At 69.9% G+C, this 57,671-nt stretch carries 40 protein-coding genes (2 of these 40 only partly in view); 20 read left to right on the top strand and 20 right to left on the bottom strand.

Annotated features, from left to right (window positions below):
* On the bottom strand, window positions 1-311 hold the 5' portion of the coding sequence (gene ftsE, locus ACTWQR_RS15160; protein WP_151476621.1) for a cell division ATP-binding protein FtsE. 379 nt of this gene lie to the left of the window's left edge; only the first 311 of its 690 coding nucleotides appear in the window; the start codon lies at window positions 309-311; its stop codon lies beyond the left edge, outside the window.
* Between the two features lie 339 nt (window positions 312-650).
* Between ftsE and ACTWQR_RS15165 the strand changes: the two genes are divergently transcribed.
* Window positions 651-842 (top strand): hypothetical protein, encoded by a 192-nt coding sequence (locus tag ACTWQR_RS15165; RefSeq protein ID WP_443227553.1) that lies wholly within the window; start codon window positions 651-653, stop codon window positions 840-842.
* 122 nt (window positions 843-964) lie between these two features.
* On the opposite strand, the gene ACTWQR_RS15170 is transcribed toward ACTWQR_RS15165, so the two are convergent.
* From ACTWQR_RS15170 to ACTWQR_RS15185, 4 genes are all read right to left on the bottom strand, one after another.
* Complete coding sequence (locus ACTWQR_RS15170; RefSeq protein ID WP_443227554.1) at window positions 965-1,804, bottom strand: hypothetical protein; 840 nt, start codon at window positions 1,802-1,804, stop codon at window positions 965-967.
* 305 nt (window positions 1,805-2,109) lie between these two features.
* Window positions 2,110-3,216, bottom strand: coding sequence for a peptide chain release factor 2 (gene prfB, locus ACTWQR_RS15175; protein ID WP_443227555.1), 1,107 nt, complete (start codon window positions 3,214-3,216; stop codon window positions 2,110-2,112).
* Between the two features lie 521 nt (window positions 3,217-3,737).
* Complete coding sequence (locus ACTWQR_RS15180; RefSeq protein ID WP_443227556.1) at window positions 3,738-5,000, bottom strand: serine/threonine-protein kinase; 1,263 nt, start codon at window positions 4,998-5,000, stop codon at window positions 3,738-3,740.
* Window positions 5,001-5,260: 260 nt separating this feature from the next.
* Window positions 5,261-7,012 carry a serine/threonine-protein kinase gene (locus tag ACTWQR_RS15185; protein WP_443227557.1) on the bottom strand — a complete coding sequence of 584 codons (1,752 nt, stop codon included), beginning with the start codon at window positions 7,010-7,012 and terminating at the stop codon, window positions 5,261-5,263.
* Between the two features lie 421 nt (window positions 7,013-7,433).
* Between ACTWQR_RS15185 and ACTWQR_RS15190 the strand changes: the two genes are divergently transcribed.
* From ACTWQR_RS15190 to ACTWQR_RS15225, 8 genes are all read left to right on the top strand, one after another.
* Window positions 7,434-11,930: an FHA domain-containing protein gene (locus tag ACTWQR_RS15190; RefSeq protein WP_443227558.1), complete on the top strand. Its 4,497-nt coding sequence runs from the start codon at window positions 7,434-7,436 to the stop codon at window positions 11,928-11,930.
* 294 nt (window positions 11,931-12,224) lie between these two features.
* The gene (locus tag ACTWQR_RS15195) at window positions 12,225-13,619 is read left to right on the top strand and encodes an ABC transporter substrate-binding protein (RefSeq protein ID WP_443227559.1); all 1,395 of its coding nucleotides are present in this window, start codon (window positions 12,225-12,227) and stop codon (window positions 13,617-13,619) included.
* A gap of 27 nt (window positions 13,620-13,646) precedes the next feature.
* Window positions 13,647-14,981, top strand: coding sequence for a carbohydrate ABC transporter permease (locus ACTWQR_RS15200; protein ID WP_443227560.1), 1,335 nt, complete (start codon window positions 13,647-13,649; stop codon window positions 14,979-14,981).
* Between the two features lie 107 nt (window positions 14,982-15,088).
* The gene (locus tag ACTWQR_RS15205; RefSeq protein WP_443227604.1) at window positions 15,089-15,892 is read left to right on the top strand and encodes a carbohydrate ABC transporter permease; all 804 of its coding nucleotides are present in this window, start codon (window positions 15,089-15,091) and stop codon (window positions 15,890-15,892) included.
* A gap of 149 nt (window positions 15,893-16,041) precedes the next feature.
* The gene (locus ACTWQR_RS15210) at window positions 16,042-18,321 is read left to right on the top strand and encodes a bifunctional glycosyltransferase/CDP-glycerol:glycerophosphate glycerophosphotransferase (RefSeq protein WP_443227561.1); all 2,280 of its coding nucleotides are present in this window, start codon (window positions 16,042-16,044) and stop codon (window positions 18,319-18,321) included.
* Between the two features lie 62 nt (window positions 18,322-18,383).
* Window positions 18,384-19,346, top strand: coding sequence for a class I SAM-dependent methyltransferase (locus ACTWQR_RS15215; RefSeq protein ID WP_443227562.1), 963 nt, complete (start codon window positions 18,384-18,386; stop codon window positions 19,344-19,346).
* Window positions 19,347-19,658: 312 nt separating this feature from the next.
* Window positions 19,659-21,899, top strand: a complete 2,241-nt coding sequence (locus ACTWQR_RS15220; RefSeq protein ID WP_443227563.1) for a bifunctional glycosyltransferase/CDP-glycerol:glycerophosphate glycerophosphotransferase — start codon at window positions 19,659-19,661, stop codon at window positions 21,897-21,899.
* 3 nt (window positions 21,900-21,902) lie between these two features.
* The gene (locus ACTWQR_RS15225) at window positions 21,903-24,152 is read left to right on the top strand and encodes a bifunctional glycosyltransferase/CDP-glycerol:glycerophosphate glycerophosphotransferase (protein ID WP_443227564.1); all 2,250 of its coding nucleotides are present in this window, start codon (window positions 21,903-21,905) and stop codon (window positions 24,150-24,152) included.
* A 23-nt stretch (window positions 24,153-24,175) separates the two neighbouring features.
* Here the strand turns inward: ACTWQR_RS15225 and ACTWQR_RS15230 are convergent, their stop codons facing one another.
* On the bottom strand, window positions 24,176-25,399 hold the full coding sequence (locus ACTWQR_RS15230; protein ID WP_443227565.1) for a hypothetical protein: 1,224 nt from the start codon (window positions 25,397-25,399) through the stop codon (window positions 24,176-24,178).
* Between the two features lie 384 nt (window positions 25,400-25,783).
* Window positions 25,784-26,197: an organic hydroperoxide resistance protein gene (locus tag ACTWQR_RS15235; protein ID WP_443227566.1), complete on the bottom strand. Its 414-nt coding sequence runs from the start codon at window positions 26,195-26,197 to the stop codon at window positions 25,784-25,786.
* Window positions 26,198-26,335: 138 nt separating this feature from the next.
* Between ACTWQR_RS15235 and ACTWQR_RS15240 the strand changes: the two genes are divergently transcribed.
* The 4 genes from ACTWQR_RS15240 to galE all read left to right on the top strand — a co-directional run bounded on the left by ACTWQR_RS15240 (window position 26,336) and on the right by galE (window position 31,171).
* A complete protein-coding gene (locus ACTWQR_RS15240) occupies window positions 26,336-26,842 on the top strand; it encodes a MarR family winged helix-turn-helix transcriptional regulator (RefSeq protein WP_443227567.1) in 507 nt (168 codons plus the stop codon).
* A 262-nt stretch (window positions 26,843-27,104) separates the two neighbouring features.
* Complete coding sequence (locus ACTWQR_RS15245) at window positions 27,105-28,367, top strand: glycosyltransferase 87 family protein (RefSeq protein ID WP_443227605.1); 1,263 nt, start codon at window positions 27,105-27,107, stop codon at window positions 28,365-28,367.
* 61 nt (window positions 28,368-28,428) lie between these two features.
* Window positions 28,429-30,078 (top strand): glycosyltransferase, encoded by a 1,650-nt coding sequence (locus tag ACTWQR_RS15250; RefSeq protein WP_443227606.1) that lies wholly within the window; start codon window positions 28,429-28,431, stop codon window positions 30,076-30,078.
* 106 nt (window positions 30,079-30,184) lie between these two features.
* Window positions 30,185-31,171, top strand: coding sequence for a UDP-glucose 4-epimerase GalE (gene galE / locus ACTWQR_RS15255; RefSeq protein WP_443227568.1), 987 nt, complete (start codon window positions 30,185-30,187; stop codon window positions 31,169-31,171).
* 97 nt (window positions 31,172-31,268) lie between these two features.
* Here the strand turns inward: galE and ACTWQR_RS15260 are convergent, their stop codons facing one another.
* Window positions 31,269-31,901 (bottom strand): thiol:disulfide interchange protein DsbA/DsbL, encoded by a 633-nt coding sequence (locus ACTWQR_RS15260; protein WP_443227569.1) that lies wholly within the window; start codon window positions 31,899-31,901, stop codon window positions 31,269-31,271.
* Window positions 31,902-32,177: 276 nt separating this feature from the next.
* Here ACTWQR_RS15260 and ACTWQR_RS15265 point away from each other — a divergent pair, with 276 nt between their 5' ends.
* Window positions 32,178-32,831, top strand: a complete 654-nt coding sequence (locus ACTWQR_RS15265; RefSeq protein WP_443227570.1) for a class I SAM-dependent methyltransferase — start codon at window positions 32,178-32,180, stop codon at window positions 32,829-32,831.
* Between the two features lie 171 nt (window positions 32,832-33,002).
* Here the strand turns inward: ACTWQR_RS15265 and ACTWQR_RS15270 are convergent, their stop codons facing one another.
* Window positions 33,003-33,224 (bottom strand): hypothetical protein, encoded by a 222-nt coding sequence (locus ACTWQR_RS15270; protein WP_443227571.1) that lies wholly within the window; start codon window positions 33,222-33,224, stop codon window positions 33,003-33,005.
* Window positions 33,225-33,432: 208 nt separating this feature from the next.
* Window positions 33,433-34,086, bottom strand: coding sequence for a TetR/AcrR family transcriptional regulator (locus ACTWQR_RS15275; protein WP_443227572.1), 654 nt, complete (start codon window positions 34,084-34,086; stop codon window positions 33,433-33,435).
* 173 nt (window positions 34,087-34,259) lie between these two features.
* Here ACTWQR_RS15275 and ACTWQR_RS15280 point away from each other — a divergent pair, with 173 nt between their 5' ends.
* Together ACTWQR_RS15280 and ACTWQR_RS15285 are read left to right on the top strand one after the other, a co-directional pair.
* Entirely contained in the window at window positions 34,260-35,228 is a 969-nt protein-coding gene (locus tag ACTWQR_RS15280) for an ABC transporter permease (RefSeq protein WP_443227573.1), read from the top strand.
* Window positions 35,221-36,030 (top strand): ABC transporter ATP-binding protein, encoded by an 810-nt coding sequence (locus ACTWQR_RS15285; protein WP_443227574.1) that lies wholly within the window; start codon window positions 35,221-35,223, stop codon window positions 36,028-36,030. Before ACTWQR_RS15280 ends, ACTWQR_RS15285 begins: the two co-directional genes overlap by 8 nt.
* 123 nt (window positions 36,031-36,153) lie before the next feature.
* Here ACTWQR_RS15285 and ACTWQR_RS15290 read toward each other — a convergent pair whose 3' ends face one another.
* The 4 genes from ACTWQR_RS15290 to ACTWQR_RS15305 form a co-directional block, all read right to left on the bottom strand.
* The gene (locus ACTWQR_RS15290) at window positions 36,154-37,263 is read right to left on the bottom strand and encodes a glycosyltransferase (protein ID WP_443227575.1); all 1,110 of its coding nucleotides are present in this window, start codon (window positions 37,261-37,263) and stop codon (window positions 36,154-36,156) included.
* The gene (locus ACTWQR_RS15295) at window positions 37,260-39,476 is read right to left on the bottom strand and encodes a CDP-glycerol glycerophosphotransferase family protein (RefSeq protein WP_443227607.1); all 2,217 of its coding nucleotides are present in this window, start codon (window positions 39,474-39,476) and stop codon (window positions 37,260-37,262) included. The genes ACTWQR_RS15290 and ACTWQR_RS15295 overlap by 4 nt, the downstream gene beginning before the upstream one ends.
* A 95-nt stretch (window positions 39,477-39,571) precedes the next feature.
* Window positions 39,572-40,204, bottom strand: a complete 633-nt coding sequence (locus tag ACTWQR_RS15300; protein ID WP_443227576.1) for a glycosyltransferase family 2 protein — start codon at window positions 40,202-40,204, stop codon at window positions 39,572-39,574.
* 375 nt (window positions 40,205-40,579) lie between these two features.
* The gene (locus tag ACTWQR_RS15305; RefSeq protein WP_443227577.1) at window positions 40,580-45,523 is read right to left on the bottom strand and encodes an NAD-glutamate dehydrogenase; all 4,944 of its coding nucleotides are present in this window, start codon (window positions 45,521-45,523) and stop codon (window positions 40,580-40,582) included.
* A 1,231-nt stretch (window positions 45,524-46,754) separates the two neighbouring features.
* Between ACTWQR_RS15305 and ACTWQR_RS15310 the strand changes: the two genes are divergently transcribed.
* Window positions 46,755-47,321, top strand: a complete 567-nt coding sequence (locus ACTWQR_RS15310) for a DJ-1/PfpI family protein (RefSeq protein ID WP_443227578.1) — start codon at window positions 46,755-46,757, stop codon at window positions 47,319-47,321.
* 346 nt (window positions 47,322-47,667) lie between these two features.
* On the opposite strand, the gene ACTWQR_RS15315 is transcribed toward ACTWQR_RS15310, so the two are convergent.
* Together ACTWQR_RS15315 and ACTWQR_RS15320 are read right to left on the bottom strand one after the other, a co-directional pair.
* Window positions 47,668-48,333: an HAD family hydrolase gene (locus tag ACTWQR_RS15315; protein WP_443227579.1), complete on the bottom strand. Its 666-nt coding sequence runs from the start codon at window positions 48,331-48,333 to the stop codon at window positions 47,668-47,670.
* 161 nt (window positions 48,334-48,494) lie between these two features.
* Window positions 48,495-49,010, bottom strand: a complete 516-nt coding sequence (locus ACTWQR_RS15320; protein WP_443227580.1) for a DUF6912 family protein — start codon at window positions 49,008-49,010, stop codon at window positions 48,495-48,497.
* Between the two features lie 342 nt (window positions 49,011-49,352).
* Here ACTWQR_RS15320 and ACTWQR_RS15325 point away from each other — a divergent pair, with 342 nt between their 5' ends.
* On the top strand, window positions 49,353-50,255 hold the full coding sequence (locus tag ACTWQR_RS15325; protein ID WP_443227581.1) for an Rv3235 family protein: 903 nt from the start codon (window positions 49,353-49,355) through the stop codon (window positions 50,253-50,255).
* A gap of 188 nt (window positions 50,256-50,443) precedes the next feature.
* Here ACTWQR_RS15325 and secA read toward each other — a convergent pair whose 3' ends face one another.
* Window positions 50,444-53,254: a preprotein translocase subunit SecA gene (gene secA / locus ACTWQR_RS15330; protein ID WP_443227582.1), complete on the bottom strand. Its 2,811-nt coding sequence runs from the start codon at window positions 53,252-53,254 to the stop codon at window positions 50,444-50,446.
* A 233-nt stretch (window positions 53,255-53,487) separates the two neighbouring features.
* Here secA and ACTWQR_RS15335 point away from each other — a divergent pair, with 233 nt between their 5' ends.
* Window positions 53,488-54,063, top strand: a complete 576-nt coding sequence (locus ACTWQR_RS15335; RefSeq protein WP_443227583.1) for a GNAT family N-acetyltransferase — start codon at window positions 53,488-53,490, stop codon at window positions 54,061-54,063.
* Window positions 54,064-54,112: 49 nt separating this feature from the next.
* Entirely contained in the window at window positions 54,113-55,312 is a 1,200-nt protein-coding gene (locus ACTWQR_RS15340) for a winged helix-turn-helix domain-containing protein (protein WP_443227584.1), read from the top strand.
* A gap of 129 nt (window positions 55,313-55,441) precedes the next feature.
* Here the strand turns inward: ACTWQR_RS15340 and ACTWQR_RS15345 are convergent, their stop codons facing one another.
* From ACTWQR_RS15345 to ACTWQR_RS15355, 3 genes are all read right to left on the bottom strand, one after another.
* Window positions 55,442-56,188 carry a response regulator transcription factor gene (locus tag ACTWQR_RS15345; RefSeq protein WP_328495985.1) on the bottom strand — a complete coding sequence of 249 codons (747 nt, stop codon included), beginning with the start codon at window positions 56,186-56,188 and terminating at the stop codon, window positions 55,442-55,444.
* A gap of 206 nt (window positions 56,189-56,394) precedes the next feature.
* Entirely contained in the window at window positions 56,395-57,087 is a 693-nt protein-coding gene (gene hpf / locus ACTWQR_RS15350) for a ribosome hibernation-promoting factor, HPF/YfiA family (RefSeq protein WP_443227585.1), read from the bottom strand.
* Between the two features lie 313 nt (window positions 57,088-57,400).
* Window positions 57,401-57,671 carry the final stretch of a ComF family protein gene (locus tag ACTWQR_RS15355; protein ID WP_443227586.1) on the bottom strand. Its footprint extends 572 nt past the window's final position, so only the last 271 of its 843 coding nucleotides appear in the window; the start codon falls outside the window, past its right edge; the stop codon is at window positions 57,401-57,403.

Consider the following 57,671-nt stretch of genomic DNA (forward strand, 5'->3'; position numbering starts at 1 on the left):
GCGAAGGCGACGTTCTCGGCGACCGTCTTGTTCGGCAGGAGACGGAAGTCCTGGAACACCGTCCCCAGCTGGCGGCGCATCTGCGGCACCTTCCAGTTGGAGAGGCGCGCGAGGTCCTTGCCCAGGACGTGCACCTGACCGTGGCTGGTCCGCTCCTCGCGGAGGATCAGCCGCAGGAAGGTGGACTTTCCGGAGCCGGAGGACCCCACCAGGAACACGAACTCGCCGCGCTCGACCTCCAGGGAGACATCCCTCAGAGCGGGGCGGGTCTGCTTGGGGTAGACCTTGGAGACGTTGTCGAATCGGATCACGGATGCACCACAGGCCGTCGGGGGTAGGTGAGCGTGACCATACGCGAACCGGGTACACGAGCGCAGGCACCGGTCAGGGTTGCGCGGGGCTTGTGCGCTTTTGTGCGGGTCGTTCTTAGGGGCGCGGGGAACTGCGCGAGCAACCACAGCGAACCAGCAGCCGCGAGACGGACTCCAGCGCCCCCTCCCGAAGCGGCATTTTCCGGCCTAACCAGCGGAGCGCCGGGGCAGGATAAGGCGAGCCGCGCCGAAATCCGCGGAACCTGGCACAGTGGAGGGGGAACGTTCGCGTTTCCGCGAGCGTTGTCTACGTGGAACCGGTGCAAGGAGGGCGAGCGCATGACGTACGACCGGTTGGTGTGCGCGAACTGTGCCGCGCCCGTGAGCGAAGGCCGCTGCCCCGTCTGCCGCGCGAACCGCGAGCGGCTGCAGCAGGAGGGCCCCTTCGGTGGGATGAACCCCATGGCGCTGATCGCGCTGCTCGCCGTGCTGATCGCGGCGGTGGCGCTGCTGGCCCACCAGACCGCGTAGACCCCGCGAAGCGCAACGCACCACAGAGGCACCACAGAGGCATACGAGGAGGGCCCGGAGACAAGTCTCCGGGCCCTCCTCGTGTACTCACTCAACTCCGTACGCCTATGACATGCCTTACGTCAGGCAGCGGCGCCGCGGTTGTTGTTCATGAGACGCGGCAGCATCCGGAAGCCGATGCCACCGGCGATCATCGTGCCGGCGCCGATCAACAGGAACGTGACGTTCTCGGCGGCGCCGGTCTCGGCCAGCTCGCCGCCCGTGCCCTGGGCGGAGGTGTCGGAGGCGTCCGAGCCGGTGTCGGTCAGGCTCTCCTTGCCTTCACTCTGCTCAATGGGGGTGTTACCGCCGTCGGGGTCGGCGCCGCCACCCGTGGTACCGCCCGTGGTCCCACCGGTCGTGTCACCACCGGTCGTGCCACCCGTGGTGTCACCACCAGTCGTCCCGCCCGTCGTGTCACCGCCGGTCGTCCCACCGGTCGTGTCACCGCCGGTCGTCCCGCCCGTCGTGTCACCACCAGTCGTGCCACCCGTGGTGTCACCACCAGTCGTCCCACCGGTCGTGTCACCACCAGTCGTCCCACCCGTGGTGTCACCACCAGTCGTCCCACCGGTCGTGTCACCACCAGTGGTACCGCCCGTGGTGGCACCGCCGGTCGTCCCACCGGTCGTGTCACCACCAGTCGTCCCGCCCGTGGTGGCACCACCCGTGGTCCCGCCCGTGGTGTCACCACCGGTCGTGCCACCCGTGGTGCAGATACCGACGGGGCAGTCGTCGTCGGCCGAGACACTGACGTCGGCCGACACTCCGTTCTCGTCGGCGCTGGCGCCGACACTCAGGCCGGCGACGTTGACACCGACATCGAGAGCCGAAGCGGCACCGGCGGCGGTCAGCGAGGCACCGGCGGCGATCACCGCACCGGCAGCTATGCGCGCGACACGGATCCGCGTCTTCTTGGTCATCTGGTTGCTACCCCCAGTAGCTAATCGTCAGTGGAGCAGCGTCCGGGGCCGCGTCGTCGGGGTCAGCTCAGCGAAGCCCCCGGTTTCACATGCGCCCCAGAAATACGCATGCCGCGCGTTAGCCTTCCCACTTTTCAAAGCAACGTCAAGGTCGTTGCGACCGCCATGTCCAGATCAAGCTCATTTGACCGCCAGGATGACATGTGAGTGTGATGTAAAACCCAGACATCGCGTAGTACAAAGGGCAACTACCATCCGCTGGACGGTAGTTGCCCTGTCGACAAAGCGACGCTCAAAAGCGTCGTTTACTTGTCCTGCTGCTTGCGCCAGCGAATTCCAGCCTCGAGGAATCCGTCGATCTCGCCATTGAAAACGGCCTCGGGGTTACCCACCTCGAACTCCGTACGCAGGTCCTTGACCATCTGGTACGGATGCAGGACGTACGAGCGCATCTGGTTGCCCCAGGAGTTGCCACCGTCGCCCTTGAGGGCGTCCATCTTGGCCTGTTCCTCCTGGCGCCGCCGCTCGAGGAGCTTGGCCTGAAGGACATTCATCGCGGACGCCTTGTTCTGGATCTGCGACCGCTCGTTCTGACACGACACGACGATGCCGGTCGGCAGGTGGGTCAGCCGGACCGCGGAGTCGGTCGTGTTGACGCCCTGGCCTCCGGGCCCGGACGAGCGGTACACATCCACCCGCAGCTCGGACTCGTCGATCTCGATGTGATCGGTCTGCTCGACGACGGGCAGGATCTCGACCCCGGCGAAAGAGGTCTGCCTACGTCCCTGGTTGTCGAACGGCGAGATTCGCACCAGTCGGTGCGTGCCCTGCTCCACCGAGAGCGTGCCGTACGCGTACGGGGAGTGGACGGCGAAGGTGGTCGACTTGATGCCGGCCTCTTCCGCGTACGAGGTCTCGTAGATCTCCGTCTTGAACCCGCGCTGCTCGGCCCAGCGCAGATACATGCGCTGAAGCTTCTCGGCGAAGTCGGCGGCGTCGACGCCGCCGGCTTCCGCGCGAATGTTGACGAGCGCCTCCCGGGAGTCGTACTCCCCCGACAGCAGCGTCCTGACTTCCATCTCGTCCAGCGCCTTCTTTACGGCGACGAGCTCGGTCTCCGCCTCGGCGCGGGTGTCCGGGTCGTCTTCCTCCTCGGCCATTTCGAAGAGCACGCTCAGATCGTCGATACGCCCGCGGAGCGCCTCGGTCTTCCGCACCTCCGCCTGGAGGTGGCTCAGCTTGCTGGTGATCTTCTGCGCCACTTCCGGGTCGTCCCACAGGGACGGCGCTGCCGCCTGCTCCTCGAGCACGGCGATGTCTGCCCTCAGCTTGTCGAGGTCCAGGACGGCCTCGATCGACTCCATGGTCGAGGAGAGGGACTTGAGCTCTTCGGATACATCGACGACTGCCACGCCCCCCAGCGTAACGGCTCCGTCCTGCGAAGGGCTCCGACGGTTTGGCCTTGACGATTCCGCGGCTGTTGGGCCGAGGTGCCGGGTTCCTTTTCCCCAACCCCACCCCTTCCCGAAACTGGGGACTCCGCCCCCAGACCCCCGGCCCTTTAGGGGTGGCTCGGGATGGTGTGTTTGCTGCGGGTGGGTGGGGGCTGGTCGCGCAGTTCCCCGCGCCCCTAAAAGACTGGGGGCCTCAGGCCGGTTCTCACACTGCCGGTCCTCGTGGGCTGAGCGCGCAGTTCCCCGCGCCCCTGAAGGGGCCCCAGCCCCCACCCGTCCACAGCCTTCCGTCGGCGCGAGGGGACGCGCCGGGGCGTCCGAGCGCCGCGCTTCCCGGCTAACCCGACTACCTCAGAGTGGCGGTCGGATGCCCCGGCGCGTCTCCGACCCCCCACACACCCCAGGGGCGCGGGGAACTGCGCGACCAGCCCAGAACAACCCGCAGACAAAACAAACAACCCAACCGCCGGAGGCAACCGTCACGGCGACGCAGGCGCCGAGTTCTTCGTGTCCTGGGGAACCGCATCCGCGGGATCATCCGCCGTGGCAAGCCACGCACCAACCCCCACCGCAGCGACAAGCACAGCGGCAGCCGCGCCAAGAGTGATGCGTCGGCGCCGAGCCGACGCACGATGCCGCGCCGACCCCGGCCGAGCCGCACCAGCGGCCCGCGGCGCCCGAGCCGTACCCCGCGCACCCCCCGCCAGCTCGTCCGGCCCAGGCACCCGCATGCTCGTGTGGGTGTCCCGGTTCGAGTCGGGCACAGCCCCAGGCACCAGGGGAACAGCACCCCGCCGCACTCCCAGCCGCTCGCCCTCGCGCCCACCCTCACGCGGAGCCTCCGGCTCCACCGGCGCCTCGTCGTAAGCGCCCTCGCCGCCCTCCCCCTCCGGCTCGTCCACATCCAACGGCGGCATCCCGGCCAGCAGGGGCAACTGCTCCCGCAACCGCCCACCCAGCTCCGACGCCCGCAACCGAGACGCCGGCGCCTTGGCCAGACACTGCACGAGCAACTGCCACAGCTCTTCCGGAATCCCGGGCAGGGGGACGACGGTCTCGGTGACATGGCGACGCAGGACCGCTCCCGGGTGCCCGCCACCAAAGGGTGTGAAGCCCGCCAGGAGCTCGTACAGGACAGTCGCCAGCGCGTAGATGTCGACGGCCGCCCGGGGAGGCAGCCCTTCGATGATCTCCGGTGCCAGATAGTCAGGCGTACCAATGATCTTCGTCGCCCGGGTCCGCCGCGGCGAGTCGATGAGCTTGGCCACACCGAAGTCGGTGAGCAGTGCGGGGTGCGAGCCCCCGGGCCCGAGCGGCCCCTGCATGTCGAGCAGCACGTTCTCCGGCTTCACATCCCGGTGCACCACCCCCGCCGCGTGCGCGGCGGCGAGCCCGTCCGCGACATCGGCCACGATCGCGACGGCCGCCTCGGGCGCGAGCCGCCGCTCCCGGTCGAGCCGGGTCCGCAGATCCGTACCGCGTACGAGATCCATGACCAGCGCGAGATCGTTGCCGTCGACCACGAGGTCCCGCACAGAGACGACGTGCGGGTGGTCGAGGCCGAGCAGAGCCGTCCGCTCCTGCACGAAACGGCCCACGAGCTCCTGGTCGGACGCGAGGTCCTCGCGCAGCAGCTTGATGGCGACGGGACCCTCGGGACCCTCGCCCAGCCACACCGTGCCGGCGCTGCCCCGTCCCAGAATCTGGTTCGCGGTGTACCGGCTGCCGATCTTCCGTACCAAGACTGCTCCTACGGACGCGTGTTGCCGACCCAGCGCATTCCCGGAGACCCCGCTTTCCCGGAGATCCCCTCGGATCCCGGCCGGCAGACCCAGGACCCCGGTCGACAAAACTACGCGCCCACAGCGCCAACCTCCGCTTCGGAGGCAGAAATCACCCCCCAGGTGTCGACAAATCCCCAGAACCGCACTGCGGTCCTGGGGATTTCAAGGGGCAATTACCCAGAAAAACGAGGAAAACGAGGAAGGCTTCCCAAAGAGACTTACTGCCCGGAACCGGAACCGGAACCGGAGCCAGAATCGGAACCGGAGCCAGAACCGGAACCGCCCAGATCCTCGACCCATCCGGACACCGTGCCGAACCAGTCCGACAGCTGCTCCCAGTACCCCTTGCTCGTATCGAGCCAGTCCTGAAGCGGGCTCAGTTCCCAGATCAGCCACCCGGCCACGAACAGGATGACGACCGTGAACAGGCATCCCTTGAGGCATCCGAGCCCGGGGATCTTCATCGGGTTGGCGCTGCGCTGCCGCGGCTCCCGGGGCTCGCGCGGCGGCCGCGGCGCGGGCTGCTGGGGCTGCTGCGGCGCGGGCGCGTACCGCTGCGGCTGAGGCTGCTGAGGCGCGTACTGCTGTGGCTGCTGCCCCTGCTGCGGATAGCCGTATCCCGGCTGGTTCTGGGGCGGCCGCTGCTGGGTACGCCGCTGGGGCCGCTGCTGCGGCTGTGCCTGCGGCGGCTGCTGAGGCTGCTGCTGCGGCCGCGCGACCTGCCGCTGAGGACGCCGCCGCAGCGGATCCTCGTTCGGGTCGAGATACGACTGCACCTGCGTCGGCTCGTTGCGGTCGCGGGCCGCGCGCAGCTGGTTCTGCCAGGGGTGCGGTTCCTCGGGCTGTCCCCCAGGCTGTCCACCTGGCTGGTTCGGCGGCACCGGCGGCATCACCGCGGTCGGGTCGGCCGCGCCGCGGTGGGGCATTACGGAGGTGGGGTCGGCGGCGCCGGTGTGCGGCAGGACGCTGGTCGCGCCGTTCGGGTCGTACGAGCCCGCGCCCTGGGGCAGCACCTGCGTGGGGTCGGCGGCGCCGGGGTCGCCCGGCACGTAGGCGGGCGCCGGGTCCGGGGCGAGCAGCGCGCCAACGCCCTCGGCGGCGGCGATCTGCGCGGAGTTCGCGTGCACGCCGATGCCCTCGGCGACCGCGCGGAGGCCGCGCGCGAGGTTCTCGGCGCTGGGCCGCTCGTCGGGGTTCTTGCGCAGGCAGCGCTCTATGACCGTCCACAACGGGTTGGGGACCGTGGATGGCCGGCGCGGTTCGGCGCTCAGGTGCTGGTGGAGGACCTCCAGGGCCGAACCGCCACCGAACGGCGGACGGCCCGTGACCAGCTCGTACAGCATGATTCCGGCGCCGTAGATGTCGACGGCGGAGGTCTGCGGACGGCCTTCCGCCGACTCGGGCGCGACATACGCGGGCGTGCCCACGAACTCGTGGGTCCGCGTGAGCCCCGGCGAATCGGCGAGCCGGGCGATGCCGAAGTCCGTCAGCATCGGGTGCATCTGGCCGCCGTCCTGCTTGAGCAGGACGTTCGCGGGCTTCAGGTCGCGGTGTACGACGCCGTCGGCGTGGCTGGCGGCGAGCGCGTCGGCGACCTGGGCGGTGAGGAGGGCGGCGGCGACCGGCGAGAACGGGCCGTTCTGACGCAGGTAGTGATGGAGGTCGGGACCCTCGACCAGGTCCATGACCAGGGCGAGGAGATCGCCCTCTACGACGAGGTCCCGTACCCGCACGATGTTCGGGTGGGTCAGCCGGAGCAGCACGGAGCGCTCCCGCAGGAACCGCATCACGATGTCCGCGTCGTTGGCGAGCTCCTCCTTGAGGACCTTGATCGCCACGGTCTCGCCGGGCTGGCCCTGCACGGCCGCCTCGGCGCCCGCTGTCTCCCGCTGGCGAGCGCGCCAGACGGTGCCTGTGGCGCCGCGTCCAAGCGGCTCCTCAAGGAGGTACTTGCTCCCTACCGGCCGCACGTCATGCGCTCCCTGCTGATTGCTTGGCTGGTTCGTCCACCGTGAGGTGGTTCCGACCCACTGTAGTGCCGCCGTACCTGGCACCGGGCCGTCGTCTTCCTGTGGTTTCCGTGGCCCCGCCTGCCTATGCATTACGTGGGGCGTTCCCGTATGTGTTCGATGAAAAGACGCTCGCTTTGGGCCGTTTGGTTGCCGGACCTTGACGTGACTGATCTCAACCGGGCACTGGTCAGGCACTTTTGCGGGCAGAGCCGACCAATCAAGATCACTTGGAGGTGGGAGGCGGGCGTGTTGTCAGTGGCAGGTGCGAGGATGCTTTCAGTACTGGCCGACGTGCCCGTGTGCGGTGGGGGAATCTGCGGTGGGGGACCGCGGCGCAGCCTCGTCGCGGGCCCCGCGACAGAAGGGACCGCTGACGGCGATGCAGATCCGGCTGACCGTCGTAGACCCGCTGGGGACGCCCCCTGAGGGACGCCCCGCGTCCTGCGACGTGCTGGTGACAGCACCCGCCGGGACCGCGCTCGCGGCGGTGGCCTCCGGCCTCGCCTCGGCGGTCGGGGGCGAGGGAGCCGGGGTGTTGTACGCGGGGGCGGAACGGCTCGACGCGCAGCGCTGCACGCTGGGTGAGCCGCCTCTCATAGACGGTGCTGTGCTGTCCCTGGGCTCCCCTGCTGTACCCGGTCCCGAGATCGATCCGGCCGCGGCGCAGCTGCGTGTGGTGGCCGGTCCCGACGCCGGGGGCGTCCATCTGCTGCATGGCGGCCGCATCGACATAGGCCGCTCCGCCGAGGCCGACGTGCCCCTGGACGACCCGGACGTCTCCCGCCTCCACTGCACCGTGACGGTCGCCGAGGACGGCCGGGTCTCCGTCGCGGACCTGGGCTCCACGAACGGCACGACGCTGGACGGCAGGCGCGTCGACGAGCGCCCGGTGCGGTTGGCGCCGGGGGCGCTGCTGCGGGTGGGCGAGTCGGCGCTGCGGCTGGCTCCGGCCGGGGAACCGGCTGTCGTACGGGAGACCGCGCCGGACGGCGAGGGACACGTGCGGGTGGTGACGGTGTCGGAGGGGTCCCTTCGGGATCGGTCGGCGTCGGTTTCCGGCCGTAGTACAGGACAGGAGTCGTCGGCCCCTGGCGGCTCCGGGCGGACGACGCCCCGCGAAGGGGCCGGGCAGCCGGGGGCGGCCCCGGGCAGCACCGGAGCGGCGAGGGTGCCGCACGCGCGCGAGGGGGATGCCGGGGCCGACGAGAGCGCCTCGGACGCGTCCCGTTCCCAGGTCTCGCCGCCCGCCTCCGAGACGCACCACGGTTACGGCACGGCTGGGTGGGGCGCCGCCGAGGGCGGGGCTCACGGGGCCCAGGGGCACGGTTCGGCGGGACAGCAGGTGCCCGGGCAGGGCGGTGCGCCGCGCATCGAGAACACGGGTGCCGGGACGGCGGCCGAGGAGCGCGCGGACGCTTCTGGCTCCGGCGAGGGCAAGCGAAAAGGGACGCCCCTCCGGGGGACGACCGTGCCGCGCGGGGTGCGCAAGCGCGGCGGACTCTCCGCGTGGGCCCGGCGGCTGGCGGGCGGCCGGGGCGACGAGCCGGACACGGATGACGAGGAGTACGGCGAGTACGGGGAGTACGACAAGGACGGGGCGCCGTCCGCCGAGCCTCTCCCCGGAGGCCCGGCCGAGCCGGAGAGGTGGCCCGATCCCGCGGCGCTGCTGCTGACCGCGCTCGGGCCGGGACCGCGGCTGTGGGAGCGCGGGCCGGGGCACCCGGAGACGCTCACCGTGCGGCTCGGTACGGCGGACCGGAGCGCACCCGACGGCTCGGGGCTGCTGCCGGCGGTGCCGGTGACCTCCGGGTTGCGGGAGGTGGGCGCGCTGGGCCTGGCCGGGCCGCGCGGTCGCCTCTCCGGGCTCGCCCGTGCCGTGGTGGCCCAGCTCGCCGCGCTGCACTCGCCGGACGCCCTGGAAATCACCTTGATCAGCACGGACCGCTCACGCTCACTGGAGGAGCGCACGGCCGAGTGGGCCTGGCTCGGCTGGCTCCCCCACCTCCGTCCCACCCACGGCCAGGACTGCCGTCTCCTCCTCGCCTACGACCGCGAGCAGGCCACGGCTCGTACGGAGGAGCTGGTCCGCCGCCTGGAGGACCACTTGGCGGAGACGGGCCGCCTTTCCGGCGCCACGGGTCCCTCCGGGGGCTGGAGCAGGCACGGGGCTCGCCTCGGCGGCGGCTCGACGGACGACAGCGGGGCCTTCTCGGCCCCGGGCCACTCCGCCGACGGCGCCTCGTCGGCCGCGCGCCGAGCGGTCGAGTCCGGCAGCGGGGCCGAGCGTGGACCGGGTGCCGAACGGGGACCCGGTGCCGAGCGCGGCTACGGCGACAGTTCGGGCCGAATTCCCGGGCAGGCCGCCGATGGCAGTCACCCGGGGCACCCGTCGAGCGGGGACAGCCCCGGCGAGGCCCGCCCCGGCAGCGAGCGCGGCCACAGCCTCGGCCCCGGCGCGAGCGACCGCACCGGGCCGTCCGCCGGCGGTTCCCGCCCGGGCAGCCCGTCGAGCGGGCGCACTCGGACCGCGTCCGACTCCGGCACCGGGTGGGGCTACGACGAGGACGCGAGGCGCGACCGCGGACCCACCGTGGGCGGCAGCCACCCGGGACACCCGTCAAGCGGACGCACCCCGGGCACACCCGACCCCCGCACCGAACCCGGCTACGACGAACCCACGAGCCACCACCCCGGCCCGACCGCCGACGGCACCCGCACCGGCCACCCGTCGGGCCGGTCCCGACCCGGCGCCGACCCGAGCGACCGCACCGGGTCGTCGTCCACGGGTACCGCCCGCCCAGGGCACTCGTCGGGTGACGGCACGGCTCTTCGTTCCGGAACGCATGCCGGCGAAGGGGGCGACCCCCGTGATCCCGGCAACCGCGACCACGGCGATTACCGCGGCGCTTCCGACTCGGGCGCACGCACCGGCAAGCCCTCCGGCCCCGACCGCCTGGGCGGAAACCCGGACTCCGGAGCGTACGGCGAGGGAGCCGCGGACCCTGGCGACCACAGCCGGTACCGCTCCGGGACGTATGCGGCCGGGCGTGACAGCGGGGTCACCCACCTGGGGCTTCCCAGCGGCACGCTGGTCGGCGAGGCGGGCGGCCGGGGCAGGGCCCACCGGCCCTCCTGGGCGCGGTCGGAGGAACCGGCGGAGACCGAGTGGACCGGCCCCCACACCGTCGTCGTCGTGGACGGGGACCCGGGGTCCGCCGGCGTACGGGAGGCTGTGTCGCGCCTCGCCGCCGAGGGGCCCCGGGTCGGGATCCACGTCATCTGTCTCGCCGAGACGCCGGCCGCGTCGCCCTCCTCGCCGGTGACGGACACGTACGAGGCGGCCTGCGCGGCCTCGCCCGCGTTCCGGGAGTGCGGAGCCGTCGCGCTGCTCAGCGGTGACGTGGCCACGGCGCTGCGCCTGCTGCGCGTGGCACCGGGCGGACCCGTCACGCGTGCCTCCGCAGGCTCCGCCGCGGCCGGGCAAACCGGCACCACCCAGGGCGGAGCCGACGGCGGCCCCGTAGGCCACGGCACCGTGGCCGCCGTGGACGCCGTGTCCATGGCGTGGGCCGAGCGGTTCGCGCGGGCGCTGGCGCCGTTGCGGGCGGACGGCCTGGCCGGTGAGCGGCACGCGCGCGTGTCCGCGCCGTTGCCCCAAGCGGCGCGGCTGCTCGACGAGTTGGGCCTGGCGAGGGCGACCCCGGCGTCGCTGATGGCGCGCTGGGCGGACGCGGCCGACGACACGGAGGCGCTCGGCGGCCGGGCCACGGCCGTACTCGGGGCCGGGCCGCGAGGGCCCGTCTGCGTGGACCTCTCGGACGAAGGCCCGCATCTGCTGATCGAGGGCCCGCCGGGCAGCGGGCGTACGGAGCTGCTGCGTTCCGCCGCCGCGTCGCTCGCCGCGGCGGAGCGGCCCGACCGGCTCGGCATCGTGCTCGTCGACGGCCGGGACGGCACCGGCACCGGTGGCGCGGCCGCGCGCGGGGACGGGCTCCAGGTCTGCACGGACCTGCCCCACGTCACCACGTATCTGACCGCCAACGATCCCGTACGGATGCGGGAGTTCGCCCAGTCCCTGGCCGCCGAGCTGAAGCGGCGGGCGGAGTTGCTCGGCCGTCTCGACTTCGCCGAGTGGCACGCCCGGCAGACCGGGCAGGAGGTGTCGGGCCGCGTCGTCGCACAGCGCTCGGCAAGCGGCACGGGCGGCATGGGAGGCGTGGGAGGTTCCGCGACCAGGCACTCGGGCGCCGCGTCCGGCGCCGCGTCCAGTTCCACCTCCGGCGCCGCGGACCTCGACGCACCCCCCAGCTCCACCCTGCGGCTGCGCCCCGCCGCAACCAGGCCTCGACCGGAGGCGGGCCCCCCGCTTCCCCGCCTCGTCGTGGTCGTCGACGACCTGGACGCCCTGCTCTCCCCCGCGCTGGGCTCCCCGGGACGCCCGGCCGCGGGCTCGGTCGTACGGGCGCTGGAAGCCGTGGCCCGGGACGGCGAGCGACTCGGGGTGCACCTGGTGGCGGCGACCGGAGGCGGAGCGCGTACGGACGAGACGGAGCTGGCCCGGCGGGCCACGCTGCGGGTCGTCCTGGAAGCGCCCGTGTCCGGCCCGGAGGAGCCCGCGCCCGGACGCGGACGGCTCACCGGCCCCACGGGACGGTCGGTTCCCTTCCAGGGAGGCCGGGTCACGGGCCGCATCCCCCGTACGGCGACGCTGCGCCCCACAGTCGTCCCCCTGGAGTGGGCCCGCATGGGCGACCCGCCCGCACGCAGGCCGGTCCGCGAACTGGGCAACGGGCCGACGGACCTGGCCCTGCTCGCCAGCGCCCTGGAGCGGGCGGCCCGCTCGGTCTCGGCAACGGAGGTGCCCTCACTGCTGTAGCTCAGGCCGCGCTACAGCTCAGGCCTGCCACCGTTCGGTAGCCGGCGGAGATTGAGGACGAGGCCGTTCAGACCGAAGCGGAGTCCGGGGGGCGCAGCCCCCAGGGACGGCACTCCCTACACACGCCCGACACACCCGCGCACTCGCCTGGCCCACTTGTCGGAGACGCACGTCACGACGCGATTACGATCACGCCCTTGACAGCGCAGGCGCTCTTGCCGATGCCAAGCGCACGGGCGTACACCAAGAGCGCACGGACAGCGCTTGGACGTTCGACGAAGAACGGGGCAAGTCATGCGCAGCAGCACTCTTCGCACATGCAGGCCGCACAAGAGGAAGAGGAACAGGACAGCCAAGGCCGCGGCTGCCGTCGTCGCGGGGGCGATGGCGCTCACGCTCACGGCGTGCGGCGGCGACGACAACGGCGACGACGGGGACGAGGGCGGCGCGACCGACAACGCGGCCTCCGTTCAACTCCCCAAGCTCAATGGTCAGAAGTTAGAGGTCGCGGCCGTCTGGACCGGCCCCGAGCAGGACAACTTCACCAAGGTCCTGGACGAGTTCGAGAAGCGGACGGGCGCGGAGGTCAGCTTCGTACCGACCGGCAACAACACCTCCACCTTCCTGGGCACGAAGATCCAGGGCGGCAAGCCGCCGAACGTGGCGTTCCTGCCGCAGGTCGGTGTGTTGCACCAGTTCGCCGAGAAGGGCTGGGTCAAGCCCCTCGGCGCCGAGGCACAGGCGCAGCTCGACAAGAACTTCTCGAAGGGCTGGAAGGACCTGGGGGCGTACGAGGGCAAGCAGTACGGCGTCTACGCCAAGGCCGCCAACAAGTCGCTGGTCTGGTACAACACGGCTGCATACGAGGCGGCGGGCATCACGGAAGAGCCCAAGACCTGGGACGAGTTCGTCCAGACCGCACAGACCCTGTCGGACGCGGGCTCGCCCGCGGTCTCCATCGGCGGGCAGGACGGCTGGACTCTCACCGACTGGTTCGAGAACGTCTATCTCTCGCAGGCGGGCCCGGAGAAGTACGACCAGCTGGCCCAGCACGAGATCAAGTGGACGGACCCCTCCGTGAAGGAGGCTCTGACCACGCTCGCCGAACTGTGGGGCAAGGACGAGCTGATCGCGGGCGGGCGGGCCGGCGCACTGCGCACCGAGTTCCCGAAGTCGGTGACGAACACCTTCTCCGGTGACACGCCGGCCGCGATGGTCTTCGAGGGCGACTTCGTCACGGCGAACATCAACGCGGACACCAAGGCCAAGGTCGGCACGGACGCCAAGGTCTTCCCGTTCCCGGCGGTCGGCGACGAGTCGCCGGTGGTCAGTGGCGGTGACGTGGCCGTGGCCCTGAAGGACGACAAGGCCTCGCAGGCCCTGCTGACCTTCCTCGCGTCGACCGACGCGGCCGAGATCTGGGCGGCGCAGGGCGGCTTCATCTCCCCCAACAAGGAGATGGACCTGAAGACCTACAAGGACGACGTGACCCGGGACATCGCCGAGGCGCTGCTCGCCGCGGGCGACGACTTCCGCTTCGACATGTCCGACCAGGCCCCGGCCGCCTTCGGTGGCACCCAGGGCACGGGCGAGTGGAAGGGGCTGCAGGACTTCCTGAAGAACCCGTCGGACGTGGCGGGCGCGCAGCAGGCGCTCGAGGCCTCCGCCGCCAAGGCCTACGAGGGCTGACGGCAGCCGATGTCGTCCCAGGTGGCGATGGCGGGGGGTCCAGCAGGTCCGGTGCCCCCCGCCGGAAAACGCAAGAGCGTGATGGGTACGCGACCGTGGGTGGCGGGGCTGTTCCTGCTGCCCGCGCTCGTGCTGCTCGGCGCGCTCGTGGTCTACCCGATCGGGTACTCGGTCTGGCGAAGTCTGTACGACGCCGGCGGTTCGTCCTTCGTCGGCCTGGAGAACTACGGCGACATCTTCTCGGACGACGCCACCTTCACCGCGGTGAAGAACACCGCGATCTGGGTGGCGGTCGCTCCCGCACTGGTCACCGGGCTCGGTCTGATCTTCGCCGTGCTGACTGAACGGGTGCGCTGGTCAACGGCGTTCAAGCTCGTCATCTTCATGCCTATGGCGATCTCCATGCTGGCCGCGGGCATCATCTTCCGTCTGGTGTACGAGGCGGACCCGGACCAGGGTGTGGCCAACGCCGTGGTGGTGGGGGTGCACGACACCTTCGCCGAGTCGTCGGTCTTCCCCAAGGCGCGCCCTTCGACGGAGGGTGATCTGAAGGCGTCCGGAGGCGGCGCCTTCACCACCGAGGGCACGGTGAGCGCGGGCTCCCCGGCTCTGCTCCCGCTGGTCGGTATCGCCCCGAACAAGCTGCCCGGCGACCCGGGGGACGCCAAACCCGCCGCAGCCGCGGGCGACGAGGTGACGGGCACGGTATGGCTGGACTTCAAGCTGGGCGGCGGCGGTGAGAAGGGGGCCGTGGACCCGGGTGAGAAGGCCATGGAGGGCATCAAGGTCGAGGCGGTCAAGGACGGCGAGGTGGTGGCCTCCGCGAAGAGCGGCAGCGACGGTGTGTTCACGCTGCCCGCGGAGGCCGACGGTGCCCAACTCCGGCTTCCCGCCTCGAACTTCTCGGCGCCGTACAACGGCGTCGACTGGCTCGGCCCGAGCCTGGTCACACCGGCGGTCATCGGCGCGTACGCCTGGATGTGGGCGGGCTTCGCCATGGTGCTCATCGCGGCGGGTCTCGCCGGGGTGGACCGCAATCTGCTGGAGGCGGCCCGGGTCGACGGGGCCAACGAGTGGCAGGTGTTCCGCAGGATCACGGTTCCGATGCTCGCTCCGGTCCTCATCGTCGTCCTGATCACTCTGATGATCAACGTGATGAAGATCTTCGACCTCATCTTCATCATCGCCCCGCAGCCCACCCAGGACGAGGCCAACGTACTGGCCCTGCAGCTGTACAACGCGTCCTTCGGCGGCGGCGGCGACCTCGGCCTCGGCAGCGCGATCGGCATCGTCCTGCTGCTGCTCGTGCTGCCGGTGATGATCGTCAACATCCGCCGACTGCGAAGGGAGCGTCAACGGTGACCGCACCCTCCGTACCCGTGAAAGAACCCCTGGTGGCCGTGGAGCCGTCAGGGCCGCCCCGGCGCTCGCTGGCCTCCCGGCTGGCGAGCGGCGCGGCAGGCGGCGTGATGAGGTTCTTCCTGATCCTGGTCGCGCTGCTCTGGGTGACGCCGACGGTCGGGCTGCTGGCCTCGTCGTTCCGCGACCCGACCGACATCTCCGCCTCCGGCTGGTGGGACGTCTTCAGCAGGCCGTCCCAGCTCACCACCGAGAGCTACTCGACGCTGCTCGGCAACGAGGACATCACCGACGCCCTGCTCAACACGGTGTGGATCACGGTTCCGGCGACGGCGCTGGTCGTCGTCATCGGTGCCATGGCCGCGTACGCCTTCGCCTGGATGGACTTCAAGGGCCGCGACTGGTGGTTCCTGGTCGTGGTGGCGCTGCTCGTGGTGCCGGTGCAGGTGGCCCTGATCCCGCTGGCCGACCTCTTCGGCGACCTCGGGATCTTCGGCAGCGTCATCGGCGTCGTGCTCTTCCACGTGGGCTTCGGCCTGCCGTTCGCGATCTTCCTCCTGCGGAACTTCTTCGCGGAGATTCCGCGTGAGCTCCTGGAAGCGGCACGGCTCGACGGCGCGGGCGAGACGCGCCTCTTCACCACGGTGATCCTTCCGCTCGGCGCACCCGCGATCGCGTCGCTCGGCATCTTCCAGTTCCTGTGGGTGTGGAACGACATGCTGGTGGCGCTGGTCTTCTCGGACTCCGGCTCACGACCGCTGACCGTCGCGCTGACGGAGCAGACCCGCCAGTTCTCCGGCAACATCGAGACGCTGGCGCCCGGCGCCTTCATCTCGATGGTGATCCCGCTGGCCGTGTTCTTCGCGTTCCAGCGGCAGTTCGTGTCCGGTGTGATGGCGGGCGCGGTGAAGTAGCACCCGGTGTACACGCGTTGAGGGGCGGACCGTCACCGGCCCGCCCCTTCGCGTTCGTCCAGGGTCCCCCACATGCCGCATTCGGCGTAACCCGGTAACCCCTTCGGCCGTTGCCGGGCAAGATGCCCGCGCCGACCCATGGATGTCCCTTGCCCCGGTTCAGTGTCATCGTCCCCGCGTACCAGGTGCAGGCATATCTGCACGAGTGCATGGCTTCCGTACTGGAACAGTCCTTCACCGACCTGGAGTTGATCGCCGTCGACGACTGCTCGCCGGACGCCTGCGGCGCGATCATCGACGAGTTCGCGGCCCGCGACCCACGCGTACGGGCCGTCCACCTGGATGAGAACGTGGGCCCGGGCCGGGCCCGCGACGCCGGTATGGGGTATGCGACCGGTGACTACCTGATCTTCCTCGACGGCGACGACAGCCTCACTCCGGACGCGCTCCAGGCGATCGCCGACCGCGTCAAGGAGACCGACGCCCCGGACGTTCTGGTCTACGACCACGCGCACACGTTCTGGTCGGGCGAGACGGTGCGCAACGTGCGGGCGGGCCAGCTCACCGAGGAGGGCCCGGCGCCGTTCCGGCTCGGCGACCGGCCGGGGCTGCTGAAGGTCCTCTCGGCCGTGTGGAACAAGGCGTACCGCCGGGAGTTCATCGAGCGGGAGGGCTTCGGTTTCCCCTCCGGCCACTACGAGGACATCCCTTGGACGTACCCAGTTCTGATGGCCTCAGAGACCATCGCGACGCTCGACCGCGTCTGTGTCCACTACCGCCAGCGACGTCAGGGGAGCATCCTCGGCACTACCAGCAGCAAGCACTTCGACATCTTCGAGCAGTACGACCGTGTCTTCGCCCATCTCGACGCGCACCCCGAACTGGCCCACTGGCGCCCGGCGCTGTTCCGTCGCATGGTCGACCACCTGTCGGCCGTGTTCCTCAAGCGCGACCGGCTGCCGCGCGACTCCCGCGCCGACTTCCTGCACAAGGCCCGCGCCCACTACCGCCGTTACCGCGTGCGGGGCACCAAGCTCCCGTCGCACAACCTCCTGAGGCACGCCCTCGTACGCCTGGGCAGCCACCGCGCGTACCGGGCGGTGTGGGCGGCGACGCGGGCGAAGAGGCGGGGTACGGGACTCGCCGGAGCACTCCTGCGCACCATCCGTGCCGCGGCACTCCGGCTGCACTACAGGGTCCAGCTCCGGCTTCCCGTACGGGCGGACCGGGCCGTGTTCGCCGGCGACTGGGGACGCGGCTACGGCTGTAACCCGGGGGCGCTGGAGTCCGCGTTCCGGACGTACGCGCCGGACGTGCGCACCGCGTGGATCGCGGACCCGGAGTTCCACCACACGATCCCGACCGCGACCCGCAGACTGCGGCCGGACACCGCCGCGTACTGGACGGCGCTCGCCCGTTCCAAGTACCTCGTCAACAACGTCGGCTTCGACCGGCGACTGGTCAAGCGCCCGGGGCAGATCCTGGTCCAGACGCAGCACGGCACCCCGCTCAAGCACATGGGCCTGGACCTCCAGGACCGCCCGGCGGCGGCACGCGGCACGGACTTCGCCGAGCTGGTGCGCGATGTCGACAAGTGGGACTACTGCCTGTCGGGCAACCGCCATTCCACGCTCGTCTGGGAGCGCGTCTTCCCGTCCGGCTACACGACGCTCGAGTACGGCCAGCCGCGCAACGACGTGTTCCAGCGGGCGACGTCCACGGACGTGACCCGGCTGCGCGAGAGCCTCGGCATCCCCGAGGGCGCGGTCGCCGTCCTGTACGCGCCCACGCACCGGGACTACCGCCGCACCCAGCGGACCTCGCTGGACCTGGAGCGAATTCTGCGCCAACTGGGCCCGCGCTACGTCCTGTTGACCCGCGCGCACCACACGTACAAGGCCCCGCTCGCCCAGAGCGACGGCCGGCTGACCAGTGGCCGGCTGATCGACGTGTCGGACCACCCGTGCGTCGAATCGCTCTGCCTCGCCTCGGACGCGCTGCTCACGGACTACTCCTCACTGATGTTCGACTACGCCAATCTCGACCGGCCGATCGTGATCCACACGGACGACTGGGAGGCGTACGAGGCGGCGCGCGGCACGTACTTCGATCTGCGCGCGTTCCCGCCGGGCGCGGTCGCTCGCAGTGAGGACGAGCTGATCGACATCTTCGCGACCGGCCACTGGCGCGGTTCGCGCTCCGCGCAGCTGAGGGCTGCGTTCCGGGAGCGCTTCTGCCCATACGACGACGGACGGGCCGCGGAGCGCGTCGTACGCCATGTCGTGCTCGGAGAGACGGCCGGGCTGCCGGCGGTGAAGCCGCTCGACGAGCGGCATCCAGTGCCCTCGGCCGCGGACAAATCCGCCGCCGCACCACTCACCACTCTCCCGTCACCCGGTGTTCCCGTTCCCGTCGTTGACAGACCCTGAAGCACTCCGATCCGATCCACAGACGCACAGGAAAGCCATAGACCCCGCCCTCCGGAGTACTCATGAATGGCACCACCGACCTGCCCCGCCCCAAGGCCCTGTCCGAGGTGAAGGGCTGGTTCCGTCCAGTCGACCAGCAGTTGTTCGACTGGTTCCTGTCCACACAGCTCGACCGCAAGCAGCCCGGCGATCTCCTCGAACTGGGCGCCTACATGGGCAAGAGCGCCATCTTCATGGCCCAGTACCTGCGCGAGGAGGACGCCTTCACGGTGTGCGACCTCTTCGACTCGCCGGCGCCGGACGCCGCCAACGACAAGGAGATGAACAAGTCGTACTCGACGCTGACCCGGCAGGCCTTCGAGGCCAACTTCCTTTCCTTCCACGATGACTTGCCCCGGCTCATCCAGGCGCCGACCTCGGTGGTCTCCGACCATGTCGAGGACGTCAGCTGCCGTTTCGCGCACATCGACGCCTCGCATCTGTACGAGCACGTGCACGGGGACATCGTGGCCGTGCGCGACATACTCCTGCCCGAGGGCGTGGTCGTGCTCGACGACTACCGCGCGGAACACTGCCCGGGTGTCGCCTGCGCCACCTGGGGGGCGGTGGCCACCCTCGGGCTGCGCCCCATCTGCGTGACGGGCACCAAGTTCTACGGCACCTGGGGCGACCCGGAGCCTCTCCGCGACGCGCTCCTCGAGTGGCTGGCGGGCCGTGACGACATGTGGCACGAGGTGCAGCAGGTCGCGGACCACGGGGTGATCCGCATCAGCGGCGGCAAGGCGACCGAGCCGAAGCACCCCGTGTCCCGGCACGCGGGCGAAGCCGAGCCGCTCGCAACCGCCGACACACCACCCGTAACCGCGTCCGCCCAGCCCACGGCGCCGTCGCGCCCCACCCCCGCCCGGCCCACACCCTCCGCTCCGGCCCGTGCCCGACGCCGCAGCCGCACCCGCAAGATCGCCAAGGACCTGCTCCCGCCCATCGTCACGCGAGCCCTGGTCCGCCGCAGGCAAACAGGCTGACACCTCTCCCGGCAGAGAGGGCCGGACAGGGCGAAGGCGGGGGCGCGACTGGGCTTGAACGGCCAGCCGCGCCCCCGCCCCGTTAGGGACGCGAGGAACCGCGCGCCCAGCCCAAACCAGCCGACAGCCCACCCACAACCTCACCCCCCAGGGGCGCGGGGAACTGCGCGCCCAGCCCCCACCAACCCGCACAAACCCACCGGCCACTCCCCCTCCCCCAGGGGCGCGGGGAACTGCGCAACCACCTCCACCGACCCGCACACCGCCAAACCCGCGGAGCGCCACGCACCAGCAGAAAGAGCACCGCCCCACATGCCCCGCTTCAGCATCATCGTCCCCGTCCAAGGCGTCGCGGGGCGACTCCCCTCCGCACTCGACTCGGTCCTCGCACAGTCCTTCCCCGACTTCGAGCTGATCCCCGTCTGCGACACTCCGGACTCCCCGGCGGGAGCCGTCGCCGCCGGATACGCCGAGCGGGACACCCGAGTGGCCCCGGCGCACTCGCCGTCCTCCGCCGGTCCGGGCGCGGCGCGCAACACCGGGATGCGGGCCGCGACCGGCGCGTACCTGCTGTTCCTCGACGGCGACGACGTCCTCGTGCCGGGCGCGCTGGCGGCGCTGGACGCCCGGCTGCGGGAGACGGAGAACACCGAGAACACCGAGAACACCGGCGCCCCCGAGAGCATCGACGTTCTCTATTTCGGCCACGAGCGGGCGCATTGGTGGGGCGCCGACACGAGCACGCCCCCGCTCCCCCGGACACCCGCGGGAGCCTTCGCCCCGGGCGAGGCACCGCAGCTCACGGGAGTGACCGTCCCGGCGTGGAGCGCGGCCTACCGCCGGGGGTTCGTCGCCCAGCGTCAACTGGCCTTCCTTCAGAGCCATTTCGCGGATATCGGCTGGGGCGGCCTGGTCACCGTCGAGGCCGACCGCATGGCGGTGCTGCGCGCGGTCTGCGTACGACACCTGGTGCGCAGGCAGGGCAGCCCGCTCAACCTGCCGGGTGAGCACCACCTCGAACTCCTCGACCAAGCCGAACTGGTACTGACGCGGGCCGCCGAACTGGGGCTCCCCCGAGACCGGTCGAGCCCGCTCTTCGAGCAGCTCTTCGCCGCCGTACTGAGAACGGCCGCCCGGCCCGAACGGCTGCCCGCGAACCGCCGCCGCGCCTTCTTCCGCCGGGCGAGCAGGCTCTACCGGCGCCACCGGCCCGCCGGGTTCCGGGCGCCGGGCGGCAGCCTCGGGGTGCAGCACCGGCTGCTGGCCACCGGGTCGTACGTGGCCTTCCGCGCGCTGCGCGGCGCCAACCGTTCCGCGGCAAAGGCCCGCGCGCTCGTCCCCCGGCCCCGGCTCCCGCTCACCCGCGTGCGCTACGCCCTGAACCTGCGCCGCCCCCTGGACGAGAACCTCGCCGTGTACTGCGCGTACTGGGGTCGCGGCTACGCCTGCAGCCCGGCCGCGATCCACGCCAAGACCCGCGAACTCGCCCCGCACATCCGCTCGGTGTTCCTGGTCGGGCCGGACGCGGTGGACACGCTGCCGCCGGGCGTCGACCACGCCGTGATCGGCAGCCGCGAGTACTGGGAGGTGCTGGCCCGCTCCAAGTACCTCGTCAACAACGCCAACTTCGCGGACGCCGTCGTCAAACGCCCAGGAAGCGTCCATCTGCAGACCCAGCACGGCACCCCGCTGAAGAAGATGGGCGTGGACCAGTCGACGTACCCGGTCGTGGCCGCCGCGACCGGCAGTTTCGCCAAGCTGCTGGCCCGGGTGGACCGCTGGGACTACAACCTGTCCTCCAACCGTCATTCCACGGAGATGTGGGAACGGGCGTTCCCCAGCTCGTACGAGGCGCTCGAATACGGCTATCCGCGCAACGACGTCTACTACACGGCGAGCGCCGCCGACGTCGTCCGTATCCGTGGCGAACTGGGCGTCCCCGAGGGCAGGACGGCCCTCCTCTACGCGCCCACGCACCGCGACTACGCCACCGGCTTCGACTCCCGCCTCGACCTGGAGGCGTTCTGCGAGGCGATCGGCGACGACTTCGTCGTTCTGCTGCGCGCCCACTACTTCTACGACCAGGGCTCGGCGCGGAGCAGCGGTTCCTCGGCGGCCCGGATCATCGACGTCACCCGACACCGCTCGTCCGAGGAGGTGTGCCTGGCCGCCGACGCACTGATCACCGACTATTCCTCGATCATGTTCGACTACGCCAACCTGGACCGGCCGATCGTCGTGTACGCGGACGACTGGGACGTCTACCGGGAGCTCCGGGGCGTCTACTTCGACCTGATGGAGTCCCCGCCGGGGCGGGTGGTGCGCACGCCCGGGGAGTTGGCGGCCGTGTTCCGCGACGGCTCGTACACGGACGACAGCGCCGCCGCCCTGCGTGCCGCCTTCCGGGAGCGCTTCTGCCAGTTCGACGACGGACGCGCCGCCGAACGCGTCGTACGCCGGTTGCTGCTGGGCGAGCCGCCCGAGTCCATCCCGCCCGTGCTCCCGCTCGCCGAGCGCACGCCGGCCCCGGCCCCCGCCCTCGTGAGGAGCTGACCCGTGCCCCGCTTCAGTGTCATCGTCCCTGTCTTCAAGGTGCAGGGCTTCCTGCGCGAGTGCCTCGACTCGGTGCTCGGGCAGTCGTACACCGACTTCGAGGTCATCGCCGTCGACGACCGCTCGCCCGACGGCTGCGGCGCGATCCTCGACCAGTACGCGGAGCGCGACCCGCGCGTGCGGGTACTGCACCTGCCCGAGAACGTCGGTCTCGGCCGGGCCCGGAACGCTGGCCTGGAGCACGCGACCGGCGACTACGTGCTCTTCCTCGACAGCGACGACCACTACACGCCGGGCGTGCTGGCCGCCGTCGCCGAACACCTGAGGGCGACCGCCGACCCGGACATCCTGGTCTTCGACCATGTGCGCACCTACTGGTGGGGCCGGGGCGGACGCAGTACGTCGGCCGACCTGCTCGCCGCCGCGGGCACCGACACCCTCCGCGTGCGCGAGAGCCCGCAGTACCTGAATCTTTTCCTGGTCGCCTGGAACAAGGCGTACCGGCGTTCCTTCTTCCTGGAGCACGGCTTCCGGTACGCCCCGGGCCTGTACGAGGACGCGCCCGTCACCTACCGGTCGATGGTGCTGGCGGACCGCGTCGCCTGCCTGAACCGGATCGGGGTCGAGTACCGACAGCGTCGGCAGGGCGCGATCACCAGGACGCCGGGGCGCCGCCACTTCGACATCTTCCAGCAGTACGAGGGCCTGTTCACGTTCCTCGAAGAACGCCCCGACCTCACCTGGGCACGCCCGCTGCTCTTCGAACGGGCCTTGGACCACATGCTGTTCGTGCTGGCCCGCGAGGACCGCGTGACCCCCGCGGACCGTCCGGACTTCTACCGCGAGATCCGCTCCTTCCACCGCCGCCATCTTCCCGAAGGCTTCATCCCGCCGGACGGCCGACGGGGCACCGAGATGCGACTGCTGGCGACGGCGCCCTACGCGTCGTACGCGGTGCTGTGCGGTGTGCGCCGCCTGCGCGGGTCCGCGGCGGGCAGCAAGCGGCGTACGGCGCGGACGGTGTCGCGAAGGGCCCAACGGGCTTGGTACGCAGCCCAGTTGAAGCGCCCACTCGATCCGCGTCTGGCCGTCTATTCGGCGACCCATCACCAGGGCGTGTCCGGCGACCCGGCCGCGATCCACGCCAAGGCCCTCGAACTCGCGCCGCACATCCACGGCGTCTGGGTGGTCCGGCAGAACGCGGTGGACTCGCTGCCGCCCGGTATCGACCACGTGACGCCGGGCTCGCGGCGCTACTACGCGGTCATGGCGCGGGCCACGTACTGGGTGAACAACGTCAACTGGTCCGGCGCGCTGGTCAAACGCCCCGGCAGTATCCACGTCCACACCCACCAGGGCACGCCTCTGAAGTACATGGCCGCCGATCTGCTGGACAAGCCCGGCGCCCGGCACGGGTTCAGCGTGCCGCGGATGCTGCGCCGCGCCGACCGCTGGGACTACAGCCTGGTCGCCAACCGCCACTCCGAGCTGGTCTGGGACCGTGCCTACCCCTGCCGCTTCACCTCGCTGCGCACCGGCAGCCCGCGCAACGACGTCCTGGTCAACGCGGAGCCGGGTGACGGCGAGGCGGTCCGCGCCCGGCTCGGCATCCCGGCCGGCCACACCGTGGTGCTGTACGCGCCGACACGCCGCGAGTACCGGCGGGGCGGCCACGTCGACCGCGTCGATCTGGCCCGCCTCGCCGAGGACCTCGGCGCGGACCACACCCTCGTCGTCCGCCTGCATCCCTCGCTCGCCACCGGCACGGCGCGCGGCCTGGGCCTGGCCGACCTGCACCAGCGGGGCCTGCTGGTCGACGCGACGGACGAACCGCACGTCGAGGATCTGATGCTCGCCTCCGACGTGCTGGTCACCGACTACTCGGCCCTCATGTTCGACTACGCCAACCTCGACCGGCCGATCGTGATCCACGCCGACGACTGGTCTGCCTACCGAGCGGCCCGGGGCGCCTACTTCGACATCACCGCGACGCCACCGGGACACGTGACACGTTCCGACGAGGAACTGGCGAAGGTGCTCGTCTCCGGTACCTGCCGGGACGCGGAGTCGACGCGCCTGCGAAGGGCGTTCCGGGAGCGCTTCTGCGAGTACGACGACGGGCGGGCCGCGGAACGCGTCGTACGACAGGTGCTGCTGGGCCAGGCGCCGGGAACCGCGGCCGGCGACGACGGAGCGGTGGTCCACATCCCCGGAGCCGCCGACCGCTCGGCCCGGCTTCCTGAGTACAGCTGACCTGAACGCGGCCGGGCGGGAGTTCAGCGCGAGGCGGCTTCGGGTGCCGGCAGCTGACGGCCCGGGCGAGAGGGCAGGACCGCGTCGTCGTCCCGCCCCCTCGCGCCGTGCCGTCTCACATGGCTCTCGACAAGGAGCGGGATGCCGCACACGGGAAGCAGCATCGCCATCACCATCAGCCGTGGCCCCACGGCCGTCTCGGGATGTCCGGCCTGGTTCACGATGCCCGCGGCGGCGATCCCGACGATCAGGCACCCGAACGCACGGTGGTACCGGACGGCTCCCCACGCCCCGCCCGCGAGGAGGAGCAACACCAACGGCTGCACCAATGCGTCGCGCAGCCACTCCCTCCAGAACGCGACGTTCAGGCGCAGGAACTCGTACCAGAGGTCAGGGACCAAGCTCTGTGTGTAATGAACGGTCAGCAGGTCCTGGAGACTGGCCTGCGTACTCGGCAGTCCGAATGCGGAGATGACGAGCTGAAGCGCCGACGCGAACCCCGCCGTCACGGCCAGGACCGCCAACTCCGGCCGTGAGAACTCCCGCCGCCGCAGCCGGCGCACAAGAACGACGAGTGCGGTCATGGCCGCGATGCCGGCGACGGCCAGCAGAGTCTGCGCGTATTTGACGCATGCCGCACCGGCGAACGCCGACAGGGAAAGTGCGGCTCCCGAAGGAATCCGTCCCCGCAGCATGCGGACACATCCCAGGACGGCGGCGAGAAGGACACACAGATGCAGCCCTTCGCACAGGGGCAGCATGGCTTCCTTTCCCGTCGGCAGCGCGTAATAGAGCACCTGCCCCAGCAGGGCGACGGGAACGGAGGCCCCCAGGGTCCGCAGAATCAGGACCACGAAGCCACTGGCCAGGACCGTCGCCACGAGCGACGCCGCCCACAGGCCGACGACCAGGCCGAACACGTGGGTGAAGGGGATCACGTACAGCGGGTATCCGGGTCTGGTCGCGAAGATCACAGAGACGCGCGGATCGCTGAACAGTGCCATATATCCGGTGACATCGGTGCGCTCCGCGTTGTTCGCGATGCGCCCTCCCATCACCTTCCGGCACTCCTGATCGGCGGCCTTTCCGCTGTCGTTGTTCCGGTAATGCGCCAGATCCGCGCTCGCCTGCTGCGCCGACCTGATGCGCGCGCTGTCACAGAAATAGTCCATCGCCCGCCGAGAGGCCTCCTCTCGGCCGACCCCTTGCAGCATGTAGCTGTGTGCGACGTACTGGCGCGTGTCCATGGCGGCGCGTCCATGGATCTGCACCGACTGCGCCCCGGTGAATACCAGGGCGAATACAAAGAACCAGAAGACAAGTACACGTCGGTCACGTGGCGGCGACAGTGGTCGGAGGAACCTCTCTGTTTTCCACATGGTCGAATGGCCTATCACGCGCGGCAGTGCGATTCCGCTGGGAACTCACCGCGTGACAGGCTCGACCGGCGAGATCCACCGAGAGGCGTAATAGACGTAATCCCACAGGCGGCGGACGGCGACGAATTTCAGCGTCCGTCCGCGGGCGCGTGAGGGCCGGCGCTCTGGGGGGGCACGGACAGGCACGCGCACGCATGCCAGAAGCTCTGGTGGCACGCGTGCGCGTGAGGGCCGGTCGGCGACCTGCGGCTGTTACTCGACGACGATCTCGACGGGGATGTTCCCGCGCGTCGCGTTGGAGTACGGGCACACCTGGTGGGCCTGGTCGACCAGCTTGCGACCGACCTCGGCGTCGACGGACTCGGGCAGCTCCACGCGCAGCGTGACGGCGAGACCGTAGCCCTCCCCCTCCTTGCCGATGGTGACCTCGGCAGTCACCGCGGCGTCACTGACATCGACCTTCGCCTGCCGGCCCACGCCGCCGAGCGCGCTGGCGAAACAGGCGGAGTAACCGGCGGCGAACAACTGCTCCGGGTTCGTACCCTGTCCGTTGCCGCCCATCTCCGTCGGTATACCAAGGTCCAGGTCGAGCTTCCCGTCAGAGCTGTAGGCGCGGCCGTCACGGCCGTGGGTGGCGGTGGCGACAGCGGTGTAGAGCGCGTCCATGGAAAACCATCCCTCTCAGGGTCGACCTCAGGTCAACGTCGTATCGGCGGGCCTTCGTACGGCCGCCCCACGACCACGATTAGAGCACACAATTCAATTGTGCACAACTGAATGACGCACCCGAGGTACCCTGGAAGCATGACCACGACGCCTGCCCCCGACTCCGTACGTGGCGAGGACTTCCTCCGTCTCGACGACCAGATCTGCTTCTCCCTGAACGCCGCCTCGCGCGCGTTCGGCGGCGTGTACCGGGTCGTCCTGAAGGACCTGGGGCTCACGTACCCCCAGTACCTGGTCATGCTCGTGCTGTGGGAGCACGGCGAACTGCCCGTGAAGAAGCTGGGCGAGCATCTGCGGCTCGACTCCGGGACGCTGTCGCCGCTGCTGAAGCGACTGGAGGCGGCCGGTCTCGTACGGCGTGAGCGCAGCGCCCAGGACGAGCGGTCCGTGGTGGTCCGGCTCACGGACGACGGCACCGCCCTGCGCGAGCAGGCGCTTCTCGTGCCGCGCCGGATCGCCGCCGCGACGGGGTTCGACCTGGACGAGATCCGCGACCTGCGGGCCCGGCTCGACAAGCTCACGGGCGCGCTGGACGCCGCGGAACTGGACGCTTCGGCACTGGAGGACCCGTCGGCCTGCGTGTGACCACGCCGACGGTCATCACGCCGGCACGAACTCCTCGCCCAGCACGCGGAGTTTGACCCGCCCGGTCGCGTCCCCCCGGACACCGGGCCGACCTCAGCGCGTACGGCTCGGCGACCACAACGCGAGCGGGAGCGGCAAGCAGCGGGCGTTTGGCCACCATGCACCCGATTTTGTGGTATTAGCAAACCTTTCTATGCGATTGACGCCGCGTCACCCTTTATCGACAACCACGCGGCTTACGATCCCCCGGGTGAAGCCCTGGATGAAGCCCCGGACCAAGTCCTGGATGAAGCCCCGCCTCCTCCCCCTCGCCGTCGTCTGGTTGAGCACCCGCGCCCTGATGCTCTGGCTGCTCTCCCGGGACGACCGCGCCCCGCTGGGCATCGGCGGTGTCGGGCGCGAGGTGCACGAGCTGTACGCCCGCTGGTACGGCGCGCTCACGCACGGCTCGTTCCCTTCGGGCGACCGGCTGTGGCAGTACCCGCCGGGCGCGGGCCCGGTGCTGCTGTCCCCGGGGCTGCTGCCGGGGCTGACGTACTTCCAGGCGTTCGTGGCCCTCACCCTCGCCACCGACGCGCTGGTCATCGTCGCCCTCACGCGCGCGGGCACCCGAACGGGCCGCAGTCTGCGCGGAGCGGCCCTCTGGACGGCGGCTCTGCCGCTCCTCCTGCATATCCCGCTCGCCCGCTACGACGTGCAGGTCACCGCCCTGGCCGTCATCTCCCTGTTGACGTTGTCGCGCTCCACGCGTGCGTGCGGCGCGTTCGCCGCCCTGGGCGCCCTCGTGAAGGTGTGGCCCGCGCTGGCGCTGATCGGCACCCCCAGGGGACGTACGACCCGGCAGGCGTGGACCTCGGCGGCCGTCACCGCGGGCGCACTCCTCCTCGCGCTCGCCGCGCTCTTCCGCGACCCCTTCGACTTCCTGCGCCAGCAGAGCGGCCGAGGCGTACAGATCGAGTCGCTGGGCGGCACGGCCCTCTCCTTCGCACGCCACGCCGGCTGGCCCGGCCGGGTGCGCTACCAGTACGGGTCGATGGAGTTCACCGGTCCGTACGTCTCCGCGATCGCCGCGCTGTCGCTCGCGCTCACCGTCGCCGCCTTCGGAGCCCTGCTGCTGTGGCGGCTGCGTGCCAGGCGCTGGACGCCGGCGACTCCGTACGACGCCGCGCTCAGTGCCGTACTCCTCTTCACCGTGACGAGCCGGGTGATCAGCCCCCAGTACCTGGTGTGGCTGCTCGGCCTGGCCGCCGTGTGCCTGACCTCGCGGCACACCACGCAGCGCCCGGTGGCCGCGCTGATCGTGCTGGCGGCGGCCGCCAGCGCCCTCGCTTACCCCGTCCTGTACGAGGACGTCATGGACTGCACCTGGACGGGCTCCCTGGTGATGCTCGTCCGCAACGGGCTGCTGGTGGCGGCGGCCGCGCTGTCCTTCCGCCGCCTGTGGGCCGCCGGAATTCAACCCACACGAAGGGAACCTTTGGCCGATTCCCACCCTCTTCCCCACGAGACAGTAAGTACCTCTTAACGGAAAATCACTCACACTACCTACCATTTCACCCGTGGAAGTCATGCCAGCCTCGCAAGCCATGTACCCCCACCAGTCACAGGTGTGCGTCGTCGTCATCGGGTACGACGATGCCGCCCACGTCACGGACGCGGTGCGCTCGGCCCTCGCTCAGGGTCCCGCCGTCCGCGAGGTGATCGCCGTGGACGACTGCTCGGCCGACGCCAGCACGGACCTCCTGGACCGCCTCGCCCTCGACGAGCCGCGCCTGAAGGTCGTCCGCCGCAGGGTCAACAGCGGCGGTTGCGGCAGCCCACGCAACGACGGGATCGACGCGGCCACGGCCCCGTACGTGATGTTCCTGGACAGCGACGACGTACTGCCGCCCGGCGCGGTGGACGCGCTCCTCGACGCCGCCGCCGGGCGCGGTACGGAGGTCGCGGCCGGCCTGTGCGTGCGCCGCGAACTGCCGTCCGGCCGCGAGGTGCCCTGGCAGCCCGAGCTGTACACGAAGCCCGTCCTCGTCTCCCGCCCCTCGCACCGAACCCGCCTGGTCCACGACACGCTGTGCGTCAACAAGCTCTACCGCACCGACTTCCTGCGCGAGCACGGCATCCGCTTCCCCGAAGGGCGCTTCCCCTACGAGGACTTCGTGTTCACCGCGCGCGTGCTCGCCGCCGGGCCGCGCATCGCGCTGATCCCGGAGACGGTGTACGTCTGGAACGTGCGCCGGAGCGCCGAGCGGCTGTCGATCTCGCTCGACCGGGCGGACGTCGACAACTGGCGGGCGCGGCTCGCCGCCCACGATCTGGCGTACGACATCCTCCTCGACGCCGGTGAGAAGGGGCTGGCGCGGGCGGCACGCGCGAGGTTCCTCGACCACGGGCTGCGGATGTACGCGCGGGAGCTCGATCTGCGCGGTGCCGAGTACCGGCGCGAGTGGTGGGCCCTCACGCGCGCGCACCTCGCGACGTTCGACGCGGGCGACTTCGCGCTCGCCCCGGCGCCCGGACGGGTCATCGCCCAGGTGGTGATGGCCTCCGAGGAGCCGTGCGACCTGGCCCGCCTCAAGGAGGTCGCGGCACGCCCGGCCCGGCTGCGCCCGCCGTATCCGCGAGCCGCGGACGGTACGCCGGTCTGGTCCGCCGACCTGCCCCAAGTGACCCTGGAACACCTCCTGTTCCGGCCCGTCCACCTCCTCCCTGTGGCCGTCGACGCGGAACTGCGGCCACGCGCGCGTGCCACCCGGCTGCGGCTGCGCCTGCACGAGCTGTACGGGCGGATGGCGGACGCGGGGCCGGCGTCCGTGGACGTCGAGTTCGTGAACCGGCAGGACGGTGTCGTCGGGCTGACCATCACGGCGGCCTTCTTGCCCGACGAATCCGACGAGTCCGATACCTCCGGTGCTTCCGGTGCCTTCAGCCCTTCAGGTGCTGCCGACCCCGACTCGTGGACGGCCGAGGCGCCGGTCGACCTCGCGGCGCTCGGCTCCGGAACCTGGGACCTCCGCCTGCACGTCCGCTTCCACGACGGCACGAGCCGCGAGACCACCCCGCACGCCGTTGTCGGCCCCGGCCTGCTGCGTCGGTCCGCCGTACCGAGCGGCCGGCACGGCGTCCTGCTCGTCCAGCCGTACGCGACCCACGGGGGCTCGCTCGCGCTGCGGCTCGCGCCCGGTTGGCGAGGGTTCACCTCTGTGGTGGGTCGCCGTCTCAGGCGCCTGCTTCACTGATGCGCGACCAACCGATACACGACTGACCGATACCCGACCGCCCGATACGCGACCATTGGTCCAGACACCCGCACCCATCACCGACCATACGAGGGGACTGCCGTACATGACCTGGCTGATCACCGGCGGCGCCGGCTACATCGGGGCGCACGTCGTCCGCGCGATGACCGAGGCGGGCGAACGGGCCGTGGTGTACGACGACCTGTCCACCGGGATCTCCGAGCGCGTCCCCGACGGAGTGCCGCTGGTCGTCGGCTCGACCCTGGACGGGGAACGGGTGGCCCGCGCACTCATGGACCACGCCGTCACCGGTGTCGTCCACCTGGCGGCGAAGAAGCAGGTGGGCGAGTCGGTGGAGCTGCCGCTGCACTACTACCGCGAGAACGTCGAAGGCCTTCGGGTGCTGCTGGCCGCCGTGGCGGAGGCCGACGTGCCGTCCTTCGTGTTCTCCTCCTCAGCGGCGGTGTACGGCATGCCGGACGTCAACCTGGTGACGGAGGAGACGCCGTGCGCGCCCATCAACCCGTACGGGGAGACCAAACTCGCCGGTGAGTGGCTGGTCCGCGCCACGGGCCGCGCGCACGGCCTCTCGACCGCCTCCCTGCGCTACTTCAACGTGGCGGGCGCGGCGACGCCGGAGCTGGCCGACGTGGGCGTCTTCAACATCGTCCCGATGGTCTTCGAGAAGCTCACGGAGGGGGCGCCGCCGCGCATCTTCGGCGACGACTACGAGACCCCCGACGGCACGTGCGTACGCGACTACATCCACGTGGTGGATCTGGCGGAGGCCCACGTGGCCGCCGCCCGCCGCCTCTCCTCCGCCCCCGGCACGGACCTGACCCTCAACATCGGTCGCGGCGAAGGGGTTTCGGTCCGCGAGATGATCGACCTCATCAACGAGGTCACCGGCTACGACCTCCCCCCGACCGTCACCCCGCGCCGCCCCGGCGACCCCGCCCGCGTAGTCGCCTCCGCCGACCGCATCACCGCGGAACTGGCCTGGAAGGCCAAGCACGAGGTCCGCGACATGATCACTTCGGCGTGGGAGGGATGGGTGCGGCTGCATCCGGGGGCGGGGCGGGGCCAGTACTAGGGCTGGTCCGAAACGCGTTCCTGCCGGGCCGACCGTCCTTTCGCGAAGACCTGGCCTGCGGGTGGGGCTGTGACTGCGAGTGAGGCTGTGACCTCGTTCAACGGGCCGCTGCCGTGCGATGGAGGTGGTCCACCACCCGGATGGTTCCGGCGACACTGTCGGCTTGGAACGGGGAGGTGCGGAAACGCCCGCCCACAACCACCGTGGGCTGTTCGACCACCTGGTAGCGCTCACGCAGCGCAGGAGCCGCCTCGACAGCCGCGGTGACCTTCTTGGACTCGTAAGCGGTTCGTACCGCCCCGACGTCGAGTCCCTGCTCGGCCGCCCATGCCAGGACGTTCGCCTCGGTGGTGAGGTCCTTTCGCTGGTCGTGCACGGCGCGGAAGACCGGAAGCGCCATTCGCTGCGCGAGACCGAGCCGGTCCAGTGTGTAGTGAAGGCGAGCGTAGGCGACCATTTCCGGCTGGTCCGGCCAGACCGCGGGGATCCGCACCACCTTCACCGGCGGCTTCTGCCGTGCGGCCCACTCGGCCAGCGGCCGCTCGATCTCGTAGGAGTGCCGGCAGCCGTACCAGAACACTTCCGCCACCTGCCGAGCGTCCACCCCGGTAACCGGGTGCGCGAGCCGGATGTACTGCTCCCCCTCCTTCGGTACGCCCGAGGAGGCGCCGAGCAGGCAGGTGAGAACGGTCGACAACGCGAGCAAGCGAAGCAACAACTTCTTCTTCATGGGGGCCACCCTTGCGCCATGCGGCTGGGCGCACCCTGGTGACACACGCAGCGTCCCCCGATCGGACCGTCCGCCGGTGGACCGAGGTCACCCGCGGGGCCGACTCCCGCACCGCCGACCTCAGCGGACTTGGGGCAGTCTCGGTCTTCCTCAGGCACCGTGGCCGCGCCTTCCCAGTTGACCTTGCCCGAAGGGGAGGCCGACAGTGTCTGTGGCGACCACGCCGACGAGCTGAGCGCGCTTGGCTCCGACCGGACCCGGATGCGAGGAACCCGCATGGATGACGACGCTCTCCTGGCAGAGCAGATGGCCTACTACCGGGCCGGCGCGGCCGAATACGACCGGCCCTATACGGAGTACGAAGACCTGCGGAGATTACTGGCTGTCGTCGATGACCTCCCGATTGCCGGGGATGTTCTGGAGCTGGCCTGCGGAACGGGCCAGTGGACCGCGCTGCTCGCCGCGCGGGCTCGGTCGGTGACGGCTGTCGACGCGGCAGCCGAAGTGTTGGCCCTCGCACGGGCGCGCACCGCGTCCCCCGCCGTCCAGTTCCTTGAGGCCGACCTTTTCGAGTGGCAGCCGCCACGGCGCTACGACACCGTGTTCTTCGCCTTCTGGCTCTCCCACGTCCCGCCGAGGCGGTTGCCCGGCTTCTGGGACACCGTCGCCACCGCGCTCGCGCCGGGCGGCAAAGCGATCTTCATCGACGACGGCCCCGCCGTAGCCGCAGAGGAGGAAGTCCTCACGAACGAGCCGGCCCCAGCCGCGCTGCGCCGGCTCGATGACGGCAGCCAGTACCGCATCGTGAAGGTATTCCATGATGTCCGTACACTCACGGACGACCTCACAGCACTGGGGTGGTCGGCCCGCATCAAGCCCCTGGCCGGGAACTTCATCGGCATCGCGGAACCGCCGACCACCCCTGGCTGAGAAGCCGACCAAGCATCTGTCCTGCCCGTCACGAACACCCGTCGTCGCAGGACGTACTACGACATGCCGCTCTACCTGAACGGCTGGCGCATTGGCTCAGGGCGCACAAACGCGCTCGCCGCGGGCGGGACGCTGTCCTGCTCCGCGACGAGCGCGTCCTGGCAGGCTCTGTCAGAGCTTGTCCATACGGGTGTAGGGGCTGACGATCCGGGCCTGGCGAGCGCCGAAGTCGACGAGCATCGCGATGCCCTCCTCGACGCCGACGATCGTGCCCAGGCCGAACTGGTCGTGCGTAACCCGGTCACCCAGGGCGAAGTGCTTGGCGACCGGGGCAACCGGAGCTTTGAAGGGACTGGTGGGCAGATGGCGCCGGGGCGCGGATGGCTTCGTCATCGTGATTCCAGTATGCGCCCCCGAAGGGCCCAAGAGTGAGGCGTGGATGACAACGATCCGGCGGCTACGGGGGCTGACCGGCCATGCGACACCGGATTGACAGACTGCCCACAGGGCACGGCGGTCCAACCGTCGGCCTTCACCAACGCCCTCGTTGGACGGCTGGTACCCCTACAAGCCCCACAACGAGACCCGCGACAAGGACCGACTACAGCGCCTTCAGTGCCACCGCCGTGGCCCGCGCCAGGCTCTCCAGATACCCCTTCGGCAGCTTCGGGCTGCGGATGACGACCGCACGCCAGTACAGCGGGCCGGAGATCATGTCGAGGGCCAGCTCCTCGTCGATGCCCATACGCACCTCGCCGCGGGCCTCCGCCGCCGCGACGATGCCGCTGGCGACGCCCTCCTGACCTTCCCGCAGAGCCTTCTGCATGGCCTCGGCGATGTCCGGGTTGCGGGCCGCCTCGGCCTGGAGGTCGGGGATGATCTGCGAGGCGACGGGGTGCCGCAGTGCGCGGGACGTGACCTCGTACAGCAGCCGCAGGTCGCCCTCCAGGGTGCCCGTGTCGGGTGCGGGCAGCCCCTGCACGGCGATCGCGGAGACCAGGTCGAGCACCAGGTGCAGCTTGGAACGCCACCGACGGTAGACCGCGGTCTTGCCGACGCCGGCCCGGCGGGCGATGCCCTCGATGGACATCCGCGCGTACCCGACGGCCGCGAGTTCCTCGAAGACGGCCGCCCGGATGGCCTCCGTCACATCCTCCCGGAGCACCGCGGCCCCTGCGGGAGCCCTGCGGCGCGGCTGCTTCGGGACCTGCGGGTCCTGCGGATCCTGGGCGGTCCCGTCGGCGTTCGTCGTCATGCGCAACAGCATAGGGGCGGGGCGGGAGCGTTACGACGAAACGGTTGCGTTCCGGCGCCGGATCGGCCTACGCTCACGTTACGACGATACGGTCCCGTCCCGACGTAAAGCCGAGCCCATCCCCAGGTAAAGACCGGGTTCGGACCCCCACCCCCCGAGCGAAAGCAGCGGATGTGAGCCAGGCCCTCCACACACCGCCCCCGCCCCCGGCACAGCGTGACGGAGAGGCACCGGAATCGGCACCGGCACCGGCACCGGCACCGGCCACCCTGTCCGACGCCCCCGCGGCACTCGCCGCCCGCTACGGCCTCACCGTCAGCGGCGCCCGTCCCACCTTGCCCGCCTACGTACGCCAGTTGTGGGCGCGGCGGCACTTCATCACCGCGTTCGCGACGGCCAAGCTCACCGCCCAGTACAGCCAGGCGAAGCTCGGCCAGGTCTGGCAGGTGGCCACACCTCTGCTGAACGCGGCGGTCTACTACTTCATCTTCGGCGTCCTGATAGGCACCAAGCACGGCGTGCCGGACTACGTCCCGTTCCTGGTCACGGGCGTGTTCGTGTGGACGTTCACGCAGAGCTCGATCATGGCGGGCACCCGGGCCATCTCCGGCAGCCTCGGCCTGGTCCGCGCCCTGCACTTCCCGCGGGCCGCGCTCCCGGTGTCGTACGCGCTGCAACAGCTCCAGCAGCTGCTGTTCTCGATGGCCGCACTGGTCGTGATCCTGCTCTCCTTCGGTGTGCCCGTCGGCGCGTCCTGGCTGCTGGCCGTGCCCACACTGGCACTTCAATTCACGTTCAACGCGGGCGTGGCGATGATCGTGGCCCGGATGGGCGCGAAGACTCCGGACCTCGCGCAGCTCATGCCGTTCGTGCTGCGCACCTGGATGTACGTCTCGGGTGTCATGTGGAGCCTCGACCACCTCCTCAGCGGCCGGGACATGCCACGCGTCGTGCTGCTCGCGCTGGAGTGCAACCCGGCCGCGATCTACATCGACCTCATGCGGTTCGCCCTCATCGACAGCTTCCACGCGAGCCAGCTGCCCCACCACGTGTGGGCCCTCGCGGTCGGCTGGGCCCTGCTCGCCGGCGTCGGCGGCTTCATCTACTTCTGGAAGGCTGAGGAGACGTACGGCCGTGGCTGACCTCGAGAAGGAACCCAAGAAGGAACTCGTACCCACCGTCATCGCCGACCGCGTCGACATCGTCTACCGCGTCAACGGCACCGGCGCCGGCCGCGGCAGCGCCACCGCCGCGCTCAACCGCATCCTGCGGGGCAAGAAGGCCGAGCAGGCGGCCGGCGTACGCAAGGTGCACGCCGTGAAGAGCGTCTCCTTCACCGCGTACCGGGGCGAGGCCATCGGCCTGATCGGCACGAACGGCTCGGGCAAGTCCACGCTGCTCAAGGCCGTCGCGGGGCTGTTGCCCGTGGAGCGCGGCCGGATCTACACGGACGGCCAGCCCTCCCTGCTCGGGGTGAACGCCGCCCTGATGAACGACCTGACCGGTGAGCGCAACGTCTACCTCGGCGGACTCGCCATGGGCATGTCCCGCGAGCAGGTTCGCGACCGTTTCCAGGAGATCGTCGACTTCTCCGGGATCAACGAGAAGGGCGACTTCATCACGCTGCCCATGCGCACGTACTCCTCGGGCATGGCCGCTCGGCTCCGTTTTTCCATCGCCGCGGCCAAGGATCATGACGTGCTGATGATCGACGAGGCTCTGGCTACCGGAGACCGCTCCTTCCAGAAGCGGTCCGAGGCTCGGATCCGGGAGTTGCGGAAGCATGCCGGCACGGTGTTCTTGGTCAGCCACAACAACAAGTCGATCCGGGACACGTGTGATCGGGTGCTGTGGCTTGAGCGGGGGGAGCTTCGGATGGATGGGGCTACGGAGGATGTGCTGAAGGAGTACGAGAAGTTCACCGGGGGTGGGGGGAAGGGGTAGGTCGTGCGTCGTCCGCGGGGCGGCGGGGGCCGGTCGCGCCCACGCGGCGGAGCCGCGCAATGTCACAGCCCCGCGCCCCTGAAAGGGGCGCCCCCGGCCCCGCGGAAATCGGGACCCCGAGTATCAGCGCTCCAAGAACGCGAACAGCCCCTCCCACCTCCGTACGATCTCGTCCGGTGTGTACCGCTGGATATTGATCCGCGCCGCCTCGCCCATCCTGTCCCGCAAGTCCTTGTCGGACATCAACGTGTCCAGTCGGCGGGCCAGTTCCCCCGTGTTGCCCAGCGCGGCGAGCAACCCGTCCTCGCCGTCCCGGACGATCTCGTGGACGCCGGGCGCGCAGTCGAAGGCGGCGCACGGGACGGCCGTCGCCATCGCCTCCATCAGGGCCAGCGGGAAACCCTCGCCACGCGAGGACTGGACGAAGACGGAGCCGCCGCGCAGCGCGCCCGGGACATCGCTCGTACGCCCCATCCACGCAACGGAGTTGTCGAACCCGAGAGCCGTGCACTGCTTCTTCAGCATCTCCTCGTCCTCGCCCGAACCGTAGATCCGCAGCGTCCAGTCGGGGTGGCGCGGGGCGACCTCCGCCCAGGTGTCGAGGAGCATGTCGATGCCCTTCTGGTCGTGCAGCCGACCGACGCTGACCACCGCCTTCTCGGTGCGCGGCGACGGCACCTCGGGCATGAAGGGCAGCGGATTCGGCATGAACGAGGCGTTGTTGAGGCCTTGCCCGATCCACAGGTCGGCGTCCTCGCGGGTCAGCGCCAGCATGCGGTCGACGTCCTTGTAGTGCTTCCGCACTCGCTGGAAGCGTGAGGACGCCTTGGAGTACTCGTACGACTCGTGGCTCATGCCGATGACGGTCAGGCCGCTCGTGTCGGCCTGCGCCACCCACTCCATCGCCCACACCTGCGTGACGATCACGACGCCACCGGGCCGGGCCGCGCGGAACAGCGCGGTCAGCTTCGCGGCCTGCTCGCGCATGCTCGCCTGGCGTGCGCGTCCGGGGCGGGGCGGCTGTCCGGCGTACAAGGTCGTCATCGGGTACGGCACCTCGCCGAGTTCCTGCACCACCTCGGCCGGAGTGATGCCGACGACATGGACGCGATGCCCCCGCCCGGTGAAGAGCCGGGCCATCTGATGCGACCAACTGGTCACCCCGCCCAGCTCGTCGACACTGTTGGAGACGAAGAAGACGTCCCGCTGCGGATCTGGACTCACGAGGGTCATCCACGCCTCCCCTGGTCGGAAAACTGATCGAAGAATTGTTCAACGATGCTCTGGGCGGCGTTCCCCTTGTCGTACTCGCCGAACTCGGCCACGAAGCCCTCCCGCGCCTCCGCGTACTTCACGGCCTGCTCGTCCAGTGAGACGAGTGCCGCGTGCAGCTCCTCCTCGGTGCGCACGACCGGCCCCGGCGCCCGTTCGAGCAGATCGAAGTAGGTCCCTCGCCCTTCGTGCACGTACTCCTCGTAGTCGTACGCGAAGAAGAACATCGGCCGGCCGAGGAGCGCGTAGTCGAACATCACGGACGAGTAGTCGGTGATCAGCCCGTCGGCGAGGGCGAGGAGCGGGGTCACGTCATGGTGCGCCGATACGTCGATGACGCGCCCGCGCACGGACGGCGGGAGCACGACGTGGTTGAGGTAGTGCGAGCGCACGAGGAGCACGTACCGGTCGCCGAACTCGTCGGCGAACCGCTCCACGTCGAAGGGCAGCTCGAACCGCCGCTGCTTGCCCCCGCGTTGGCGGAAGGTGGGGGCGTAGAGCAGCACGGCCTTGTCGTCGGGAATGCCCAACTCGTCGGCGAGCACTCCGCGTTCACGAAGGCCACCGGACTCCTCCTCGCGGCGCCTCGCCCGCACCAGCGCGTCGTTGCGCGGATAGCCCACCCTCAGCAGGGTCTTCTCCTTCAGCCGGAACGCCCGGGCGAGGGTGCGCACATCGTGCTCGGAGCGGATCAGGAACCGGTCGAAGCGGTCGAGGGTGCGCTGCTGCTCCGCCTGCTCAGGCCGGGACCTGAGCTTCCACTCGGGCTCGTCGAAGCCCATCCGCTTGAGCGCCGAGCCGTGCCAGGTCTGGATGTACGTGGTCTCCGGCCGCTTGGTGAGCTTCAGCGGATAGCTCTGGTTGTCGACCCAGAACTCGGCCTGCGCCAGCGCCTTGAGATAGGGCAGCGACCAGCGTCGTACGAGCGTGGCATCGGAGGGAAAGCCCTCGGGACGACCCGTACCGGCGTACGACCACACCGCCTCGAAGTCGAGCCCCTGCCGCCGCATCTCCTCGTAGATCGCCTTCGGGCTGTCGCTGTACTGCCGGCCCAGGTGGCTCTCGAAGACGACCAGGCCCTTCTTGACGGGCAGTCGGCTGAATGCCTCGTGGTAGAGACGGATCTTGGTGTCCCCGGAAGTGAGCTTCTTGCGGAGCTGCTTCGTCTTCCGGTACCCGGACTTGGCGAGCCGGCCGGGGGCGCCCCGCACACCTCGCCCGACCAGCTCGTCCACCTTCTCCCGGGTGACGATCCGGAAGCAAAGGTGGCCGCGCGAGGAGATCTCGGGTGTGATGTGGTCCGCGACCAGCCGGGTCAGTCGGGGCCGGATGGGCAACCGCCCCGCCGCCAGACCGGGTTCGGAGGCGGTGAGGCGGGTGGTGGTGCGTACGCCGTCGACGTGCGGCGGATACGCGACGTCGAGGTGCAGCCGTACGTCCCACACCGCGTCCACTATGCCCAGCGGCCGCAGTCCGCGCGCGAGGTCGGCCGAGGCCTCCCAGGCGATGGCGTCGCCCTCGTGCCGCAGGCCGGCGACGGGAAAGCGGAAGGTCTGGAAACGCACGCCCCGGCGGCGGGCGGCGAACTCCAGCTCCCCGGTGAGCCGCGCGCCGGGCGGGACGACGCCGAGGGGGTTGGTGATGCGCCCGGCAAGGCGGACTGTGCCGGCCGCCTCCCCGTACCCGGTCAGGGCGTTGCGCAGGAACATCCTCTCGACGGGCTTGGCGTGGTAGCCCAGCTCGGTGACGTCGAGAACATGACGCGCGAAGGAGACTTCCTCGGCGTCTTTCTCGGCATCTACCTCAGCGTCTTCCTCGATGTGCTCGGCGCACCAGTAGATCCGGCCGTCGCGCTCCACGAGCGGCGAGGAGATCTTGTCGCGGTTGGTGAGCGTGTCCACGGCCGGCAGCAGGTTGTCCCAGTCGCTCTTCTGCAGCAGATAGGCGCAGATGGCGTGGATGGGCTCGACCTCGTCGAAGGCGGCGCGGTCGATGGACTCCAGGTAGCCGCGGGCGATCGCCGCGAACTCCTGCCGGTAGGCGGTGTCCCGAAAGGGCAGGTCACGCAGATGCAGCACGAGGTCGTGCTTGAGGAACTTCACATCCTTGTAGAACTTCAGCTCCAGCAAGCCCTTGTCGGCGAGGAGTTGATCGACCCGCCGGTGGATCTCCATCCGGTGCGTGAAGTTGGCGATCTCGGCACGTCGATTACTGATCGACTTGGTCGCCGTCTTCTCGACGACGTTCCAGTCGTACACGCGGTTCGGTATCAGGGTGATCCGTCGTGCGGCCGCGTAAGCCTGCGCGGAGAAGAGCAGGTCCTCGTAGTGGATCCCGACGGGGAACCGCAGACCCTGCTCGACCAGGAACTCCCGGCGGTAGCACTTGTTCGTCGACAGCGTGTCGAAGACCAGCAGGTCGGGCAGCTCGGCGATCGACTCAAGGGTCCGGGTGCGCGCGTACAGCCAGGGGTACCACTTGACCTCTTGCCGCTGCGCGAATCCACGTGCACCCGCACGCACAGCCCGGAGACGAGGTCGGCACCGGTCGTCTCGGCCGCCTCCAGCATGTTCCGGCAGGCGTTGCGCTCCAGTACGTCGTCACTGTCGAGGAAGAGGACATAGGTGCCGCGGGCCTGGGCGATGCCGTGGTTGCGGGGAGCGCCACAGCCCCCGCTGTTCTCGTCGAGCCGAAAGGCCCGCACCCGCCCGGGGTGCTCGGCGGCCAGCCCCCGCGCCACCTCGTACGACCCGTCCGTACTCCGGTCGTCCACAATCACGACCTCGACGTTCCGCAGCGTCTGCTCCAGCACGGAGCGCACGGCTGTGGGCAACCGGGTCTCGTCGTTGTAGACGATCACGACCACGGATATGTCAGGTGGCTGGCGCAGATCTGTGTTCATCCCATTAACCCTAAATGTTCCTGATCGGCCCGCCTATGCAAGGTGGTCCACTTGGGGCCACTTGGGTAGATGTCGATGGAGGGGGATGGGTTGCTTGTCCAGCCTGTCCGGAGTTCACCTTCCAACCCGCCTGGCGTTCACCCACCAACCCGCCTGGCCTTTGCCCACCAACCCGCCCGGCCTTTGCCCACCAACCCGCCCGGCGTTTGAGGACGAGGCCGTCCAGGCCGAAAGGGGGGTCTGGGGGCGCAGCCCCCAGGGATGGGAATGGGTAGGGGCGGCGGGGGCGAAAAAACCGGCCGCGCTCACCCGCACACGACACACAAAAAAACGGGGGCGCCCAACCCAGGACGCCCCCATCCACGTACCGGCCTCCTACGAATGCGTACGCAACATCGTCCGCATCGTCCGCATCGCCACCGACAGATTCGCCAGGTCGAACGCCTCCGAGCTCTGGATCTCCTCCAGCGTCGTACGCGCCCGCCCGAGAATCGCCGCGTTCTTCTCCTCCCAGGCCTTGAAGCGCTGCTCCGGCGTGAAGGAGCCGTTGCCGGCGGCGAGAACGTCGGCGGTGAGGGCGGCGTGCGCCGCGTACAGGTCCTCCCGGATGGAGGCGCGGGCCATCGACTGCCAGCGGTCGGCGCGCGGCAGCTCGATGATGCGGTCCATGAGCTGGGCGATACGGAGGCGGTCGGCGAGGTCGTAGTAGACCTCGGCGACATCCATCGCGTCCTTGCCCATGCGGTCGCCCACCGCGACGATGTCGAGCGTCGGGAAGGCGGACGAGAACCCGGCCACACGCTGAGCCAGCTCGTCGGGCACCCCGGCATCCGTCAGCTCGTCGTAGATCCGCTGGTACCACTCCAGATCCGCGCCGCGCAGCAGCTTGGGCACCTCGGCCCAGACCCGCGTGACCCCGTCACTGAAGAAGTCGATCGTCTCGGCGAGCTGGATCGGCTGCGGCCGGTTGTTGAGCAGCCAGCGCGTACCGCGCTCGACGAGCCGCCGCGAGTGCAGCCGGATCCGGGTCTGGACGCCCGCGTCGACCTTGTTGTCGAGCCCTTCGACCGCGTCCCACACCGCGCTGGAGTTGAAGATCGCGCGGGCCGCGGTCTGCGCCCGGACGATCTCCTCCAGCGAGGCACCGGTCTCCTCGCGCAGCCGGTGCAGGAAGCTCGTACCGCCCGTGTTGACGGTGTCGTTGACCAGCACCGTCGTGACGATCTCGCGGCGCAGCGGGTGGTGGTCGATCTGCTCGGTGAACTCCGCGCGGAGCGCCGTCGGGAAGTACGCGTGCAGCAGGCTCCGCAGGTACGGGTCGTCGGGGAGCGACGTGTGCAGCAGCTCGTCGGCGACCGTGATCTTCGTGTAGGCGAGGAGGACGGCCGTCTCCGGCTGGGCCAGGCCGTGCCCGGTGTTCAGGCGCTCCCGGATCTGCCGCTCGGTGGGCAGGAACTCCAGCGCCCGGTTGAGGTGGCCCGCACGCACGAGATGCTTCAGGTAGCGGTGCTGGGCGTGGAGCATGCTCGGGGACTGGGCCTGCGCGTTGGAGAGCGCCACGTTCTGCGCGTAGTTGTTGCGCAGGACCAGCTGGCCGACCTCGTCGGTCATCTCGGCGAGCAGCTTGTTGCGCTGCTTGACCGTCATGTCGCCGTCCGCGACGACCGTGTTGAGCAGGATCTTGATGTTCACCTCGTGGTCGGAGGTGTCCACGCCCGCGCTGTTGTCGATCGCGTCGGTGTTGACCTTGCCGCCGGCCTGCGCGAACTCGATACGGCCGAGCTGGGTCAGCCCGAGGTTGCCGCCCTCGCCGACGACCTTGACCCGCAGGTCGGCGCCGTCCACGCGGATCGCGTCGTTGGCCTTGTCGCCGACGTCCGCGTGCGTCTCGGTCGACGCCTTCACGTACGTGCCGATGCCGCCGTTCCACAGCAGGTCGACCGGCGCCTTGAGGATCGCCCGCATCAGGTCGGCGGGGGTCATCTTGGCGATCTTGCCCTCGATGCCGAGGGCCTCGCGGATGTGGCTGTTGAGCTGGATGGCCTTGGCCGTACGGGGGAAGATGCCGCCGCCCTGCGACAGCAGCTCCTTGTTGTACTCGGCCCAGGACGAGCGCGGCAGCTCGAACAGGCGGCGGCGCTCGGCGTACGAGGTGGCCGCGTCCGGGCGCGGGTCGATGAAGATGTGCCGGTGGTCGAAGGCGGCGACCAGACGGATGTGCTCGCTGAGCAGCATGCCGTTGCCGAACACGTCGCCGGACATGTCGCCGACGCCGACGACGGTGAAGTCGTCGGTCTGCGTGTTCACGCCCAGCTCACGGAAGTGCCGCTCGACGGACTCCCAGGCGCCGCGGGCGGTGATGCCCATCTTCTTGTGGTCGTAGCCGGCCGAGCCGCCGGAGGCGAAGGCGTCCCCGAGCCAGAAGTTGTAGCTCTCGGCCACCCCGTTCGCGATGTCCGAGAACGTCGCGGTGCCCTTGTCGGCGGCGACGACGAGGTAGGTGTCGTCCTCGTCGTGCCGTACGACGTCGGCGGGCGGCACGACCTCGCCGGCCACCATGTTGTCGGTGATGTCGAGCAGCGCGGAGATGAAGGTCTTGTAGCTGCGGATGCCCTCGGCCAGCCAGGCGTCACGGTCCACGGCCGGGTCGGGCAGCTGCTTGGCGACGAAGCCGCCCTTGGCGCCGACCGGCACGATGACGGTGTTCTTCACCATCTGCGCCTTGACCAGACCGAGGATCTCGGTCCGGAAGTCCTCCCGTCGGTCGGACCAGCGCAGACCGCCTCGCGCTACCTTCCCGAACCGCAGGTGCACGCCCTCGACGCGCGGGGAGTACACCCAGATCTCGTACGCCGGACGCGGCGCCGGAAGGTCCGGCATGGCCTGCGGGTCGAACTTCATCGAGACGTACTCGTGCGGTTGGCCGCCCGCCGCCTCCTGGAAGAAGTTCGTGCGCAGGGTCGCCTTGATGACGGTGAGGAAGGACCTGAGGATCCGGTCCTCGTCGAGCGACGCGACCTGGTCGAGGGCGGCGTCCAGCTCCTCGAGGAGAGCGTCGGTCAGTTCCGTACCCGCCCGCTGCCGGTCCGGCGACATGCGTGCCTCGAAGAGGGAGATCAGCAGCCGGGTGGTGTGGACGTTGTTGCGGAGGGTGTCCTCCATGTAGTCCTGGCTGAAGGTCGAGCCGGCCTGGCGCAGGTACTTGGCGTACGCGCGCAGCACCATCGCCTGCCGCCAGTTCAGCCCGGCGCTCAGGACCAGGGAGTTGAAGCCGTCGTTCTCGGCCTGCCCGGTCCAGGTCGCCGAGAAGGCCTCCTGGAAGCGCTCGCGCCCGTCGTCGCCCAGGTAGTCGCCGTTGCCGCCGCCCTGCGCCCTGGGCATGCGCAGGCCGAAGTCGTAGATCCAGGCGGACGAACGGTCCGAGCAGCGCAGCTCGTACGGGCGCTCGTCGGTGACCTCGACGCCGAGCCGGCTGAGGACCGGCAGGACCGCGGAGAGGGAGACCGGCGCCCCGGTGCGGTAGATCTTGAAGCGGCGCTCGCCGGGACCGGCGCCCACCGGCTCGTACAGGCTGAGCGCGAAGTCCTTGTCGTCGCCGAGCTGCTCCAGGTGGACCAGGTCGGCGACCGCCGTACGCGGGTTGTGGTCGGCCTTGTAGCCCTCGGGGATGGCGTTCCCGTACCGGCGCAGCAGCTCGGCCGCGCGCTCCTCACCGCACTCGGCGTTCAGCGCCTCGGCGAAACCGTCGGCCCAGGAGCGGGCGGCCTCGACGAGCCGCGCTTCGATGCGCTCCTTGTCGGCGTCGCTGAGCTGCGGCAGCTCGGTGCCCTGCGGGACACGGACCACGAAGTGCAGCCGGGAGAGGATCGACTCGGTGTTCCAGGCCGTGAAGTCGACGCTGGTGCCGCCGAGTTCCTCCTTGAGGATGTCGATGATCCGCAGGCGTACGCCGGTGGTGTAGCGGTCGCGCGGGAGGTAGACGAGCGCCGAGTAGTAGCGCCCGTACTCGTCCTGCCGGAGGTAGAGCCGCAGCCGGCGCCGCTCTTGGAGGTAGAGCACGGAGGTGACGATCGACCGCAGCTCGTCGGTCGGCGTCTGGAAGAGCTCGTCGCGGGGGTACGTCTCCAGGATCTGCAGCAGATCGCGCCCGTCGTGGCTGTTGGGAGAGAACCCGGCGCCGCGGAGGACTTCCTGCACCTTGCGGCGGATGACGGGGACGCGGCGCACGGACTCCGTGTACGCGGCGGAGGAGAAGAGCCCGAGGAAACGGCGCTCGCCGACGACGTTGCCGTCGGCGTCGAACTTCTTCACGCCGACGTAGTCGAGGTAGGAGGGCCGGTGCACGGTGGCCCGGCTGTTCGCCTTGGTCAGGACCAGCAGCTTGTGCTCGCGGGCCTTGGCGCGGGCGTCCGCGGGCAGCCGCTCGAAGGACGGGCTGACCGGATGGCTCTCGTCGCTCGCGTGGTGCGGGTCGGACCGGAGAATACCGAGGCCGGTGCCGGGGACGGCGGCGAGCGAGTCGTCCTCGCGCAGCTCGTACTCCCGGAATCCGAGGAAGGTGAAGTGGTCGTCCGCGAGCCAGCGCAGCAGCTCTCGCGCCTCGTCGACCTCCTGGCCGCGCAGGTCGTCGGCGGTCGGCTCCTTCGGCAGCTCTTCGGCGATACGCAGCGCCGAGTCGCGCATCTTCTCCCAGTCCTCGACGGCCTCGCGGGCGTCGGACAGGACACGCAGCAGGTCGGCGGTGATCTGCTTCAGATCGGCGCGGTCGGTCTCGCGGTCGATCTCGACGTGGATCCAGGACTCGATGTGGGCGTCGTGGGGGAGGTCGCCGACGGCGGGCCGCGCGGGCAGGACCTCGACGAGCTTGCCGGTGAGGTCACGCCGTACGACGAACTGCGGGTGGATCACGACATGAATGCCGCGCCCCTGCCGGGACAGCTCATTGGTGACGGAATCGACAAGGAAGGGCATGTCGTCCGTCACCACCTCCACGACGGAGTGGCTGCAGGTCCAGCCGTTCTCCTCGACGGTCGGGGTGTGGACTCTTACGTTGGCCGTGCCCTGGGGGCGATTCTCGGCCAGCCGGTAGTGGGAGAAGGCGGCTCCGAAGACGTCGACCGGGTCACGGTCGGTGAGGTCCTCCGGGGCGGTGTGCAGGTAGTAGCGCTGGAGGAACGCGAGCACGGTGTCCCGGTCCGGGGTGCTCTCGTCCGTCTTCCCGGTCGGTAGGTGAAGGTGCCCCCCGACCGGGCTGTTCTCAGCTACCCGGGCGGCCCGTTCGAGCAGCTCGGCCTTGGCTTCGTCCAGCTTGGTCTGCATTGTCCTCTGGCTCCTGTCGCGCGCCGTTGCGTGACGTCGTAGAACGTGAAGTGACGTAGCGCCGCGACGCGGGGTGTCCGGTCTGATCCGACGCTATGCCGCGATGAGAGATGAGCGGGGCGTTATCGGCCATTGTTGGCGCGTCCGGAGGCTGTGACGCTGCTCTCGGTGCGCTCGTCCGTGCGCGTGCGCATGCGCATGCGCACGCGGTTGGGACTGGGGTTGGGGTTGGGGTTGGTGGTGGGGCTAGGGCTAGGGCTGGGGCTGCAGATGCGGTTGTGGTTGCACTTGCGCTCGCCCGCTCGCGGAGACCAGCGACTGCCCGGTCACGGATGTCGTCCGTGCGGTCCGGGCGCAGGGCAGGGGCGTAACCGCCCCCGCGACATATCGCGCTGATCACGGGACAAGGCTATCGCTCTGGACGGGGGCGCCGTCATGAGCCGCATGTGTACAAAAGCACGGGTGAGTTTTTGACAGTTTGCACAGGTGCTTCCGGCGATTGGGTGGTTGGGTGGTTTTTTGAGTGCGGGTTTGTGGGGGCTTGTCGCGCAGTTCCCCGCGCCCCTGGGTTGGATGTGGGGCGGGGACGTGCCGGGACATCCGAGCGCCACTCTGAGGTAGTCGGGTCAACCGGGAAGCGCGGCGCTCGGACATCCCGCCACGTCCCCTCACGCCGAAGGCCGAGTGCGGACGAGTGGGGGCCGAGGCCCCTTCAGGGGCGCGGGGAACTGCGCACCCAGCCCACGACGACCGGCACTTTACGAACCGACCTGAGACGCTTTCAGGGGCGCGGGGAACTGCGCGACCGGCCACTAACGGCCCGCACTGTACGAACCAACCTGAGACACCCACTTTCAGGGGCGCGGGGAACTGCGCGACCAGCCCCCACCCACCCGCAGCAAACACACCACCCCGAGCCACCCTCCAGGGCCGGGGGCCAGGGGCGGAGCCCCCCGTTTCGGGAAGGGGCGGGGTTGGGGAAAGGAAACCCTCGCCCCAAGCCCCGCACACCGTTCCCACCGGGCGCAGCCCACCCCACTCGGCGACCATGAAAGAAAGCACCCTTGCAAACACACCGGCCGGCCCCAGCCCAGGGACGAGCGCCGGCCCACCCCTCCCCCGTTCAACCAACCAACACACCCCGGAAACCCCACCGCCCAGCCCCTTGGCAAAGCCCCGCAGGGGAGGCACGTTGGGCGAGACGGAGTTACCGCGAGGGGAGCTGAGCGGCATGGCTGTCAAAATTCTGATCGTGACCGGAGACGCCGCGGAGTCACTGGAGGTCCTGTACCCGTACCAGCGCCTGCGCGAAGAGGGCTACGAAGTCCACATCGCGGCCCCCACCCGCAAGAAACTCCGTTTCGTCGTCCACGACTTCGAACCCGGCTTCGACACCTACACCGAGAAGCCCGGCTACACCTGGCCCGCCGACCTGGCCTTCTCGGAGGTCGACCCGGGCCAGTACGCCGCCCTCGTGATCCCCGGCGGCCGAGCCCCGGAGTACCTCCGCAACGACGCCGAACTCCGCAAGATCCTGAAGGCCTTCTTCGACACGGACAAGCCCATCGCCCAGATCTGCCACGGCCCTCTCCTGACCGCGGCGACAGACAGCCTCCGCGGCCGCCGCGTCACGGCCTACCCGGCCCTGGAACTCGACATGCAGGCCGCCGGCGCGACCTTCCAGGATGCCGAGGCCGTGGTCGACGGCATGCTGGTGTCGTCACGCGCCTGGCCGGACCACTCAGCCTGGATGCGCGAGTTCCTCACGGTGCTGCGAGCGAAGGCCCCGGTGACCTGAGTGAGCCCCAAGGGCCGGCCCGACCAAAGCGGCTGCGCAAGGGCCGGCCCAACGAAGGAAGTCACAAGGCCGACGACCTAGCCAAAGGGGACGCGGCCGAAGGGACGCGCGCCAAGGCCGCCGCCGAGCGGGGCACCCCTCCACTCAGCCGATCTACCCGGCTGACAGCTGCCCGGCTGATGGCTGCCTGGCTGACGGCTGCCCGGCCTGCCTCACGTTCCTTCACACCGCCCCAAGAGGGTCACCGCACGTCACGAGCTCCCACAGCTCGCAGCTACCAGCCCCAGCCCCAGCCCCCAACCTCCCGCTACCAGCTACCAGCCACAACAAAGATCAGAGAAGTGCCTCACGCCGCCAACCGCTCAGCCTCCTCCACCGCCTCCTCCAGGCTGTCCACCACCGGCACCCCGACCTCCTCAAGGCTGGCCCGGCTGTGCGACCCCCCGGTGTAGAGCACGGCCTGCGCCCCTACCCGCCGAGCCGCGATCGCGTCGTCCGCCGCGTCCCCGATCACCACCGTACGAGCGGGCTCCACCCCCGCCAGTGCCCCCACATGCCGCACCATGTGCTCGGCCTTGCTGCCCCCGGACGGCCCGGTCCGCCCGTCGACGCGTACGAAGTGCGACTCGATCCCGAATCCCCGTACCAAAGGGACGAGCTCGTCATGCCCGTACATGCTCAGAATCGATTGACTGCGACCGGCCGACCCCCACTCGGTGAGCAGCCCCGGCACCCCGTCCGTGAGTTCGCACCCCACCCGGTGCTCCACGTAGTACCTGTGGAAGGTCGCGTCCATGACCTCCCACTCCTCGTCCGTCGGCAGCCGCCCGATCAGCCGCTCGTAGAACCGCGGTACGGGTACGCAGTACAACTCCCGGTATCTCTCCAGCGTGATCGGCTCGATCCCCAGCTCGGCGAATGCCGCGTTCGTCGCCCCGATGATTGCCGCGTTGTCGTGGAACAGGGTCCCGTTCCAGTCCCAGACGATGTGTGCCGCTCCGAGCTTCCCCATACCAAAAAAGTACCCGCCCGCACTGACAACGCTGCAGCGAAGTCTCGACTCACGTCTCACCAGCGATGCGGCACGGCCGTCGAGCCCCACCGATGCCGGTGAGCGGGTACGCGGGTGAGGGGTACGCGGGTGAGCCGGTGACCAGATCAGCAGGTGACGGGTCAGTCGCCGAGCCCCACCAGGTTCGGAATCTCCTGCGTGGCGAACCACAGCAGCTCGTGGTCCTCGGCGCCGTCCACAACGAACTGCGCGTCGTCGTCACCCGCGTCCGCCGCCCCCAGCGCGTCCGCCGCCGCGGAGACGTCCGCCTCGGCATCGCCCGAGTCGACATGCACGGCCGCGGCTCTGGCCAGTGCCACGGCTCCGCCGACCCGTACCTCCCCGAGCGCGGAGGGATCGAGGCCCCGGTCGGGATCGGCGACGGCGGCCTTGTCCGGAACGTCGACGGCGACGACGACCCGCCGCCGCGACACCCCGGGGTCGAGCGCGATCAGCCGCAGGGAGGCGAGCGCGGCGCGGTTCAGCGCCGCGTACTCCAGCTCCTCGATGTCGTCGGACAGGTACCACTCACGCAGGGCGGGCGTGACGGCGTACGCGACAAAGGGCCCCGACCCCAGCTCGCCCGTCTTGTACGCCTCGGCGAGACCGGAGAGGGTCAGGGGGACGTAGACGCGCATGGCTGGCCACTTTCGTAGTCGGAGGGCTCCGAGGGGGCGCCGGTTCCGCGCCTCCCGGGACGGTCTTCAGGATACGTGCGGTGTCCCCTTTCGGGTCCGGGGCGCCCCCTCCGAAGGCGTCCACCACCGACCCCGCAGGTCACCCGGTACACCCCAGCCCCGCCAAGCCCCGCACACTCCCCCGTCACCCTGATAGGTGAACATTCCGGCCGCCCCGACACGCGCCAAGCGTCCTTGCCGCCGCCCGCCCCGGCCTCGTACAAGATCCCCAACGGAAAGTTACTGACCGGTATCAGCCGGTCCGACCGAACGGGGCCCGCCGTGAACAAAGTGATGACCAGGATGAACCGCACCCCAGGCACCCGCCCACCTGCCCGCCACGACACCCGCCGCCCCGGCGGAACCACTCCACGTACGACACCGGGAGGAACCGCGCCCAGCACGCCACGCGGCACCACCACATCCACAACCGACACCACAGCGGGCGGGACGGCACCCGTCACGACCGCACCCGTCACGACCCACGGCGGAGCCGCACCCGGCACGGCTCCGCGCAGCAACCCGGCCGGCACAACCCGCGGCGGCGCGCCCGGCACAGTACGGAACGCGAGCGCGCCCCGTACGGCCCCGCGTGGCGGCCGCCCGCCGACGGCACCGGCTCCTGGCAGCGGCCCCTCACGTAGGGCGGCGGGCGGCGGCTCTTCACGAACCGTGCCGCGCGGCGGCTCTTCACGAACCGTGCCAGGCGGGGCTGCCCGAACCTCGCCTGGCGGTAGCCCGCCGCCCCTGACCCTCTCGGCGGCCGCGTCCGGAGTCACGCCCCGCACTGCCCACCATCAGCCCCCTCAGCCCACAGCCCTCGCTGAGAGCCCTCTCAGGACACTCCCGCAGCCCTCGCGACCCCAGCCCCGTCCCACCGACGTCTTCGCCGACCGTCTCCTCGCCGTCCTGAGCGGTCAGCGTCCCGTCCACTGCATGCTCCGGCACACAGCGGGCCGTGCGTACGACGAGCTGGCCTGGCTCGCCGAACGCGGCCCCCTCCGCGCCCGCGGCACTCGTCCGGTCGTCCGCGACATCGGCTACTACGTCCCCCGACAAGGCGCCATCGAGGCCTTCGCCCGCATCGGCGCGGGCGATCAGCTCCGCGCCATGGCCTTCCGCCTGGAAAGGGGCACGGACCTCCGTTGGCGCTGCACGGCGGTGGAACTGGGCGGCGCCCGCATGCCACGCACCGACGACGACTGATCCGTACTCCCCACCACCGAGGCGCCCCTGAGGGGCGTGGGGAACCGCGCGACCAGCCCCCCACCCACCCGCAGCTGAACCCCATGCCCCCGACAACACAAAGGGCCGGGCACCCCAAGGTGCCCGGCCCTTCACAACTCGCCCTCACTCGGACCCGCTCAACCTGCTCAACCCAGCGGAGCGAACCGTCACTTCTTGCGGCGACGGCCGCCCTTCTGCTGCTTACGGCGCTCCGCGCGCGTGAGGCCGTCGGACTCGGAGCGCACCGGCTCCTCGTCGCTGGCGAAGTCGCCCTCGACGATGCCGCCCTCACCGTCCACGGTCGGCGCGGAGAAGTGCAGCCGGTCCGGCCGCTGCGGAGCGTCGAGGCCCTTGGCCCGGATCTCCGGACGCGACGCGCCCGCCGGAACCGCGTCCTGCTTGTCGAGCGACGGCTTCGCGTCCTCGACAGGGACCTCCTCGACCTGCTGCTCGACCTGGACCTCCAGGTTGAACAGGTAGCCGACGGACTCCTCCTTGATGCCGTCCATCATGGCGTTGAACATGTCGAAGCCCTCACGCTGGTACTCGACCAACGGGTCCTTCTGGGCCATCGCGCGCAGGCCGATGCCCTCCTGGAGGTAGTCCATCTCGTAGAGGTGCTCGCGCCACTTGCGGTCGAGGACCGACAGCACGACCCGACGCTCCAGCTCACGCATGATCTCGGAGCCGAGCTGCTCCTCGCGCGCCGCGTACTGGTCGTGGACGTCGTCCTTGATGGACTCCGAGATGAACTCCGCGGTGAGACCCGCGCGGTCGCCCGCGGTCTCCTCCAACTCCTCGACGGTGACCTTCACCGGGTAGAGCTGCTTGAAGGCGCCCCACAGCCGGTCCAGGTCCCACTCCTCGGCGAAGCCCTCGGCGGTCTCCGCGTCGATGTACGCGTCGATCGTGTCGTCCATGAAGTGCTGGATCTGCTCCTGCAGGTCCTCGCCCTCCAGGACGCGGCGGCGTTCGCCGTAGATGACCTCGCGCTGCCGGTTGAGGACCTCGTCGTACTTGAGGACGTTCTTCCGGGTCTCGAAGTTCTGCGTCTCGACCTGCGACTGGGCGGACGCGATGGCACGGGTGACCATCTTGTTCTCGATCGGCACGTCGTCGGGAACGTTCGCCATCGACATGACGCGCTCGACCATCTGGGCCTTGAAGAGCCTCATCAGGTCGTCACCCAGGGACAGGTAGAAGCGGGACTCGCCCGGGTCGCCCTGACGGCCGGAGCGACCGCGCAGCTGGTTGTCGATACGCCGCGACTCGTGCCGCTCGGTGCCGAGGACGTAGAGCCCGCCGAGTTCCTTGACCTCCTCGAACTCCGTCTTCACCGCCTTCTCGGCCCGCTCCAGGGCGGCCGGCAGCGCCGCGGCCCACTCCTCGATGTGCTCCTCGGGATCGAGGCCGCGCTGGCGCAGCTCCGCCTCGGCGAGGTCGTCGGGGTTGCCGCCGAGCTTGATGTCCGTACCACGGCCGGCCATGTTCGTCGCGACCGTCACGGCGCCCTTGCGGCCGGCCTGGGCGACGATCGTCGCCTCGCGGTCGTGCTGCTTCGCGTTCAGCACTTCGTGCTGAATGCCCCGCTTGCTCAGCTGCTGCGAGAGGTACTCGGACTTCTCGACGGACGTCGTGCCGACGAGGATCGGCTGGCCCTTCTCGTGCTTCTCGGCGATGTCGTCGACCACCGCGTCGAACTTGGCGACCTCTGTGCGGTAGATCAGGTCCGACTGGTCCTTACGGACCATGGGCATGTTGGTCGGGATCGGGACGACACCGAGCTTGTAGATCTGGTGGAACTCGGCGGCCTCGGTCATCGCCGTACCGGTCATGCCGGAGAGCTTGGAGTAGAGGCGGAAGAAGTTCTGCAGGGTGATCGTGGCGAGCGTCTGGTTCTCGTCCTTGATGTCCACCCCTTCCTTCGCCTCGATCGCCTGGTGCATGCCCTCGTTGTAGCGGCGGCCGGCGAGGATACGGCCGGTGTGCTCGTCGACGATCATGACTTCGCCGTCGATGACGACGTAGTCCTTGTCCTTCTTGAAGAGCTCTTTTGCCTTGATGGCGTTGTTCAGGTAGCCCACCAGAGGCGTGTTCACCGACTCGTAGAGGTTGTCGATGCCCAGCCAGTCCTCGACCTTGGCGACACCGGGCTCGTGGATGGCGACCGTGCGCTTCTTCTCGTCGACCTCGTAGTCGCCGGTCTCCTCGATGCCCTTGAGGGTGTTGCCCGCCTCGCCCTTCTTCAGGCGCGTGACGAGCTTCGCGAAGTCGCCGTACCACTTGGTGGCCTGGTCGGCCGGGCCGGAGATGATCAGCGGCGTACGGGCCTCGTCCACGAGGATCGAGTCGACCTCGTCGACGATCGCGTAGTTGTGGCCGCGCTGCACCAGCTCGTCCTGCGACCACGCCATGTTGTCGCGCAGGTAGTCGAAGCCGAACTCGTTGTTCGTGCCGTACGTGATGTCGCACGCGTACTGCTCGCGGCGCTGAGCCGGCGTCATGTTGGCGAGGATGCAGCCGACGCTCAGGCCCAGGAACTTGTGGACGCGACCCATCATCTCGGAGTCGCGCTCGGCCAGGTAGTCGTTGACCGTGATGAGGTGGACGCCGTCTCCGGAGAGGGCGTTCAGATACGCGGGCAGCGTGCCGACCAGGGTCTTGCCCTCACCGGTCTTCATCTCGGCGACATAGCCGAGGTGCAGCGCTGCGCCGCCCATCATCTGCACGTCGTAGTGGCGCTGGCCCAGCGTGCGCTTGGCGGCCTCGCGGACGGTCGCGAACGCCTCGGGGAGCAGGTCGTCGAGGCTCTCGCCGTCGGCGTACCGCTGCTTGTACTCATCGGTCAGGGCTCGCAGCTCGGCGTCGGAGAGGTCAACGAAGTCCTCTTCGATGGAGTTGACCTGGTCCGCGATGCGGTGCAGCTTGCGCAGGATCTTTCCTTCGCCTGCACGCATGATCTTCGAGAGGACGGACACGGGGGTTTGTCTCCTTGCCGGTCGGGCCTGGGACGGTCGGTTTCAAATGACAGCTTGAGCAACGGCCATCGTAAGCGAGGACCCGCCTGCGCCGGGAGGTCTGCATGGGACAGCCACTAGGACAACGGACGGAGGTTGCGGAAGGTGCCGCACCTGCGCTACGAAACGTAACCACCGCCTCACCCAGCGCGAAAGTGATGGCTTCCTTACCGAAGCCCGAGCAGAATCGGCCGATGGACCCCGTCACGCTGACCTCCGAACGACTCCTGCTGCGCACTGTGGGAGCGCACGACACCGACGCCGTGTACGACGCCGCCCAGGACCCGGACATCCAGCGTTGGACCACGATCCCGTCGCCCTATCTGCGCGAGCACGCGGCGGGCTTCACCGAGCAGATGGTGCCCGACGGCTGGGCGGACAGCTCCATGTTCACGTTCGGTGTCTTCCTGCCGGTCGGCGGCGAACTCGCCGGCATGCTCGGCATCACGATGCGCTCCCTGGGCGTCGGCGAGGTCGGCTTCTGGGCGACGAAGGAACACCGCGGGAACGGCTACATCACCGAGGCCACGCTCGCCGCCTCCCACTGGGCGTTCACCCAGCTCGCGATCGACCGCGTCGAGTGGCGTGCCGAAGTGGGCAACGTGGGCTCCCGCGCGGTGGCCGAACGCGCCGGTTTCACCATCGAGGGCACGCTGCGTTCCGGCATCAACAACAAGGGCGTACGCCGCGACTGCTGGGTCGGCTCCCTGCTCCCGTCGGACCTCGGGCTGCCGTCGACAGCGCCCTACCTCCCCGCTCACGGGGCGTGATCGCGCAGGTCAGGACCGATTGTCAGTGGCACCCCCTATCGTGCGGGCCATGACGAGTCTGCCGCGCCCCACCGCCGAACTCTCCGCCGACGAGGCCCGTCGCATCGCGCTGCGCGCACAGGGATTCCTGGGCGCCCCCGACCGCAAGGGCGGCGTCCGGGGCGTGCTGCGACACCTGGGCGCGGTCCAACTCGACACGATCTCGGTCCTCGCCCGCTCCCACGAGCTCATTCCGTACGCCCGTCTCGGCGCCGTCGGCCGCAAGACGGTGGACCGCGCGTACTGGACGGCAGCGTCCGTGGGTGCTCCGGCACAACCCCATGCCTTCGAGTACTGGTCCCACGCCGCCTGCATCCTCCCCATCGAGGAGTGGCCGCACTTCGCCTTCCGCCGCCGCGCCTACCGCGCCCGGCCGCACTGGAACCACCAGCTGCCCGACGGGACGTACGACCAGGTCATCAAGCAACTGAAGGCCGAAGGCCCGCTCACGGCCACCGACTTGGGCGGCGCGAAGAAGACCAGCGAGTGGTGGGACTGGTCGGGCACGAAGGTCGCCGTCGAGCGCGCGTTGATGTACGGCGAGGTGGTGTGCACGGAGCGCCGCGGCTGGAAGCGGGTGTACGACCTCGCCGAGCGCGCGATCCCGGACGCCCTGCTCCACGACGAGCTGGACGACACGGAGTGCCTGCGCCGCCTCGTCCGGCTCGCGGGCCAGTCCCTGGGCGTCGGCACACGCGCGGACATCGCCGACTATCACCGCCTCAAGGGCGACCAGGTGGAGGCGGTGATAGCTGACTCGGGCCTGGTCCCGGTGACCGTGGATGGCTGGTCCAAGCCCGCCTGGGCAGATCCGGCGGCCCTGGAGACGGCACCACGCGGCCGCCACCGTACGACGCTGCTGTCGCCGTTCGACTCACTGATCTGGGAGCGGGCGCGCACGGAGCGCATCTTCGGCTTCACCCATCGTCTGGAGGCCTACGTCCCCAAGCCGAAGCGGGTGTACGGCTATTTCGCGATGCCGGTCCTGTCCGGCGGCCACCTGGTCGGCCGCGTGGACCCCGCCCGCGAGGGCAACACCCTGGTGGCCAGGCAGGTCACCCTGAACGGCCCCAAGGCCGTTCCTGCGGTGGCCCAGGCCCTGGTAGAGGCAGCGAGCTGGGTCGACTGCACGGACGTACGGGTGGAGCGTGTGGACGCCCCGGAACTGCGAGACGCTCTTACGGCGGAGCTGGCCCGCGCACTCGTGTAACCGGACGCAAGGTGGGCCGAGCCCCAATAGGGGCGCGGGGAACTGCGCGACCAGCCACAAGCGACCCGCAGCCACAACCGCTCCTCCCGCGGAGCGCATCGTGGAGCGGTGGTCATCGTGGAGCGGTGGTCAGCGAATCTCGAGGATCTTCTCCCGCATGGCATACACCACGGCCTCCATCCTGGAGTGCAGCTGCAGCTTCTCCAGGATGTTGCGCACATGGTTCTTCACGGTGTTCTCGGAGATGAACAACTCCTTGGCGATATCCCGGTTGTTCATCCCCGTGGCGACGAGCTTGAGAACCTCCAGCTCACGTTCCGTGAGCCGCGGCGCCGGCACCAGCCGACGCTCATCCGTGCGCTGGATCATCGACTTGAACTCGGTGAGCAGCTTCGACGCCATCGAGGGGCTGATCTGCGACTGGCCGTCCGCGACCGCGCGAATGGCCGTGGCCACCTCGTCCGTGGAGATCTCCTTGAGGAGATAACCGGTCGCCCCCGCCTTGATCGCGTCGTAGAGGTCGGCCTCCTCGTCGCTGATCGTCAGCATGATGATCTTCGCGCTCGGGGCGACCTCCTTGATCGAGGTGCACGCCTCGATCCCGCCGCGCTTCGGCATCCGTACATCCATCAGCACGATGTCGGGCAGTAGATCGGCGGCCTTGTCGACCGCCTCGGCGCCGTCGCCCGCCTCGCCGACGACCTGGATGTCCTCCTCGGCGGCGAGCACGATCTCCAGGCCGCGACGGAAGAGGGCGTGGTCGTCCACAACAAGGACCCTGATCGGTTCCTTGCGTGACGAGCCCGCGTCCGGTCCCATGCCGACGACGCCGTCGTCGGCATCCTCGTCACGCATCGGTCCGAAGCTGTCCGCCATGGTTCCTCCCCCTGAAGGCCGTGGCCTGTGTTCCTGTGCCATCGCCAACCCAAGGCAACGGCCCACCGGTTGAGGCCGGTACGGCCATGATTTCATGCCCGGACGACAACGAGATGACAGAGCGGGCCGTGAAGGGGTCGCACACGGGTGCCCCTGGGGGCGCACAGGCACTCCAGGGGCACCGGCTCAGCGCTCTCCGGGCACGGTCAGCCGCCGAGCGCCCCGCCTGCCGGGGACCGTTGCGCCTGGGCGACCATCGGGTCCGTGCTGAGGTGGATGACGCCGTAGTCGTACGCGTGCCGCCGGTAGACGACACTCGGCTCCTTGGTCTCGGAGTCGACGAACAGATAGAAGTCGTGCCCGACCAGCTCCATCTCGTAGAGCGCCTGGTCGAGCGTCATCGGGGACGCGACGTGGGTCTTCTCACGGACGACGAGGGGGCCTTCGCCCTTCACCTCGAGCGAGCCGATCTTCTTTGTCGGCACCGCCACGGGCTCTTCCTCGTGGACGATGCTGCCGTTCCCGTTCAGCGTTGCCGCCCCCGGGACATGGTCGGCGACCTCGGAAGCCGAGATCCTGCGGGCGCCGCGGCGCGTGTGCCGCTTGTCGTGCTGCTTGCGCAGCCGCGCCTCGAGCTTGTCGGTCGCCAGGTCGAGCGCCGCGTACGGATCACTTGCCGCCGCCTCCGCACGGATCACCGGACCGCGGGAGTGAAGTGTGATCTCCACTCGGTCTGAGCGGTCGGCCTGTCGGGGGTTCGGCTCCTTGGACACCTCGACGTCGAGGCTGATCACCTTGCCATCGAGCTTCTGGATCTTCTCCAGCTTCAGCTTCTCGGCCACGTGCTTGCGGAACCGCTCGGGCACCTCTGTCTTGCGGCCCTTGACGACGATGTCCACGCAGAACTCCGTTCCCGGATCACTCCGCATCGATGGCGGAGCATCTCCCTTTTGCACCAGGCCCCAGCAAGTCCCGGGGCCTCGGACTTGGTGACTTCCACCTCCTCCTCCCCCGCGGGCAAGATCTCCACCCACCGTCATGGGTGATTGCGGAAAACCACGACATGGCATTCCGATATGAGAGGTACGGCGTCCGCCATTCCCTCACAACCGAACATATCTCGCCCGGACGGATGTCGTCACCCTCTACTGCAACGTACCTCCATTCAGGTGAATTGAACCTCTCACTACCTGCAACGACGCAACTTCCCAGTCAGTTCCAGTTTATTTCGAAAGACGAGGGAGATGCCGCGACCACCGCTGCGCTGATCATCTCTTCGGCGCTGTTCGTACCGCCCATTTCCCTGACCGCTTCCGGTCGCCCCATGCCTGTCATCGTCGCTGGTGCCGTCCCTTCCCGTGCCGCTTTGCGCGTTACTCGGCCGTAGGCACCGCGTGCCTCCGAGGAAGCGGCTCGCAGGGCCCGCGCGGCCTCCGCCAAGGACGCGCCCGTCGTCATCAGGTCGTCGACGAGCACGACCCGC

Source organism: Streptomyces sp. 2A115, from assembly GCF_052245575.1.
In the GTDB taxonomy this organism is placed as follows: domain Bacteria; phylum Actinomycetota; class Actinomycetes; order Streptomycetales; family Streptomycetaceae; genus Streptomyces.

What these genes read in the sequence shown, in the direction of transcription:
- ACTWQR_RS15165 (WP_443227553.1), top strand. Translation starts at nt 651, where the DNA reads ATGACGTACGACCGGTTGGTGTGCGCGAACTGTGCCGCGCCCGTGAGC.
- ACTWQR_RS15170 (WP_443227554.1), bottom strand. Translation starts at nt 1,804, where the DNA reads ATGACCAAGAAGACGCGGATCCGTGTCGCGCGCATAGCTGCCGGTGCG.
- ACTWQR_RS15190 (WP_443227558.1), top strand. Translation starts at nt 7,434, where the DNA reads ATGCAGATCCGGCTGACCGTCGTAGACCCGCTGGGGACGCCCCCTGAG.
- ACTWQR_RS15195 (WP_443227559.1), top strand. Translation starts at nt 12,225, where the DNA reads ATGCGCAGCAGCACTCTTCGCACATGCAGGCCGCACAAGAGGAAGAGG.
- ACTWQR_RS15200 (WP_443227560.1), top strand. Translation starts at nt 13,647, where the DNA reads ATGGCGGGGGGTCCAGCAGGTCCGGTGCCCCCCGCCGGAAAACGCAAG.
- ACTWQR_RS15205 (WP_443227604.1), top strand. Translation starts at nt 15,089, where the DNA reads ATGAGGTTCTTCCTGATCCTGGTCGCGCTGCTCTGGGTGACGCCGACG.
- ACTWQR_RS15215 (WP_443227562.1), top strand. Translation starts at nt 18,384, where the DNA reads ATGAATGGCACCACCGACCTGCCCCGCCCCAAGGCCCTGTCCGAGGTG.
- ACTWQR_RS15220 (WP_443227563.1), top strand. Translation starts at nt 19,659, where the DNA reads ATGCCCCGCTTCAGCATCATCGTCCCCGTCCAAGGCGTCGCGGGGCGA.
- ACTWQR_RS15230 (WP_443227565.1), bottom strand. Translation starts at nt 25,399, where the DNA reads ATGGACACGCGCCAGTACGTCGCACACAGCTACATGCTGCAAGGGGTC.
- ACTWQR_RS15235 (WP_443227566.1), bottom strand. Translation starts at nt 26,197, where the DNA reads ATGGACGCGCTCTACACCGCTGTCGCCACCGCCACCCACGGCCGTGAC.
- ACTWQR_RS15240 (WP_443227567.1), top strand. Translation starts at nt 26,336, where the DNA reads ATGACCACGACGCCTGCCCCCGACTCCGTACGTGGCGAGGACTTCCTC.
- ACTWQR_RS15245 (WP_443227605.1), top strand. Translation starts at nt 27,105, where the DNA reads ATGAAGCCCCGGACCAAGTCCTGGATGAAGCCCCGCCTCCTCCCCCTC.
- ACTWQR_RS15250 (WP_443227606.1), top strand. Translation starts at nt 28,429, where the DNA reads ATGTACCCCCACCAGTCACAGGTGTGCGTCGTCGTCATCGGGTACGAC.
- galE (WP_443227568.1), top strand. Translation starts at nt 30,185, where the DNA reads ATGACCTGGCTGATCACCGGCGGCGCCGGCTACATCGGGGCGCACGTC.
- ACTWQR_RS15260 (WP_443227569.1), bottom strand. Translation starts at nt 31,901, where the DNA reads ATGAAGAAGAAGTTGTTGCTTCGCTTGCTCGCGTTGTCGACCGTTCTC.
- ACTWQR_RS15265 (WP_443227570.1), top strand. Translation starts at nt 32,178, where the DNA reads ATGGATGACGACGCTCTCCTGGCAGAGCAGATGGCCTACTACCGGGCC.
- ACTWQR_RS15270 (WP_443227571.1), bottom strand. Translation starts at nt 33,224, where the DNA reads ATGACGAAGCCATCCGCGCCCCGGCGCCATCTGCCCACCAGTCCCTTC.
- ACTWQR_RS15275 (WP_443227572.1), bottom strand. Translation starts at nt 34,086, where the DNA reads ATGACGACGAACGCCGACGGGACCGCCCAGGATCCGCAGGACCCGCAG.
- ACTWQR_RS15290 (WP_443227575.1), bottom strand. Translation starts at nt 37,263, where the DNA reads ATGACCCTCGTGAGTCCAGATCCGCAGCGGGACGTCTTCTTCGTCTCC.
- ACTWQR_RS15295 (WP_443227607.1), bottom strand. Translation starts at nt 39,476, where the DNA reads ATGGAGATCCACCGGCGGGTCGATCAACTCCTCGCCGACAAGGGCTTG.
- ACTWQR_RS15300 (WP_443227576.1), bottom strand. Translation starts at nt 40,204, where the DNA reads ATGAACACAGATCTGCGCCAGCCACCTGACATATCCGTGGTCGTGATC.
- ACTWQR_RS15305 (WP_443227577.1), bottom strand. Translation starts at nt 45,523, where the DNA reads ATGCAGACCAAGCTGGACGAAGCCAAGGCCGAGCTGCTCGAACGGGCC.
- ACTWQR_RS15310 (WP_443227578.1), top strand. Translation starts at nt 46,755, where the DNA reads ATGGCTGTCAAAATTCTGATCGTGACCGGAGACGCCGCGGAGTCACTG.
- ACTWQR_RS15315 (WP_443227579.1), bottom strand. Translation starts at nt 48,333, where the DNA reads ATGGGGAAGCTCGGAGCGGCACACATCGTCTGGGACTGGAACGGGACC.
- ACTWQR_RS15320 (WP_443227580.1), bottom strand. Translation starts at nt 49,010, where the DNA reads ATGCGCGTCTACGTCCCCCTGACCCTCTCCGGTCTCGCCGAGGCGTAC.
- ACTWQR_RS15325 (WP_443227581.1), top strand. Translation starts at nt 49,353, where the DNA reads ATGAACCGCACCCCAGGCACCCGCCCACCTGCCCGCCACGACACCCGC.
- ACTWQR_RS15335 (WP_443227583.1), top strand. Translation starts at nt 53,488, where the DNA reads ATGGACCCCGTCACGCTGACCTCCGAACGACTCCTGCTGCGCACTGTG.
- ACTWQR_RS15340 (WP_443227584.1), top strand. Translation starts at nt 54,113, where the DNA reads ATGACGAGTCTGCCGCGCCCCACCGCCGAACTCTCCGCCGACGAGGCC.
- ACTWQR_RS15345 (WP_328495985.1), bottom strand. Translation starts at nt 56,188, where the DNA reads ATGGCGGACAGCTTCGGACCGATGCGTGACGAGGATGCCGACGACGGC.